52 protein-coding genes are annotated in these 53951 nt (G+C 39.3%); 2 read left to right on the forward strand and 50 right to left on the reverse strand.

The features are described 5' to 3' along the window. Nucleotides 1-463 precede the first annotated feature (463 nt). From lysS to metG, 42 genes are all read right to left on the reverse strand, one after another. The gene (gene lysS, locus FCJ93_RS21790) at nt 464-1945 is read right to left on the reverse strand and encodes a lysine--tRNA ligase (protein ID WP_235879564.1); all 1482 of its coding nucleotides are present in this window, start codon (nt 1943-1945) and stop codon (nt 464-466) included. Nucleotides 1946-2148: 203 nt separating this feature from the next. Beyond that, on the reverse strand, nt 2149-3147 hold the full coding sequence (dusB, locus tag FCJ93_RS21795) for a tRNA dihydrouridine synthase DusB (protein ID WP_095314514.1): 999 nt from the start codon (nt 3145-3147) through the stop codon (nt 2149-2151). Between the two features lie 21 nt (nt 3148-3168). Then, nucleotides 3169-3378: a helix-turn-helix domain-containing protein gene (locus tag FCJ93_RS21800; RefSeq protein WP_095314513.1), complete on the reverse strand. Its 210-nt coding sequence runs from the start codon at nt 3376-3378 to the stop codon at nt 3169-3171. After that, on the reverse strand, nt 3330-3857 hold the full coding sequence (gene folK, locus FCJ93_RS21805) for a 2-amino-4-hydroxy-6-hydroxymethyldihydropteridine diphosphokinase (RefSeq protein ID WP_095314510.1): 528 nt from the start codon (nt 3855-3857) through the stop codon (nt 3330-3332). Before folK ends, FCJ93_RS21800 begins: the two co-directional genes overlap by 49 nt. Before the next feature lies 1 nt (nt 3858). Then, nucleotides 3859-4218: a dihydroneopterin aldolase gene (gene folB, locus FCJ93_RS21810; protein WP_095314508.1), complete on the reverse strand. Its 360-nt coding sequence runs from the start codon at nt 4216-4218 to the stop codon at nt 3859-3861. After that, the gene (folP, locus tag FCJ93_RS21815; protein ID WP_095314506.1) at nt 4211-5056 is read right to left on the reverse strand and encodes a dihydropteroate synthase; all 846 of its coding nucleotides are present in this window, start codon (nt 5054-5056) and stop codon (nt 4211-4213) included. The genes folB and folP overlap by 8 nt, the downstream gene beginning before the upstream one ends. Nucleotides 5057-5278: 222 nt before the next feature. Beyond that, nucleotides 5279-6208: a cysteine synthase A gene (gene cysK, locus FCJ93_RS21820; protein WP_095314504.1), complete on the reverse strand. Its 930-nt coding sequence runs from the start codon at nt 6206-6208 to the stop codon at nt 5279-5281. A gap of 259 nt (nt 6209-6467) precedes the next feature. Further along, on the reverse strand, nt 6468-7355 hold the full coding sequence (locus tag FCJ93_RS21825) for a peptidyl-prolyl cis-trans isomerase (RefSeq protein ID WP_095314502.1): 888 nt from the start codon (nt 7353-7355) through the stop codon (nt 6468-6470). 74 nt (nt 7356-7429) lie between these two features. Beyond that, complete coding sequence (gene hslO / locus FCJ93_RS21830; protein WP_095314500.1) at nt 7430-8308, reverse strand: Hsp33 family molecular chaperone HslO; 879 nt, start codon at nt 8306-8308, stop codon at nt 7430-7432. 23 nt (nt 8309-8331) lie between these two features. After that, on the reverse strand, nt 8332-9132 hold the full coding sequence (locus FCJ93_RS21835; RefSeq protein WP_095314498.1) for a type III pantothenate kinase: 801 nt from the start codon (nt 9130-9132) through the stop codon (nt 8332-8334). Nucleotides 9133-9376: 244 nt separating this feature from the next. Further along, nucleotides 9377-11386, reverse strand: a complete 2010-nt coding sequence (gene ftsH, locus FCJ93_RS21840) for an ATP-dependent zinc metalloprotease FtsH (protein WP_095314496.1) — start codon at nt 11384-11386, stop codon at nt 9377-9379. 189 nt (nt 11387-11575) lie between these two features. After that, nucleotides 11576-12127, reverse strand: coding sequence for a hypoxanthine phosphoribosyltransferase (gene hpt, locus FCJ93_RS21845; protein WP_213085525.1), 552 nt, complete (start codon nt 12125-12127; stop codon nt 11576-11578). Next, nucleotides 12111-13550, reverse strand: a complete 1440-nt coding sequence (gene tilS / locus FCJ93_RS21850) for a tRNA lysidine(34) synthetase TilS (RefSeq protein WP_328592018.1) — start codon at nt 13548-13550, stop codon at nt 12111-12113. Before tilS ends, hpt begins: the two co-directional genes overlap by 17 nt. 187 nt (nt 13551-13737) lie before the next feature. Then, a complete protein-coding gene (locus tag FCJ93_RS21855) occupies nt 13738-14706 on the reverse strand; it encodes a protein kinase domain-containing protein (protein WP_095314492.1) in 969 nt (322 codons plus the stop codon). Continuing rightward, nucleotides 14675-15412 carry a vWA domain-containing protein gene (locus FCJ93_RS21860; protein WP_095314490.1) on the reverse strand — a complete coding sequence of 246 codons (738 nt, stop codon included), beginning with the start codon at nt 15410-15412 and terminating at the stop codon, nt 14675-14677. Before FCJ93_RS21860 ends, FCJ93_RS21855 begins: the two co-directional genes overlap by 32 nt. Before the next feature lie 127 nt (nt 15413-15539). Then, nucleotides 15540-18020, reverse strand: a complete 2481-nt coding sequence (spoIIE, locus tag FCJ93_RS21865) for a stage II sporulation protein E (protein WP_137744723.1) — start codon at nt 18018-18020, stop codon at nt 15540-15542. Between the two features lie 634 nt (nt 18021-18654). After that, entirely contained in the window at nt 18655-19113 is a 459-nt protein-coding gene (locus FCJ93_RS21870; protein ID WP_095314485.1) for a S1 domain-containing RNA-binding protein, read from the reverse strand. A 133-nt stretch (nt 19114-19246) separates the two neighbouring features. Continuing rightward, complete coding sequence (locus tag FCJ93_RS21875) at nt 19247-19639, reverse strand: FtsB family cell division protein (protein ID WP_095314483.1); 393 nt, start codon at nt 19637-19639, stop codon at nt 19247-19249. 28 nt (nt 19640-19667) lie between these two features. Then, nucleotides 19668-20300, reverse strand: a complete 633-nt coding sequence (yabQ, locus tag FCJ93_RS21880; protein WP_095314481.1) for a spore cortex biosynthesis protein YabQ — start codon at nt 20298-20300, stop codon at nt 19668-19670. Beyond that, complete coding sequence (yabP, locus tag FCJ93_RS21885; RefSeq protein WP_095314479.1) at nt 20297-20599, reverse strand: sporulation protein YabP; 303 nt, start codon at nt 20597-20599, stop codon at nt 20297-20299. The genes yabQ and yabP overlap by 4 nt, the downstream gene beginning before the upstream one ends. A 262-nt stretch (nt 20600-20861) precedes the next feature. Beyond that, nucleotides 20862-21122, reverse strand: a complete 261-nt coding sequence (locus tag FCJ93_RS21890; protein WP_095314477.1) for an RNA-binding S4 domain-containing protein — start codon at nt 21120-21122, stop codon at nt 20862-20864. Between the two features lie 47 nt (nt 21123-21169). Continuing rightward, on the reverse strand, nt 21170-22630 hold the full coding sequence (yabN, locus tag FCJ93_RS21895; RefSeq protein ID WP_235879565.1) for a bifunctional methyltransferase/pyrophosphohydrolase YabN: 1461 nt from the start codon (nt 22628-22630) through the stop codon (nt 21170-21172). A gap of 8 nt (nt 22631-22638) precedes the next feature. Continuing rightward, nucleotides 22639-24252: a putative polysaccharide biosynthesis protein gene (locus tag FCJ93_RS21900; RefSeq protein ID WP_137744725.1), complete on the reverse strand. Its 1614-nt coding sequence runs from the start codon at nt 24250-24252 to the stop codon at nt 22639-22641. A 379-nt stretch (nt 24253-24631) separates the two neighbouring features. Continuing rightward, nucleotides 24632-25168: a stage V sporulation protein T gene (gene spoVT, locus FCJ93_RS21905; protein WP_095314516.1), complete on the reverse strand. Its 537-nt coding sequence runs from the start codon at nt 25166-25168 to the stop codon at nt 24632-24634. 289 nt (nt 25169-25457) lie between these two features. Next, nucleotides 25458-29000 (reverse strand): transcription-repair coupling factor, encoded by a 3543-nt coding sequence (gene mfd / locus FCJ93_RS21910; protein ID WP_137744726.1) that lies wholly within the window; start codon nt 28998-29000, stop codon nt 25458-25460. Nucleotides 29001-29194: 194 nt separating this feature from the next. Next, entirely contained in the window at nt 29195-29425 is a 231-nt protein-coding gene (locus FCJ93_RS21915) for an anti-sigma-F factor Fin family protein (RefSeq protein WP_137744727.1), read from the reverse strand. 101 nt (nt 29426-29526) lie between these two features. Next, nucleotides 29527-30087: an aminoacyl-tRNA hydrolase gene (pth, locus tag FCJ93_RS21920; RefSeq protein ID WP_095314467.1), complete on the reverse strand. Its 561-nt coding sequence runs from the start codon at nt 30085-30087 to the stop codon at nt 29527-29529. Between the two features lie 87 nt (nt 30088-30174). Beyond that, nucleotides 30175-30813 (reverse strand): 50S ribosomal protein L25/general stress protein Ctc, encoded by a 639-nt coding sequence (locus FCJ93_RS21925; RefSeq protein WP_095314515.1) that lies wholly within the window; start codon nt 30811-30813, stop codon nt 30175-30177. Between the two features lie 317 nt (nt 30814-31130). Further along, nucleotides 31131-32087 carry a ribose-phosphate diphosphokinase gene (locus FCJ93_RS21930; protein ID WP_095314465.1) on the reverse strand — a complete coding sequence of 319 codons (957 nt, stop codon included), beginning with the start codon at nt 32085-32087 and terminating at the stop codon, nt 31131-31133. 65 nt (nt 32088-32152) lie between these two features. Then, nucleotides 32153-33526 (reverse strand): bifunctional UDP-N-acetylglucosamine diphosphorylase/glucosamine-1-phosphate N-acetyltransferase GlmU, encoded by a 1374-nt coding sequence (gene glmU / locus FCJ93_RS21935; RefSeq protein ID WP_095314463.1) that lies wholly within the window; start codon nt 33524-33526, stop codon nt 32153-32155. 785 nt (nt 33527-34311) lie between these two features. Next, complete coding sequence (gene spoVG, locus FCJ93_RS21940) at nt 34312-34602, reverse strand: septation regulator SpoVG (RefSeq protein WP_003347151.1); 291 nt, start codon at nt 34600-34602, stop codon at nt 34312-34314. 236 nt (nt 34603-34838) lie between these two features. Next, complete coding sequence (ridA, locus tag FCJ93_RS21945) at nt 34839-35213, reverse strand: 2-iminobutanoate/2-iminopropanoate deaminase (protein WP_095314461.1); 375 nt, start codon at nt 35211-35213, stop codon at nt 34839-34841. Nucleotides 35214-35231: 18 nt separating this feature from the next. After that, nucleotides 35232-36059: a pur operon repressor gene (gene purR / locus FCJ93_RS21950; RefSeq protein ID WP_095314459.1), complete on the reverse strand. Its 828-nt coding sequence runs from the start codon at nt 36057-36059 to the stop codon at nt 35232-35234. Between the two features lie 59 nt (nt 36060-36118). Continuing rightward, complete coding sequence (gene ispE, locus FCJ93_RS21955) at nt 36119-36988, reverse strand: 4-(cytidine 5'-diphospho)-2-C-methyl-D-erythritol kinase (protein WP_137744728.1); 870 nt, start codon at nt 36986-36988, stop codon at nt 36119-36121. A gap of 221 nt (nt 36989-37209) precedes the next feature. Next, complete coding sequence (locus FCJ93_RS21960) at nt 37210-37386, reverse strand: small, acid-soluble spore protein, alpha/beta type (protein WP_095314452.1); 177 nt, start codon at nt 37384-37386, stop codon at nt 37210-37212. A gap of 226 nt (nt 37387-37612) precedes the next feature. Then, complete coding sequence (gene veg, locus FCJ93_RS21965; protein ID WP_095314450.1) at nt 37613-37876, reverse strand: biofilm formation stimulator Veg; 264 nt, start codon at nt 37874-37876, stop codon at nt 37613-37615. A gap of 487 nt (nt 37877-38363) precedes the next feature. Beyond that, nucleotides 38364-39227 carry a sporulation peptidase YabG gene (yabG, locus tag FCJ93_RS21970; RefSeq protein ID WP_373315167.1) on the reverse strand — a complete coding sequence of 288 codons (864 nt, stop codon included), beginning with the start codon at nt 39225-39227 and terminating at the stop codon, nt 38364-38366. Nucleotides 39228-39555: 328 nt separating this feature from the next. Then, nucleotides 39556-40434: a 16S rRNA (adenine(1518)-N(6)/adenine(1519)-N(6))-dimethyltransferase RsmA gene (rsmA, locus tag FCJ93_RS21975; protein ID WP_137744729.1), complete on the reverse strand. Its 879-nt coding sequence runs from the start codon at nt 40432-40434 to the stop codon at nt 39556-39558. Continuing rightward, nucleotides 40427-40987: a ribonuclease M5 gene (gene rnmV / locus FCJ93_RS21980; protein WP_137744730.1), complete on the reverse strand. Its 561-nt coding sequence runs from the start codon at nt 40985-40987 to the stop codon at nt 40427-40429. The genes rsmA and rnmV overlap by 8 nt, the downstream gene beginning before the upstream one ends. 207 nt (nt 40988-41194) lie before the next feature. Beyond that, nucleotides 41195-42379, reverse strand: a complete 1185-nt coding sequence (locus FCJ93_RS21985; protein ID WP_095314441.1) for a G5 and 3D domain-containing protein — start codon at nt 42377-42379, stop codon at nt 41195-41197. A gap of 235 nt (nt 42380-42614) precedes the next feature. Beyond that, nucleotides 42615-43382: a TatD family hydrolase gene (locus FCJ93_RS21990; RefSeq protein WP_095314437.1), complete on the reverse strand. Its 768-nt coding sequence runs from the start codon at nt 43380-43382 to the stop codon at nt 42615-42617. Between the two features lie 251 nt (nt 43383-43633). Next, the gene (gene metG / locus FCJ93_RS21995; protein WP_137744731.1) at nt 43634-45583 is read right to left on the reverse strand and encodes a methionine--tRNA ligase; all 1950 of its coding nucleotides are present in this window, start codon (nt 45581-45583) and stop codon (nt 43634-43636) included. 533 nt (nt 45584-46116) lie between these two features. On the opposite strand from metG, the gene FCJ93_RS22000 reads away from it, so the two are divergent. Beyond that, entirely contained in the window at nt 46117-46404 is a 288-nt protein-coding gene (locus FCJ93_RS22000) for an AbrB/MazE/SpoVT family DNA-binding domain-containing protein (RefSeq protein WP_095314431.1), read from the forward strand. Nucleotides 46405-46468: 64 nt separating this feature from the next. On the opposite strand, the gene rsmI is transcribed toward FCJ93_RS22000, so the two are convergent. The 8 genes from rsmI to FCJ93_RS22040 all read right to left on the reverse strand — a co-directional run bounded on the left by rsmI (nt 46469) and on the right by FCJ93_RS22040 (nt 53142). After that, on the reverse strand, nt 46469-47344 hold the full coding sequence (gene rsmI, locus FCJ93_RS22005; protein WP_137744732.1) for a 16S rRNA (cytidine(1402)-2'-O)-methyltransferase: 876 nt from the start codon (nt 47342-47344) through the stop codon (nt 46469-46471). Between the two features lie 20 nt (nt 47345-47364). Next, the gene (locus FCJ93_RS22010; RefSeq protein ID WP_137744733.1) at nt 47365-48111 is read right to left on the reverse strand and encodes a tRNA1(Val) (adenine(37)-N6)-methyltransferase; all 747 of its coding nucleotides are present in this window, start codon (nt 48109-48111) and stop codon (nt 47365-47367) included. Nucleotides 48112-48303: 192 nt separating this feature from the next. Beyond that, nucleotides 48304-48672 carry a DNA replication initiation control protein YabA gene (gene yabA, locus FCJ93_RS22015; RefSeq protein WP_095314424.1) on the reverse strand — a complete coding sequence of 123 codons (369 nt, stop codon included), beginning with the start codon at nt 48670-48672 and terminating at the stop codon, nt 48304-48306. A 29-nt stretch (nt 48673-48701) separates the two neighbouring features. Continuing rightward, entirely contained in the window at nt 48702-49511 is an 810-nt protein-coding gene (locus FCJ93_RS22020; protein ID WP_095314422.1) for a PSP1 domain-containing protein, read from the reverse strand. Continuing rightward, on the reverse strand, nt 49504-50511 hold the full coding sequence (gene holB / locus FCJ93_RS22025) for a DNA polymerase III subunit delta' (protein WP_170211383.1): 1008 nt from the start codon (nt 50509-50511) through the stop codon (nt 49504-49506). The genes FCJ93_RS22020 and holB overlap by 8 nt, the downstream gene beginning before the upstream one ends. A 134-nt stretch (nt 50512-50645) precedes the next feature. Further along, nucleotides 50646-50975, reverse strand: coding sequence for a cyclic-di-AMP receptor (locus FCJ93_RS22030; protein WP_095314415.1), 330 nt, complete (start codon nt 50973-50975; stop codon nt 50646-50648). Nucleotides 50976-51080: 105 nt separating this feature from the next. Next, the gene (gene tmk / locus FCJ93_RS22035; protein WP_095314413.1) at nt 51081-51719 is read right to left on the reverse strand and encodes a dTMP kinase; all 639 of its coding nucleotides are present in this window, start codon (nt 51717-51719) and stop codon (nt 51081-51083) included. Then, complete coding sequence (locus FCJ93_RS22040) at nt 51712-53142, reverse strand: aminotransferase class I/II-fold pyridoxal phosphate-dependent enzyme (RefSeq protein ID WP_137744734.1); 1431 nt, start codon at nt 53140-53142, stop codon at nt 51712-51714. Before FCJ93_RS22040 ends, tmk begins: the two co-directional genes overlap by 8 nt. Before the next feature lie 253 nt (nt 53143-53395). On the opposite strand from FCJ93_RS22040, the gene FCJ93_RS22045 reads away from it, so the two are divergent. Beyond that, on the forward strand, nt 53396-53599 hold the full coding sequence (locus FCJ93_RS22045; RefSeq protein ID WP_095314407.1) for a sigma factor G inhibitor Gin: 204 nt from the start codon (nt 53396-53398) through the stop codon (nt 53597-53599). Nucleotides 53600-53951: the final 352 nt, after the last annotated feature.

Consider the following 53951-nt stretch of genomic DNA (forward strand, 5'->3'; position numbering starts at 1 on the left):
AGAGTAAGATTAGCTCTTATGTTTAAAAAACGTTGGCTAGTTTCAGCTTCTCAAAGAAAGATAGCCTCCACTATAATTATTTGTTGACGTATGATTTGTTTAGTTTTCAAAGTGCAATTTCGAAATGATCTTAAGGAAGAAAATTTCTATTCGTCGCTCGAAGGCGACTTTTTAATATTAGCAGAATCTAAAGAAAGTGTCAATAACTTCTTAATAAATTCTTTTTTGTGTGCCTGTATCTTTCGCGGCAACAGATAATAATATACCACTATAATTTATCTCGCGCAATACTTTTTTATAATTTTTTTCATTTGGATCAGCTCCGTTAAATATAGCCTTAGATTTTTCACCACTCCAACGATTAATCAAACAAAATGAATTATGGAAGTTTCCATTCACTTGATTAGAACGGGTACATAAAAAGGGCAAAGGTCCTATCGCCTTTGCCCTTTTTATACAATTGTTATCGATGACGCATGAGCGGGAATAACAGAACATCTCTAATTGATGGAGAATTTGTTAATAGCATGACTAGGCGGTCAATTCCAATTCCTAAACCACCGGTTGGAGGCATCCCAAATTCCAACGCTTCAATAAAGTCATTATCCATCATGTGAGCTTCGTCGTTTCCTTGCTCCCTTTCCTTAAGCTGATCCTCAAAGCGCTCTCTTTGGTCAATTGGATCATTTAACTCAGTGAACGCATTCGCATGCTCGCGCGCAACAATAAATAACTCAAAGCGATCCGTAAATCTTGGGTCTTCCTCATTTTTCTTAGCAAGCGGTGAAATTTCTACTGGATGTCCGTAAATGAACGTAGGTTGAATAAGCTGTTCTTCCACTTTTTGCTCGAAGAATTCATTAACAATATGACCGTAGAGCATCGTATCTTTTATTTCTACATTATGTTCTTTTGCCAACTGCCTTGCTTCCTCAACAGTCATTTCCTTCCAGAAATCAACACCGGTATACTCTTTAATTGCATCTACCATATGCAGCCTCTTCCACTCAGGCTTTAATTCTACTAGATGCTCTCCGTACTGCACCGTTGTTGTTCCTAACACTTCCTGTGCAATATGAGCGATTAGATTCTCTGTTAGACTCATTATGTCTCGATAATCAGCATAAGCCTCATACAGCTCTATCATCGTAAATTCAGGATTATGGCGTGTTGATACGCCTTCATTTCGAAATACACGACCAATTTCGTATACTTTCTCTAAACCACCGACAATGAGACGTTTTAAATGTAACTCAATCGCAATACGCATATATAACTGCATGTCCAATGCATTGTGATGAGTAATAAACGGACGTGCTGAAGCTCCGCCTGCAATCGCGTGCATCATAGGAGTCTCTACTTCCAAATACCCATGATCATCTAAATAACGCCGCATCGCTTGAATAATTCTACTTCTTGTAACAAACGTTTTTCGGCTTTCCTGACTAGTAATCAGATCTAAATAACGTTGACGGTAGCGCTGTTCCACATCTTTTAAACCATGGAATTTTTCTGGCAGCGGGCGCAAGGCTTTTGTTAACAGCTGAAAGTCTTGAACTTTAATAGAAAGTTCTCCAACCTTTGTTTTAAATAACACTCCTGTTACACCGACAATATCCCCTAAATCCACGCTTCCGAATATATCATACTGCTCCTCACCTACAGCATCCTGCCTCACATATATTTGAATTTGGTTAGTCAGATCTTGAATATGAGCAAAACCCGCCTTACCTTTACCACGCTTTGTCATCATACGACCAGCAATCGTCACTGTCATGGCTAATTGTTCAAGAGCCTCTTTCTCCACCTCACCGTACTGGTTAATCAATTCTTCCGCAAGATGAGTGCGTTCATAACGCTTTCCAAATGGGTCTAGCCCCTTTTCTCTCATATCATGCATTTTTTCCAGCCTAACTCTCATCTGGTCGTTTAATTCTTCACTCACTTAAATCATCTCCAATATTAAAATGTTTCTATGTAATTCAACCTTCAGACTTAAATTAAGTAATGTATCTTTGAAAAGAAAAAATTGTACCTTACTATTTTACACAAAATTGCGCAAAGAGACACCTAATATAATAAAAACTGCCAGCAACAACCGGCAGTTTTCTTTTCCATCATAATGAAAGAAGCAAGAGAAGTCAATCCTTAACCTACTTGTACGAACTGTTCCTTTGCTTCTGATTCTAATACAAGCTCGTTTAATAAGTTGACAAGCTCTTCCCTTGTGTTGCATTCGTTAATTCCATTACGGGCTTTCGCAGTCCCTTTTATCCCTTTTAAATACCATGCTGCATGCTTTCGCATTTCACGAACTGCAACATACTCACTCTTAAGAGCAATTAAGCGATCTAAATGAAGAATGCAAACATTTATTTTCTCTCTCACAGAAGGCTCCTCAATTAACTCTCCTGTTTCTAAAAACTGAACCGTTCTATAGATCATCCACGGATTCCCTAATGCCGCCCTTCCGATCATTACGGCATCACAACCAGTTTCATCTAGCATCCTTTTCGCATCCTGCGGTGTTTTGACATCTCCGTTGCCGATAAGCGGGATATTTATAGCCTCTTTCACTTCACGAATAATATCCCAGTTCGCATTACCCTCATACATTTGTACTCGAGTACGGCCATGTAATGAGATTGCACTGCCACCTGCACGTTCGACTGCTTGGGCGTTTTTCACTGCAAAGATATGCTTCTCATCCCAACCCATGCGCATTTTTACTGTTACAGGCTTATCAACCTTATCGACAACCGCGGAGACCATTTCATAAATTTTATCAGGATCAAGCAACCACTTTGCACCTGCATCACATTTGGTAATCTTAGGTACTGGACACCCCATATTAATATCAATAATATCGGCATTTGTATTTTTATCTACAAATTTAGCAGCCTCAACAAGCGTTTCCTTTTCTCCCCCAAAAATTTGTAGGCTTAATGGATTTTCCCGCTCATCGATATATAACATATTCATCGTTTTGGCATTTTTCAAAACAATTCCTTTATCACTAATCATTTCAGCACAGACTAGGCCAGCACCAAACTCCTTCACCGTTAAACGAAAAGCCGAATTACAAACACCAGCCATCGGCGCCAAAACGACCTGATTTTTCATTTCTACATTTCCTATTTTAAACATCCATTTACCCCTTTACCCATCCTATTCTTCAGGTGGTGTTAAATCATCTATACTCACTTTCAATATATCGGCAACTTCCAGCAAAAACTCTTCCGTTGGCATGCGATTGCCACGTTCTACTTCTCCCAAAATAGAAACTGATACACCAAGCTTGCCTGCCAAACCCTCTTGTGTATAGCCCTTTAATTTGCGAAAAGCGCGAATACGTCTTCCCCATTTTTCAGCTTCCATATTCGTACTCCTTCTCTATCAGATATTTCATCTAAAGTTTCTCGTAACAAATAATCCGCCCTTGGGAGCCTTTCGTTCGGACTAATCTCGAGGAGTGGAATTAAAACAAAAGCTCTTTCGTGCATCCGCGGATGAGGAACAACAAGCTTCTCTGATTCAATATTTTCTTGGTTGTAGAGAAGAATGTCAAGGTCTATAATTCTCGGTCCCCATCGAATGATCCTTTTTCTCCCAAGATTCTTTTCAATTTGCAAACAGCAGTCCAATAGCTCAAAAGGCTTTAACGCTGTTTTAATCTCAATCACCATGTTTAAAAATGGATCCTGGTTAGTATAACCCACCGGATCAGTCTCATAAATAGAAGAACTATGCTCTAACTCAACCTGAGAATGTTTATGTAGTAAAGTTATCGCATCCATCAAGTTTTCATAGCGGTTCCCCATGTTCGTTCCAAGTGCAAGCAAAGCTCTATTTTTCAATTTATCTACTCCTTGTAATTTCTACCGCAACCGAGTCATAGTGACCTGGAATCGGAGGATCTGGCTTAATCACTTTTACCGTGCAGGATACAGCCTTCGCGAATTGCGCAAGGCAGGTGGCGGCAATTTTTTCTGCTACAGCTTCTAAAAGCTTATAGGGCTCGCCTTCAACAATTTCTTTACACATCATATATAGCTCTCCGTAGTGAATCGAGTCAGATAGCTCGTCCTTCTCACCAGCACTTTTTAAATCAGCTTCTACCACTAAATCAACGATGAACCTTTGTCCTAGGCGTGTTTCTTCCGGAAAGACACCATGATAGCCATAGAATTCCATTCGATTTACATAAATTTTATCCATTGACTTCTCCCTTTCCGAGCAATACATCCATCATTCTAGCCATGCGACTCATCTCTTTCACATCATGGACACGAACCATTTGGCATCCTTTTTGAATCCCAAAGCAAACCGTAGCCCCTGTCCCTTCAGTCCTTTCATCAACCGGTAAATTTAACGCTTGACCAATCAATGACTTTTTAGAAGTTCCAAGTAATACTGGGTACCCAACGGAAACCAATTTATCCAGCTCTCTCATCATTTGAAGATTTTCTTGCAAATCTTTAGCAAAACCGATACCAGGATCGAGAATAATTTTCTCATCGGCAATACCGGCGCTTTTCACAATTTGAATACTTTCAAATAGATCATTTACAACATCCCGGTAAAAATGCTGATAGTCTCGATTCTCTCGGTTGTGCATCAAAATAATCGGGACGTTGTAGCGGGCAGCTAATGACGCCATATTGTTATCCGCCTTCGCTCCCCAAATATCATTGATAATATGAGCTCCAGCTTCCAAGGCACCTTCTGCGACTTCTGATTTATATGTATCAATCGATATCGGAACATTCACCGCTTCCGAAACAGCTTTAATAATAGGGACTACACGACTCAATTCTTCCACAACGGAAATTTGCTCATAACCAGGACGAGTGGATTCTCCCCCAATATCAATGATATCTGCACCATCAGCAACCATCTGTTTTGCATGCTGAACAGCCCTTTCAATATGAGTAAATTTGCCTCCATCTGAAAAGGAATCAGGGGTAACATTCAAAATTCCCATTATTAGCGTTTTATTGCTATAGTCCAGTGTATAAGGACCACATTCGATCATTTTTTTTTGATTGGTAGACATGATTAACCTCCAAACCGTTTTACACCTTTATTGTAGCATTTAAAAGACGCTATTTCTAAATTTCTTACATCCGACCCCTTCAGTTTATTGGAACATCACCTTTTCCACTTCCCTGCAAAAAAACAAAATCGCAAAGAAACTGAGTTTACCGTCTTTAAAAAATGATGATCAAAAAGGAGCAACAGCCATTTCGACTACTGCTCCTTATATATATTTAGATTTTTACTCAGTATCAAATTGGTACAGTGGAGTGCTTAAATAACGTTCACCGTTACTTGGGATTACTGCCAGCACCTTTTTCCCTTTGCCTAGTTCTTTTGCCACTTTTAACGCAGCTGAAATTGCAGCGCCTGATGAAATACCACCTAAGATCCCTTCTTCTTTAGCAGCACGGCGAGCATATTCAAACGATTCCTCGTTTGTAATTTTTAAAACTTCATCATAGACGTCAGTATTTAATACTTTTGGAATAAAACCGGCACCAATTCCTTGAATTTTATGCGGTCCTGGTTTTCCACCTGAAAGAACAGGAGAATCCGCTGGCTCCACTGCGTAAATCTTAATATTTGGATAGTGTTCTTTAAGAACTGAGCCAGCACCTGTAATTGTACCACCTGTTCCGATTCCTGAAATAAAAGCATCTAACCGTTCGCCAACTTGCTCAACAATTTCTTTACCCGTCGTTCTTTTATGAACTTCTGGATTCGCAAAGTTTTCAAATTGCTGTGGCATAAAATAGCCATGTTCCTTCGCTAGCTCTTCCGCTTTGCGAATTGCTCCTCCCATGCCTTCTGGCCCTGGAGTTAATACTAGCTCCGCTCCATAAGCGCGCAGTAAATTTCTACGCTCTAAACTCATTGTTTCTGGCATAACCAGAATAGCTTTATATCCCTTAGCTGCAGCAACCATCGCAAGGCCAATTCCAGTATTTCCACTTGTTGGCTCAATAATGGTATCTCCCTCTTTTAGCTTACCCGCTTCTTCTGCTGCTTCGATCATCGCAAGGGCAATACGATCCTTTACACTGCTTCCCGGGTTCATATACTCTAGCTTTAAATAAACATCTGCACTATTTTCGTCTACAAGGCGATTCAATTTTACAATAGGGGTTTGACCTATTAATTCTGTTATTGAGTTGGCAACACGCACCATTCTACACACCTCTTATTCCGAGTATTTTTATTGGATTAATTCAAATTTACCAAGCGTATACCTAAATGTCAATCCTTTTACTCTTAAAATACAGAATATTTTTTCCACTTGCAAGAAACAGCTAAGGCTAGCGAATGTAAGCTTACAAAAATACACGAGCAATTGCTCGTGTATTTTTCAGCTTAAAAAGGTTTTTCGGCAAGCGAAAACAACTTGCCTCAACGACAAATTATTTTCAATCGCAAAGCTCAGGTATTCATTACTTTTCCCCGTAGAACCACTCAACATCCACTTCATTCCAAAAAGCTTCAACAGAGGACTCCCCCTCCATTTGCTCTAAAGCGATGACTCTGCGGATTTCGTCCTTTACTTCTTTAAAACTGTATTCTTTTCCAGTAATTTTCTCATGAAGCAAAGCAATCGCAAATCCTTCGTCAACAGGAATTGCCTCACTCCACTCACCTGGTTTTAGTTTATCGACAGCTTTTATGTAATGCTCGGAGATATTTTCATCACCTGACCGTACAAATCCAATATCTCCTCCTTCAGCAGTGCTAAATTCATCTATAGATCTTTCCATTGCTAAAACAGCAAAATCGGATCCATTTTTCAATTCTTCTATTGCCTGCTCTGCTTCTTTCTCTGTTTTCACTATGATTTGTGAAACATGATAGGACGTGGGAATATGATAAAAGTTTATATTTTCATCATAATAAGATTTCAAATCCTCTTCTGGAACATTAACATCCTTTGTTAAAATTTCCTCCAGCATTAAGCTCGATCTTATTTGCTTTCTCCATTCTTCTTCGTTCGCAGCTTCATTTGACGTGGAGCCATACATCGTTTTGATCAAAAATAGTTCGCGCTCAACAGCCTCTTCTGATATGGAAATATCATATTTTTCAGCCATTGCTTCAATTACTTTTTCATCAACTAATTCCTTCAATGTATCCTTTCCATATCTCTCTTCCATTACCTTTAGCCAATCCTGCCTTGTTACTTCCTCTTTTCCAACAGTCGCTACAACTTCGTTACCGCCGAAGCCTGTCCCCAATTTCGTTAGAAAAAAAGCAACAGTCAAACAATTGATTGTAATAAGGCCAGCTATAATGATCCACAGCTGCTTTTTCTCCCACTTTCTCTCCAACCTTTTCTCCTCCAATTTGTTCTTTGCCCCGAATCAATAGGATCGAATCACAGCAAAACAAATTCGCTCACTGCTCATTTTGCTTCAGCTAATAACTGTTCCAGCTCTTCACGTGTATATTGATACTTTTCATTACAAAAATGACATTGGGCTTCCGCTTTTCCATCAGTCTCAATCATATCCGTAATTTCATCTTGTCCTAAACTTACGATAGCATCTGCAAAACGTTCCTTTGAACAATTACATTCAAAAGAAACAGGTTGAGTTTCAAGAAAACGAACATTTTCTTTTCCTAAAACTTCTTCTAGAATTTCTTCTGGACTTAATCCTTGCTCAATGAGTTTTGATATTGGCGAAATCATTTTTAAACGCTCTTCTATTTTCGTAATCGTCTCCTCATCAGTACCAGGCATAAGCTGAATGACAAAACCGCCGGCAGCCAAGATGGTATTATCCGGATTCACCAACACTCCCACACCAACTGAAGAAGGGACCTGTTCCGACTTAACAAAGTAATACGTAAAATCCTCTCCTAATTCCCCTGATACGAGCGGCACTTGACCAGTAAAATAATCTCTTAAGCCGACATCCTTAACAACCGATAAGAATCCATTTGTTCCTACTGCTCTTCTCACATCAAGCTTTCCATGCTCATTTAAATCAAAGTGAATTTGCGGGTGCGTAACATAGCCTCTTACCTGACCTTTGGCATTCGCATCTACCAAAATCGGCCCAAGCGGACCGTCCCCTTCCACTTTTACCGTAAGCTTTTCTTCTCCCTTTAACATAGAGCCCATCATCACACCTGCTGTTAACGTTCTGCCAAGAGCAGCTGACGCAGTTGGCCATGTGTTATGTCTTCTCTGTGCTTCCCCTACTGTTTCAGTGCTCAGCACCGCATAAGCCCGAACTTGATCATCATACGCTAACGCCTTTACTAAATAATCCTTCACCTTAATACCCCTTTCAGCCAGCCTTAGTTGCTTTTAAACATGTTATTTCTTAGCATTTCCATATTTCGTTTATAAATTAACTGGAGCCCTTTTAAAGTTAAAAAAGGATCAACAACATCTATCACTTTTGCTTCCTCTGCAATTAGTCCTGATAAGCCGCCTGTGGCAATGACCATCGGCTTTTCCTTACTTTGCTTCTTCATTCGCTTCACAATTTCTTCTACTTGTCCTACGTAGCCATACAGGATCCCAGCTTGCATCGCAGCTACTGTATTTTTGCCCACCACTCCTTCAGACGGTGGAACAATTTCAATTCGCGGCAACTTTGCTGCTTTCGAATAAAGAGCTTCCGTAGAGATATGAATGCCAGGTGCTATGGCACCACCCATATATTGCTTATACTCATTAATATAACAATATGTAGTGGCCGTTCCAAAATCTACGACAATTAAAGGGCTTCCATACTCATGAATGGCAGCAACCGCATTGACAATCCGGTCAGCCCCAACCTCACGGGGATTTTCATATTTAATATCCAATCCCGTCTTAATGCCAGGTCCGACAATTAGCGGCTTTAAATGAAAATAGCGCTCACACATTCTTTCTAGCGCAAGCATAATGGGAGGTACAACAGACGAGATAATAATCCCTTCTATCACGGATAAATTTAAACCAACATGATCAAATAAGTTTTTAATCATAATTCCATACTCATCTTCCGTTCTGGAACGATTTGTTTCCATTCTCCAATGATGCTTCAATTCATCTTTATCGTACACACCTAAGACCATATTCGTATTTCCAACATCAAAAACAAATATCACGTAAATCACCACTTTAGTGTATTTTAAGAAGTTTTCTTGGTCATCTATAACGTTGTCGATTCAACCCTTTTCTCCCATTCTGCCAACATTTTATCATAAATGAAGAGCCTGTTCGCTGTTTTAGTGTTTTCATCTTTCGATTCAGGAGCAATCTCGTAGCCGATCAGAAAAGGTGCCCCTCGTAAAGGACACCTTAACGTGTAGCCAATGTTAAAAACACTTCATTTGATATAAGCTCTTTGAATTAGTTCTTTTTATCTTCATCTTCCGTAGCAGATGGAGATTCTTGCGTGCCTGCTTTCTTCTCATTTTCGTCAGAATCAGACTTTTCTGCTAGATCCTCATCCTTCTTAGTGCTGATATTTACCTTTACATCATCTTTGCCAGCAGAATCTGTCTTTTCTAAATCAACAGACGCGGTTGTTCTTTCAGGTAATGTACCATGGTCAAATAAATGCTTGATTTGTTCCGCATCTAGTGTTTCTATTTCCAGCAAAGTATTGGCAATTAAGTCAAGCTTATCACGGTTCTCAGTGAGAACTTGCTTCGCTTTCGCATAACACTCTTTAATGATGCGTTGAATTTCTAAGTCAATCTCATAAGCGATCGCATCAGAATAATTCTGTTCATTATGAATATCTCGACCTAGAAACACTTGGCCTCCTTGCGCTTGACCAAATTGCAACGGGCCGAGCTTATCACTCATACCAAACTCAGTAACCATTCGACGTGCTAAAGCTGTTGCCCGTTGGAAGTCATTGTGAGCACCTGTACTTACCTCACCGAAGACAATCTCTTCTGCAACACGACCACCAAGCAAACCAACAATTTTATCAAGAAGCTCTGGCTTTGTCATAAAGTAACGGTCCTCTTTTGGAAGCATGACGGCATAACCACCAGCTTGACCTCGAGGGACAATCGTTACTTTGTGAACCATATCCGCCTCCTCAAGAACAACACCTATAACCGTATGTCCAGCTTCATGGAAAGCAACAATATTCTTCTCTTTTTTGGAGATTACTCTGCTCTTCTTCGCTGGGCCAGCAATGACTCGGTCAGTTGCTTCATCAATATCATCCATATCGACTTTCTTCTTGTTTCTACGGGCAGCAACTAGAGCTGCTTCATTTAGTAGATTTTCAAGATCCGCACCAGAGAAACCTGGAGTACGTGCAGCAATCGCTTTTAAGTTAACTGATTCATCTAACGGTTTGTTACGTGCGTGAACCTTTAAAACTGCTTCACGGCCATTTACATCAGGACGATCTACCGTTATTTGACGGTCAAAACGACCTGGACGCAGCAATGCTGGATCTAAAATATCCGGACGGTTTGTCGCAGCAATAATAATGATTCCTTCATTTACGCCGAAACCATCCATTTCAACTAGCAATTGGTTCAATGTTTGCTCGCGCTCATCATGCCCTCCACCGAGGCCAGCTCCACGCTGACGACCAACTGCATCAATTTCATCAATAAAAATAATACAAGGCGCGTTTTTCTTCGCGTTTTCAAATAAATCACGAACACGGGATGCCCCGACCCCGACAAACATTTCAACAAAGTCAGAACCACTAATAGAGAAGAACGGAACCCCCGCTTCTCCTGCTACAGCTCTTGCAAGCAATGTTTTCCCCGTTCCTGGTGGTCCAACAAGTAAAACACCTTTTGGTATTCTTGCTCCGACTTCAGAGAACTTACGCGGGTCTTTCAAAAATTCTACAACCTCTACAAGCTCTTGCTTTTCTTCATCTGCACCAGCTACATCTTTAAAACGGACTTTTTTCTTCTCATCATTATAAAGCTTGGCCTTGCTTTTACCGAAGTTCATAACACGGCTTCCGCCACCTTGAGCTTGGTTTAAAAGGAAGAAGAACAAGATAAAAATAATGATAAACGGAATAATAGAAGTGAAAAACGTTATCCAACCACTCTGTTCCTTCGCTGGTAAAACCTTTACTTTAGAAGCTGCGGCTGCCTGATCTACTTTCTCTAATAGCTGTTCGCTATTCCAAACATATGTGATAAAAAACTCGCCTTCTTGATAATTGGCAAGGCGTCCTCTTACTTCATATACCCCTCTTTCAGGCTGGAGCGAGATCTCTTGAACCTCACCAGCTTCCAAATGGGCAATAAATTCGTCATAGCTTATATCTTTTGTCGGCTCATTGTTTCCATTAAAGAAACTAACAACGCCAATTATTACGAGAAAAATCAATAAATAAAATATGGTATTACGGAAAATTCGATTCATCCCTTACCTCCTCCCACACATCAACAAACTATAGTAAATAGTATCATAGAGATTTACGCCAACACAAGAAATTGCCCTCTCAGCTAAATCTTGCGTTCCATCAAGCCTTCGCATATTTTAACGCTATACATTAATTCGTATTGCGACTTATCTAAAGACTTTTTTGCACTTCATTCAATCCTTCTTATTTTACGCTTCTTCACTATTCGTATATACCTCCGGCTTTAAAACACCAATATATGGTAAATTTCGATATTTTTCCGCATAATCCAAACCATATCCGACAACGAATTCGTCAGGGACGATAAAACCAACATAGTCAGCACTAATATTTGCTTTTCTACCTGTCGGTTTGTCAAGTAAAGTAACAATTTTAATTGATTTTGCTTTGCGGTAACGGAACAACTCCACTAAATAACTTAACGTTAATCCGCTATCAATAATATCCTCAATAATGAGAATATCCCTGCCCTCAACCGAAGTATCTAAATCCTTTAATATTTTTACCTCTCCTGAAGAAACCGTAGAATTCCCATAGCTGGAAACATCCATGAAATCCATTTCCAAATACGTCTCCACTCGTTTTAACAGGTCCCCCATAAAAGGCATAGCACCCTTTAGAACCCCAATTGCTAGTGGAAAAGAATCCTGATAGTCCTCTGTTAATTGAGCAGCAAGCTCTTTAATTTTTGATTGAATTTCTTCTTCAGTAAAAAGTACCTTTTCAATATCCTTTTTCATCATTCGTTGTGCCCCCTAGAAGATCATTGCTTATATAAGTTAATAGAATGTTTCGGTGTTGACTATTTTGACTAGCTCCTGTCAAAGATTGCTTTGATTTTCTTAATCCAGGTACCCAAAGGATTTCATCGAAACGATTCGTCACAACCGGCCAAGCATTGCGCTTAACCTGCGGAATCTTTTCATCAATAAAAAGAGCCTTCAGTTTCTTTGTTCCATCCATCCCCATCACGGTCATTCTGTCACCGTTTTTCCTCGAGCGAATAACAATTGGTAATTGTTCTTCCGCAAAATCAATTAGAAATTGATCTCGGCCCAATCCTTCTTGTCGTTCACCATTGATAAATTCCATTCGTATGATATCCCCATTAGGAAGTACTACTTCACCTGGCTCGCTCAATTCGAATGAATAAGGGGTGGGGTCTGTTTGTACTTGAAATTGAAAGGTACATACCTGATACGAACGAACTACCTTTAACCCATTTGGGAAATCAAGTGAGCTAGAGGGGTGTGGACTTTCGAAAATGGATAATATTTTTTCAATATGTAAAGCGGATAAAGAAGCTGGTCTAACTTTATAAAGATAGTTTAATATTAGTTGAATAGCTCTCCTTTGTAAAGGCAAAGGCATTGATTCAAATCCTTTTATATCAACAGTTATTTCATTATCAGTATGTTCTAAAATAACGTCTTTTAGCTTCTTCTGTGCTAATGAAATAAGAAGGGTTTCATCCTGATCCAACTCTTCACTCAAGCGTTGAAAATGTTCATGCACATGCGGATTTTCCTGTCGTAAAAAGGGTAGAACCACCTTGCGGAATCGATTTCGGCTGTAAATGTCTTTGTCATTACTCGGATCCCTTCTGGGGTTTAATTCATAGTGCAAACAATATCTTTCGATTTCTTCCCTGTTCAAACATAAAAATGGACGAATAATAATGCCATTGTGAAAATCCCGTAAAAAAGGAATTCCAGACCTAGCTTTCCCCGTACTTCCCCTTGTTAACCTCATTAATATTGTTTCAACTTGATCGTCTCCATGATGGCCTAGAGCAAGTACCGAAAGCTGATGCTTTTCAAGCACTTCCGCAAAAAATTCATATCTTTTCTCTCGAGCAGCCGCCTGCGGGTTGCGCCCTGTTTCTTCTATATACGATTGGACGTTAATCTGTTTCATTTCAAAAGGAATGTTTCTTTCTTCACAAAAACCCTTTACAAATAATGCTTCTTGTTTCGATTCATCTCCTCGAAACATATGGTCAACATGGGCCGCCACAATATAGATATTCCATTGTTCCTGTTGACGCCACAAAAAATGAAGCAAAGCAAGCGAATCCGGTCCACCAGATACCCCTATTAATATCCTTTTATTTTGTAAATTAAATTGTCGCTTTTTCAGAAAAGCTTTTACTTTTCTTTCCAAAATAATCTCTTCCTTTTTACAACACATCAATGAAATTTTATCTATACAAGCTTACCATTAAAGAACTTGCACATACAACTCTTCTGAAGCGATTTAAACAGGGCACATTTTAATAATTTTTATGGGGGTTAGCACTTTCTTATGATACTTTTTCATTTGTTCTCCTATTTTGAATTTTCTAACCTTTTTAACCTATTTGCCCATATATATAGATCATATAGAGAATAGAGATGACCATCACAATCAACGTCGTCTCTAACCACCCTCCCTTTCTTTTATGTTGAGACTGTCTCGATTTTTGTATGGGCTGTTTAGCACTTCCCTTCCTATAAGAAGACTGGGCATGTTTAATTGGCTCGTTCAAATTTCTAATCATATCGAAACGCATTTCCTTGGCTGATTGATATTTACCATGTAAGGCATTTACAATCACTGCTTCATACTTTTGAAGAGGCTTCGCTCGGCGAATCATCTCCTGCAACTGGGTAACCCCACCTGTCGATTTATTGAATCTCTTCGGATACGCTGTATTAATCAAAATCATGGCAACAGCAAATAAATCGTAAGTCGGTTCTGCTTTACGCGTTCCAAGTCCCCAGTAACCCCGGTCATAAAACTCTGTAAATTCCTTTATTGCTCTGCCCTGTATAGTAGTTCCGCCGACATCAATACAACGGATTCTTGGAGGCGGGCCCATCACTATCAAGTTTTCGGGTTTTAAATCGCCAAACACCCACCCTTTTTCATGAAGCGTGTGCAAATCACTCAGCAGCTGCAACATCAATACATCGATCCAACCCGTTCCCTTTTGTTTGATAAATGTTAACAAATCAGGACCAGCAATATATTCCATTGCATAAAATGAAATGGTTTGACGCCGGACTGTCCAATCGTCTACATCAATCAAAGAAGGCCCGAGGGATGACCCTTGGACCTTCGCAAAAGACTTGAGGACATTGACCTCAGATGTAATGGACATTCCGTTATCACTCATTTTAAGAGCAACCCTCTGATTATGAAATTGTGCTAGATAAACAATTCCATTTGCACCAAACCCTAATTCCTTTATAATCGTATAGCGGTTTTTATGCCATTTTCCTTCAATAATCGTACCCGATTGAACTTTACATAGATTCTTCAAAGAACTGTTCATCATCACGAGATAACAAACTCCTTAAGGATCGTTTTTTCCTAAAGTAGGAAAGTGCTTCACGAATAGCAGGACCTGTCGGCGTAATTCCTCCCGTTGAGAGCTTTGGGAAAATACTCGTTAACGATTCTAATTGAGGAGTCCAATCGAGCAATTTTTCGACATCTTTCTTTTTCCCGGGAAATACAAAGACGCCAAATTGATTATTCCCTGCACGCGCATTTAGGCTTAAAGATAAGTCGAGCAATGCTTCTTTAACAGTTGGCAGCTTATGTTTCATGCTTGCACTCGTATCGACCAGAACCAATACTTCCAATTTTACATTTTCGCCAAGCTCATCAACAACTTCCATTACTTCTCCTCTTTGCTCAGGTGGTAAATCCTCCATCGTCTTTGTGCTTCCCAAAATCTGTTGCAGCTCCTTATTCACCACGCCCTGCAGCGTTTGAGTCATCGCTTTTCTCGTCACCATTTGGACCGTTTGCGATAAGCTTTGAGCATAAACTACTTGGCTGACTCCACCTCCAGACATGGCAATTCCCTCTATTTCCTTCATTCCTTGCTCATCAATTGTATCTTGTTCCATCACACCAATTACATTTACGGTTACACCTTGTTCCTTAGCTAAGGCTGCCATCGCAACCGGATCTTCCCCTTGGTTGGAGCATCCATCTGTAATCAACAAGATTTGTTTTAACGTACCTGGATTCATACTTTCTCCTCCTCATTTCAGGTTGTTACCATTTTCGTCATGAAAAGGAGCAATTATACCTGTTCTTATAAGTTGATTTCATAATGTTCTAAGTTTTTTAAAGACACTCTCATCTCTGTCTCGTACTTTATGCTTGTTTCTGGTATTTATGGATTGGTATGGTCGCCCATTTTGGCGTATTATGCTTAATTTTCGTTACGACAACTGTCATATCATCCTCGATCGTATTTGATCTCGAGCGGATCACCTCTTCCATAATCAAATCTGCTACTTCCTGCGGATCGTCTGTAGCTAACTCACCAATTTTCCGCTTCATCCACAAATCATAATTCTCTACGTGCTTCGGTCCTTCAAATACTCCATCGCTCATCATAATAAGCAAATCACCGGCCTTCAGTTGTTCTGTCACAACCTCCACATCAAATTCATGAATGATGCCGATTGGCAAATTACTCGCTTGGATTTTTTTTACAGTATTCCCCCTCTTAATAAAACTTGGAATGGAGCCTACTTTTAAAAATTTTGCGGAGGCATCTTGTAAATCGATCATTGCTAAATCTAATGTTGAAAAAATCTCATCTGTTGTCCTTAACGATAAAATTGAATTCACCGATTTTATCGCAAGCTTTTCCTCAATCCCCGATTGCAATATTTTTTGTAAAAGCTTGAGCGTCTCTTTGCTTTCGATATGGGCTCTTTCCCCATTTCCCATGCCATCACTGATCGCTACAGCATGCTTGCCACCACTTAGACTTATCATTGAGTAACTGTCCCCGGAAATAAATCCCCCATCCTTCGCAGCATGTGCTACCCCTGTTTCAATCGTAAATGCCTTAGCCGAACGAAATGTGACATGGCAAAAACCATTCGGATAAGCGGAACATTCCTCGGAATTAACAATGATCGTTTCCCCTAAAATGTCTGATAAAACGGGGGCAATTAGCTTCTCACATTCGCCGTGACCGTTGCAATAGGGAATGGTCATATCAATATCTACATTGCTATGTTCAAGACTATATATCTCAACATGTTCAATATGGATCCCAAATTCCTGAAGGGCCTCATAAATTTGTTCTTCTTGTTTATGATGATTATCTCTCTCCCTTTGAATCTCCTTTGCGAAATCTCCCATCACCGTGGACACGCCTAATAATTGATCTGCTACAAGCCTCCTACTTTCTTGAACTTGCTTTTTTAGCTTTTGATTCGCTTGAAAAAGCGTAAGCTCCTGCTGAATCGTATTCATTACTTTTTGAGATTTCGTACAATGCTTACCCCAATCCCGTGCTAGTTTTGGTGAAATAGTTCCATCATTTTGATCCATTTCATGCATAATTTCCTTCATATAATCATAGGTTGTATTAAAGTTACGCGCCCAACAATGCTCCTTTTTAAAACACATTTGACACGTCTTTTCTGTCACATTGCTCAAAAAGTAGTCAAGCTCTCGACTTTCCGGATCATCCCGTTCAGATAAATCGTCATAAGAGGCAAAGCTATTGGATAAAGCTTGAAAAACCGATGAAAACTGCTCGACTCTTTGGGCAGTCACATCCCGCATTTTTCTCATATAATGCTGCTGTTCTGCTGCATATTCAGGCGTCCCAGGAATATATTTCGCCAGTTTTGATGTTAAGCCCTGAGGGGTTAGAAGAAATAAAAGCATCGCTGCCGCCGATTCCAAAAGGGTTTTATCAAGATTACCACTACCTTCGCCATACATCCCAATTAATAAAGTAGAAATAAACAAACCAATGACGACGCCGACCTTTTTGCCTTCCTTGAGCAAACCACCTAATAAACCTGCAAAGGCTAGTAGACTCATATGATAAAAGCTTGACACATTTGCAAGACTAAAAATGAGACCTGTTACGACTCCCACTGTCGATCCAACAGTCGCTCCTGCAACAAATGCAAACACAAGCACTAAATAGCGCGATGTAATATGTTCTAACGACAAATCGTAGACGGACCAGCCAATGGTTCCTGTCATAATGGAGGCAAGCATAATGATGAGACAAACAACTTCCTCTGTTTTTAAGGTTTGCCTTCTCTTATTTGCCAAAATAAGGGGGATACTTTGTAAAAAAATAAGGGTTAAGATAAAGCCTAAACTCGCCTCTACCCCAGCCATCATTCCATCAAACAAAGAAATTTGTCCCGTGACAATAAAACTTTTCGCCAATTTACTCACTATAATCGTGGCTAACACAAAAAACGGAAGCGCTTTAACCTCCTGTTTCAACCAATTAAGGGCAACACGAAAGAGAAACAAAAAAAATACAGTACTGCCAAAAGCGTATGCAGCATCTACTACTGATAATGTAGCGGCTCCTACGACCAATCCTACAAGAGCGATCGGAGCCCTTTCCTTTCTGATGACATACACCGCTGCAAAAAACGGGAGAATAAACGGGGTAAGTGTTGATAAAATAAGAGCTCGTCCAAGTAGGAAGCCTATTACGAACAAAATATATCCCTTCTTTAAAAAGAAGGCTTCTAATTTTTGCAGAAGCCCTCTTATTCCTGAGGATACGTCAAGCTTCGCTTTGTTGTTTAAATTCAAACCGCTTACTGGTTCGATCAATGTCTTTACTGTCTTGTCCATAACAACTACACTCCTTACTATTTTTAATAATTTATCCCATCTTTGCTAATTGATTGAACCAGGAAATGACGACAACTGTTCAGGCCTTTAATGGATGATGAAATTTATGTGTTGCTGATTATTATAAAAGAGGGCATTATTAGAAGTTTGTCAAAATTGCGGACATGCCTATATTTTTCTTTCGACTCCATTCACGTTAATGTACGAAAAGGAAACAAATTGCTTGCCTATCTACTCTGCTAATGTGGCTAATGATGGTGAGTGAGCAAACAATTTGATGATTTATACGTAATGAATAGTATTTTGTACTCAAGTTCAATTGGAAACCAAAAAATAAGCGTCAAAGAAGTTCAATAATCCGGACGCCATGAGAACATATCATGTTATCGTTAGATACTCGATTTTTATAAAACTGGTTGAAAAAAACGACAAAGTGTTCCTCACACGCAATTGAGAGAGAGCTCAGCGTTGCGAATTAGATTAGTGCGGGGATTGAGAATCGTTGTGGAATTTTACATTTAAGACTATTTTCATTTAAACTAATCTACGATCAAAAAAAGAGCAGCCTAGTGGATGCTCTTTTACTTGTTCTAATAATGTTAAAAACCGATCTATATTTTAATTCAGCAGCAAGTTAGCCTCTTCTAGCGCCTCTTCCGCCACGTTTCGATTCTGTGTTACGTTTTAAAGAAGATAGGCGGTCTTCACTATCCTTTAAGAAACGAGCCATTTTTGATTCAAATGATTCTTTTGTAGCGCGATTATCATTTGTTCTTCCTTGTCGGGAACGTCCTACTGAACCTCTTGCATCACCGCCACCTTTAAAGCTTTTTTCAGGTCGCGTGCTTCTTTCAGGCTTATCTACAGCTTTTTTAATTGAGAGACCGATCTTGCCATCCTTTTCCACATTGATGACCTTAACTTCTACTTGGTCACCTACTTTAAGATGGTCATTGATGTCTTTTACATAATTGTCTGCGACCTCACTAATATGAACAAGCCCCGTTGAACCCTCTGATAATTCTACAAACGCCCCAAAATTAGTAATGCCTGTTACTTTTCCCTGTAACTTGCTGCCTACTTCGATTGACATAAAAAAAATTTTCCTCCTTAAGAATTTAAAAAGTCATACTACGGCCAACTTCCACTTGCCAAAGACAGAGTAATGGAATTGTACACTACTATATATTATACAGAAAAGGAAAAAAGAGTGTCAATAAGACGGGTTATTCTGAAGCTTTTTCCTCTTTCTCCTCTGAGATATTAAAAATAACTTCTCCCTCTTCTGATAAGAAATAATCTTTTCTTGCCAGTTTCGCAATATATTCATCATCATTAAGCTTAACAATCTCTTCCTTGAGGATCATTTCCTTTTTCTTTAATCCAGCAAGCTCTTCGTTTAACTGTTGTTGTTCTACTTTTATTTCTTCTAAAGAAGAGGCCTGTGAAATGAGTGTAGAGATCATAAAATAAGAAATAACAGATGCTAGTACAAAGAACATAGCTAATCGCCGAATCAATAATTTTCTTCTTCTCGATGCACTGACTTCATTTCTTTCATGCTGTTTAACATACTCTGACTGCAGCTTAGTTACTCTCTGTTTCTTGATCACACTCATTTTCACACCTCCTGATTTATCATGACCGTTATTTTTTTATTTTTTTCAATTTAAAAATTAGCTTGTTAATGGTATTCTTGCTTTTATGAAAAATTCCTGCAAAATAATTATATAACTTCTCGACCAATTTTTTAATCTTTTTCGGCAATAAATTCCAAAATAGCTTTAAAATCCACTCAAATGGCTTCAATAATACTTGTACAATGAATAATAGTACCTTTCCACACCCTTGCGCAAGTGCTAAAAGTCCTTTTCCTCCCATCAGCATTAAAGAAAATAAAAGCATTACTAAAGAATAAATGGGACGAAAAATTAAAATGCGAATCATTTTTACAAAAAACCGATAAATAGAGATTACCATGGAAATGACAATCTCTAGCAATCGTAAATATCCTTCTTTTAATAAACTTTGGTAAGCAGCAAAGCCGCATAAAAGGGCTAGAAAGATATAAAACCTCAGCTCTCCTTTATTTACTAGAAAAAGCACATAAAAAATCGACAATCCTTGAAGAAACCAGAAAAGGATATCATGACAAAAAACAATCCATCTTTTTCTCTTCGAACGTTGAAGAAAACGGTTGTACGTATCCAACGAAGCTCCAAAATAACTCCCCATTCCAATCATGGCAAGCATCGTTAAAAATTGTGTTGACAGTGTCATCGGAACAACTTGCTAAAGAAGCCCTTAGCCTTCTCCCCATGCTGTTCATCAAGATAGACAAGATCATATACCTTCCCTTTTAATGAAACAATCCCTTTGTCGACATCAAGGTTTTTCATTTGTAAATTTTGTCCTCTTATTGCTAAAAAGCCCATAACAGTCTCTAGCAAAAATTCCTCGTTATCAAAACTCTCCACTTGCTTTACACCCGTAATATCGACGAGCTTTCTTCCTCTCATGATGACATCATGCTCTTTTGCGGGTCCCTTTGTCGTGTTCATATCGTGATATTGACTCATTTCTCATCCCTCGCTTTTTACAAATACACATTTGTACAAGTGTATGAAGGAACAGCAAGTAATAGAACAAGCTTTAGCGTTCCCTATGAACGAGACATTGTACTTTTTTAAACAGAATTATTGCTAAAGCTATCTTTGAATAATTTCTGCGAAACCAAGGGGTCTAACGAAATGAGTCAAAAATCAACCCGACATATAACTTAACCTTTTGCTTAAAGACTAAGCGAATGGGAGCAGACTCCCAATTCGCATAAAGAGCATCTTAGCTTTCTACTTTTTCCTCTTTTACGACAGAGTACATTGCAGCCGCATCTTCTTTCCTTACGGTTTCTTGAAGCCGCTCAATCTTAACGGTTACAAGCTTTTGTCCAAAACGAACGGCAAGCTCATCGCCGACTTTCACTGTTGAACTAGCCTTTGCTACCTGTCCATTAATGGTAATTCGTCCCTGATCACTTACTTCCTTCGCCAACGTTCTTCGCTTTATTAGTCGGGAAACCTTTAAAAATTTATCTAAGCGCATACCCTTCACTCTCCTATTTGTATTTATTCATGTCATTATCGTCCATCTTACAACTCTTTGCTTTTGGCCTCATTCCAAAACGCATCCAATTCCATTAAGGTATAATCGGCAAAATCTTTGCCATTTTCTTTCGCCCTTTCTTCAACATATGTGAATCGACGAATAAATTTTTGATTGGTATGAAACAAAGCTTCCTCAGGGTTTATTTTATAGAAACGTGCCACATTAATGAAAGCAAAAAGGAGGTCACCAAACTCTTGCATCAAGCGCTCCGAAGAATTTCCCTTCATTTCTTCCTCGAATTCCTCAAGTTCTTCTCTTACTTTCAAAAACGCATCTTCGACATTCTCCCAGTCAAAACCAACTTTAGCTGCCCTTTTTTGAAGTTCATAAGCCCTTAACGTATTTGGCAAATGCTTTCCCATCTCTTCTAAATGCAATGTGACCGATTCTTTCCCTTTTTCCGCTTTTTTAATCTCTTGCCAATTCTTCACCACATCCTCAGCAGTGTCTGCTTGACTATCAGCAAACACATGAGGATGGCGTCTCACCATTTTCTCACTTATCGCTGCAATCACATCATCGATCGAGAAAAAACCGTCATCTTCACCAATTTGTGCATGGAGCATCACTTGAAGAAGCACATCCCCTAATTCTTCAATCATATGATCGATGTCCTCTTCATCTATCGCTTCAATTAATTCATAACTTTCTTCAATCAAATACTTTTTCAAAGAATGATGCGTCTGTTCTTTATCCCAAGGACAACCGTTTGGACCGCGCAATTCAGCAATAATTTGACGCAGCTTTGAAAATTGCTTATATAGAACTTCCTCACTCTTAACAGGCGGGACATAAACTGATGTTAAATTATTGAGGGACACTTCTCGATCTAATTCATATAGGGGGATCTTCGTTATCTGCTCCTCTTTGCCCCCTGCCGCAGTCACAATATAAACTTCATAGTCATCCGGAAGCTTCTCCATGAGTGTCAGCTTAACTTCCGATGCCATAAAGCTATCATATATTTGCCCGATAATCATATGCTGCCGTAGTTCCAGTTCATCCTTATGCAAGCTTGTTGCATCAAGGAGTTGAAACCCTTCAATCGGATCTACTTTTACCGCCTGAAATAGCGGATCGAGAAAGCTTTGCCCACCGCCTATTTCAACTTCGATCCCGCGTCCTTCGCAGCCTTCTAATAGCAATTGCACCGTGCGCTCAGCAACAAGAGGATGACCTGGAACAGCATAAACAATAGACTGCTGTTCTGCAAGCTGAAACAACCGATCACAAATCTCTTCATACACCGCTTCAAAGGAATTATGCTTTTCGTATGTATCGTCAAAGGATGGAAAGATATAACCTTCCGTCTCCAGTTCTTTGACAACTGGATGCTCTCTTGTCCGTAAAAACACGTTTTCAGCTTTAGTTAGGAACCGATAAATCCCTAATGGTAATTGCTCTAGGGTACCGGCGCCCAGCCCAATAATCACGATTTTATTCAAAGCGCTCTTCATCTCCTATTTCTTTTTGGTGGGAATAAATGCATGATTTTACTTCCAAAAGGAAGTAATACTAATTCTTCTATTGAAAACACCTTTGTCCTGATAATCACCAATAAATAAGTAAAGGCCCCTAAAACCACTGCAGCTAACGATTGCATTGTGGCAATTAAGCGTGGATGACCAAAGGCATACATAAAATCTGTAATCGACAAAAAGCCATGTAAGACGATATACATCACTGCTGCTGCGGTCAGTGCTCTCGCTGTTAATGGTAAGAAATTCATCCTTCCTTTTCTTTTCCTTCTCATCCGAAAAAAGAGAATGAGCAACACTGCGGCAAGGCTCAGATTAGAAGCCCACGCTGCGCCCGTTGTACCATAGGTTGGAATTAGCATAAGATTAAAGGAATATTTACAAACAAAGCCAACGAGAACAGCAATCGCTGGAAAAACCGTTTCTCCCAAGCCTTGAAAAATAGCAATGAGCGTCATAATAATGGAGCTAAGCAATATCGTGATTGTAATGATTGATAGAACTCCAGAGCCCTCACTGTTTTCAAACAGCATAGTATTGGTTGGCTCCATAATCGCCATTAAACCAACAGTGGCACCCAGCCCAACAACAAAGCTGACGCGAATCGCTAATTGGATATGCTGCTTAAGCGTCTCCACACTATTTCTCATGCGCTCGCTTGCTATTAAGGGGACTAGCGAAAGGGACATCGACGTTGCCACTACCGTCCCAAGCTGAATGAGCGGCTGTCCCCTGTCATAAATGCCCTTTATTCCTTTAGCATCTTCTCCATTTATGCCAGTCGATATGAGTAGCGAATACAAGTTCAAAGAATCAGCTAATTGCATTAACAGTAAAAGCATACTGCTGATACAGATGGCAAAGCCTTGTATCACTAAAACTTTTAAGAGTGCCAAAACTTCCTTATATTTGAATAAACGACCCGACTCCTTCAATCGAAACACGTCAAAATCTTTTTTTATCCATATGAAAGCAAGTAAAATAACAACTCCAACGATTCCCCCCGTAACCGAGCCAAATACCGCCCCAGCCCCAACTTCATAAAGACTAGATCCAGCTCTCATGAACATCACGGCGGTAATTAAAATAGTTGCGACGCGAACAAACTGCTCCCCGACCTGCGAGTAAGCAGTCGGAACCATATTTCCCTCTCCCTGATAATAACCTCTTAGCATCGCTGCGATTGGCATAATTAAAAAGACAACAGATATGACCCGAATCAAAAGAGCAAGCTGTGGATCATCCATAAAACGAGCAATTGTTTCTGCCCCATAATAAAGGAAAAGAAACATAGCAGCACCGATAACAAAAAAGAAAATAGTTGATACGACCATTAAACGTTGCTTTTCCAACTGACTTTTTTGCTCCGTGTACAGCTTAGATAAAATAACTGGAAAACCTGTTGTTGCTAGCACAAGGGCTACCCCATAAATTGGGTAAACCTGCTGATATATGTAAAAACCTGTATCCCCGACGATATTTTGAAAAGGGACTCGATATACTGCACTCAATATTTTCGTTAATAAAGCAGCAATCGCTAAGACGAATGCTCCTCTCACTAAAAGCCTTGATTGTTGTGCGGGCTGCACAAGCACAACTCCTTCCGACACACTTATAAAAGAGAATGAATTGACTGTATTATAGCATAGACTCGAAACATGATGAGCAAAAGTAGAGAGGGTGCATATGGAATTCCTGTTTTAGGATAACATCAAAGGATTCTAGAACTAAATATTAAATTCGACAATAATGAAAAGAGTTCCCATAAACAAACGACTTTGCTTTCCTTAACCACAAAAAAAGGTAGCATTATAACACGCTACCTTTTTCAAAATTGGCTATGTTGCATGATTTGACTTATTTCGTGCCTGTCACGCACCCTTTGCTGAGTGTAGATTTTGCGAAAACCATTCGTGCAACTAATCCGAATAAATCATGATAAATCTTTGAACTACAGCTACCTCAAAATTACGACTCCATTTGGCGTGCAAGGAATCCTGCCGCCGTTTCTACTGCTTTTTGTTCAACCTCACCTAATGTTTTTTCTTTTGAGAAGATGACAACTGCCCCTATTGGATCTCCATTCGCGATGATCGGACCAACTGTATAAGATGTCACCGTTTCTTCATTTCCATCAACAAGCGAAACTTCCCCTTGACTTGTTTTTAAAACAGAGCTTCGTTCTTCCATTGTTTTTCCCATAAGGTCACTGATATTCTTATTTAAATAATCCTTCTTTGAACTCCCTGCTACCGCAATATAAGCATCTCTGTCACAGATTAAAACGGGATTTCCTAAACTATCAAACAGTGCTTCTGCATATTCTTTAGCAAAGTCGCTTAGTTCACTAATAGGAGAATATTTTTTTAAAATGACTTCTCCATCGCGGTCAACGAATATTTCTAGTGGGTCCCCTTCACGAATGCGAAGTGTTCTGCGAATTTCTTTCGGGATCACGACACGACCCAAATCATCGATTCGACGAACAATACCAGTTGCTTTCATCCAATGTTGCCTCACTTTCATCTGATGATTTTGTAGTACAAGCATGACTTCAACGGATGTGAAATCTTTGCCATGTTTGAACTTAGTATCTTTCATCTGGAAAGTTCTATACACAAACAAATATTTTTTCTCCTGTTTAGTATTTCTTCCATCAGAGTGAAAATATTCCACTATGGTTCTCTTTACCCTTGGTTTCTTGAAATAAAACGAAAGGACAGGCCCATTTTTCCAGTTTAATACCCGCAACTATATAAATTCGCCCTCATACATATTAAAAATCGCCGCTATATTATGAGACCGTTTTTTCCTCATCTCGCTTTGCCTCCTGGAGACCTTGGACCATTGTAAAAGCAGCCTGAAGCCAATGAGCAACTTCGACTCCTTTTATATGAAGAACCATTTTCAATCGATTGCCTTCCATGCCCAAACCAACCATTCGTCGGAATTGATTACTAATTTCAAAGATTTTTTGCCCATTAATTCGAGCGCTTTCCTGTTCAGATAACAGAATCGTGACTTCATCCTTTACTTGTTTAATCGATTCCACACCCACCATAATCGCATGCGCTTTAATCTCTGCAATTTGGAATAAATAAGAGACTTCCTCTGGGTACTCTCCAAACCGATCGATCATTTCTTCCTGCAGTTCTTGAACTTCTTCCAACGTTGTTGCGCCACGGAATCGTTTATACATCTCTATTTTTTGGTGCCCATCAGCAATATACGTATCTGGGATATAGGCATCAATTTCTAAATCCACTTCCACGCTTTGCTCTCTCTCCACCTTTTCAAATTCACCTTTACGTTCCTCGATAGCCTCTTTCAGCATTTGAGAATAAAGATCGAAACCTACTGAGTCAATAAATCCATGCTGTTGGGCACCTAAGATGTTTCCAGCTCCTCTGATCGATAAATCGCGCATCGCAATTTTAAAGCCGGATCCTAACTCCGTAAATTCTTTAATTGCTTGAAGCCTTTTCTCAGCAACCTCCGTTAGCACCTTATCCTTACGATACGTAAAGTAAGCATAGGCGACACGGTTGGAACGCCCGACACGCCCACGGAGCTGATAAAGCTGAGATAACCCCATTCGATCTGCATCAAAAACAATGAGCGTATTCACATTCGGAATGTCGACCCCTGTCTCAATAATCGTCGTGCTGACAAGAACATCAAATTCCCCTGCCAAAAACCCAAGCATGACGGATTCCAGCTCGTTTTCTGTCATTTGACCGTGAGCATACGTTACCCGAGCATCTGGCACAAGCATTGATATTTCCTCCGCCTTGCGCTCAATATCCTCAACACGGTTGTAAAGGAAGTATACTTGACCATTCCGAGCTAACTCTCGTTCAATTGCTTCTCTGACTAGCCCCCCGTTATACTCCATCACATACGTCTGCACGGGGAAACGATTTTCTGGAGGAGTCTCAATAACGGATAGATCACGCACCCCAAGCATCGACATATGCAAGGTTCTTGGTATTGGTGTTGCCGTTAAGGTGAGAACATCGACATTTGTTTTTAACTGCTTGATTTTCTCTTTATGCGACACGCCAAAACGCTGCTCCTCGTCAATAATAAGCAGGCCCAAATCCCGATACGTAATCCCTTTTGAAAGGAGACGATGGGTTCCAACAACAACGTCAATTGTTCCATTTTTTAATCCATTAATGGTTTCTGTTTGTTGCTTCTTTGTTCTAAAGCGACTTAATAAACCTATCTCAATCGGATAATCCTGAAATCTCTCACGCATCGTTTCGTAATGCTGTTGTGCCAGAATTGTAGTAGGGACAAGAATGGCTACTTGCTTTCCATCTGCAATCGCTTTAAATGCCGCACGGATCGCCACCTCTGTTTTTCCATAACCGACATCGCCGCATAGCAATCGATCCATTGGACGTTCCTTTTCCATGTCCTTTTTAATTTCCTGAATGGAGCGAAGCTGATCCTCTGTTTCTTGATAAGGGAAAGATGCTTCAAACTCCCTTTGCATATCACCGTCTGGTGAAAAGGCATACCCTTTGGAAGCCTCTCTCTCGGCATAAAGCTTTATTAAGTCATCCGCTATGTCTTGAACAGACGATTGAACCTTGCTCTTAACCTTTTTCCAATCATTCCCGCCTAACTTATAAACTTTCGGTTCCTTGCCTTCCGAAGCAACATATTTTTGAACCAAGTCAATTTGTTCAACTGGAACATAAAGCTTATCACTACCTTGATAACGGATATGAAGATAGTCTTTATGAATTCCATTTATTTCTAACGTTTCAATTCCTAAATATTTACCAATCCCATGGTTCACATGAACAACATAATCTCCAATTTTAAGCTCCGAATAGCTCTTAATCCGCTCAGCGTTAGATAGCTTCTGTTGGCGTCGGCGCGTTTTTTTCGGCTTACGATTAAAAAGCTCCTCTTCTGTTATGACCGCTATCTTTTGAATAGGGAGTTCAAATCCTGTTTGCAGATCGCCCTCCATTATTTGTACTTTTTCAGCTGCCAATAATTGGCTTTCACGAACTACAACTGCGTCAATTTCATAGTCCTCCAGTACGCGCTCCAGCTTATCTACCCGCTTTTCATCCGCACCGAGAAATACTACCGCATAATTTCCTTTTTTCAGCCTTTCAATTTCACTTTTCAGAACATGCATTTGTCCATGGAAATTTTGCATTTGCTTACAGGATATATTGATAATATTTTGTGGATTTGTATTTGGAACATGCCTTAAAAACAAAGACATATAAATGAGCGGATGCTTTACCTTTTGCATCCTTGATTGAATTTGATGACTGATCATCAAATCATGAATAATCTTTCCTTCACTAAGAAGACTGAAATACCATTCTGCCTCTTCTTTATCCAGGGAATCATTCATTTCCTGAACTCTACTAATTTCATCGACAAAGATTAGAGCATTTTGCGGTAAATAGTCCAATAGACTATTAGACTGGTCATAGGCCAACGAAAGATACTTAAAGAGCTGCTCCGGTTTTTGCCGGTTTCTCAATTGCTCAATTTCATGATTTACATTTTGTGTAAGAGCAATTTTCGCTTTTTCATCCTTTATCTTTTTTAAGCTTTTACCTAAACCTGCTTCAAGCTTATTCGCAACCTGCTCATAATGCTCTTTTTGAAACGGGGTTTCCGTCGCCGGTCCAATGAGTATCTCCCCTAATTTATCGCGAGACCTCTGGTCCTCAAGGGAAAAATATCGAATTGATTCAATCTCAGTGTCAAACAATTCAAGGCGAATCGGATCTGCCTCGGTTAATGGATAGATGTCAATAATTCCACCCCGGATGCTAAATTCCCCTGGGGATGATACCATCTCTGAACGAACATATCCCATTTCAACAAATTGTAATAACTGAGCCTCAATATCAATATCTTCTCCGACCTTCAAAGTAATTTGTTGTTCCTTCCACAATGACTTAGAAGGAACAATCTTTCGTAGACCTGAAATCGGGACAATAATGATTCCCTCATCATACTGACTCCAATAATTTAATACATCTATGCGCTGGGCTCTTAATTCCGGACTGGCGACACTCATTTCCGCCGCAATTAATTCATTGGCCGGATATAAAAACACCTCATCTTCATCAACGAGCTGAGTAAGATCATCATATAGCTTTTGAGCCTGTAATAGATTGTAAGTCACAATCAATAAAGGCTTCTTCGTTTCATTATAAACGGATGCTAAAAATACCGTTCTTGCAGAGCCTGATAGACCCGCAACCAATTGTTCCTTAAGCCCTTCTTGAACGCCTGCAATAACCGAGCGAATATCATCCTGTCCTGTAAAAAGCTGTTTAAGACCTAACACAAGGCTCCTCCTCCCATGTCTACTGGAAAATATCTTTATAGTAAAATTCCTATTCCTTGTAAAAAATAGGAGCTGTGAAACTATTTTGCTCAAACAAGTTTTATCAACCGTTCTGTTTAACAAAGCCAAAAATAAAAAATAATTGCAAAAATCAAAACAGAAAAATGCTTTGGATAAAAAGTCCAAAGCTTGTATTAATGAATGAGATAATCATTTTGATAAAAAGCCGGGTTTCGTTCCAACGATTCATGGCAATCTTCACATATTGATTTAATATGCACATCTCCCGTTAAATCATAAGAGACCATTTCCATTCTTTCCTCATTGGTTAGCTTATGGAGTCCTAGTCTCTCCATATCAACTGACATATCATCAATCTTGCCCATCTGGACTCCACAATGACGACAATAATATTTAAGAGCCACGTATAGCCCTCCCTTTTAAACCATTCTATATTTTATTATGAACGATTTAAAAGGTACTTATTCAGGACTTATATCAGATTATTTTACCAAACTCTAATTAATTATTGATTAAAGTCATTCATCACTTGAAGAAAGGGTTTTTCCAAGGTAGCTTCGCAGGCCTCTGAACATTTTTGAATAACGACTTCAAGCTGCTCTTGCTCCTCTTTTGTAAAACGCCCTAACACATAATCTGTAATAGGCTGCCCGTTTGTTGGCCGATTAATCCCTACTCGTATTCTATTAAATTCCTGTGTGCCTAAATGAGCAATAATAGATTTTATGCCATTATGTCCTCCAGCACTGCCCTTCTGTCTCAAGCGTATTCTGCCCACCGGAAGATCGAGATCATCATAAATGACGATTAAATCTTCAACCTCAATTTGATAATAATCCATCAAGGGTCTGACTGATTCGCCAGATAAGTTCATATATGTTAATGGTTTTAATAAAACCACTTTTTCTCCGCGCACATTTCCAATCCCGTAAAGTCCTTTGTGCTTTGATTGAGCAAGGGGAATTTGCAACCTCTTCGCCAGCTCGTCAATGACTTCAAAACCGATATTATGCCTTGTCTTTTCATATTGCTTTCCTGGATTCCCCAATCCCACAATTAGCTTCATCATTCTTCACCCTCACAAGCTTATTCTAAGCAATCAATGCACGTTAAGGGGCTGGCCTTTTTTGGCCAGTCCCTTCATTCTTCTTCCTTACTCTCCCGCTGATTCAGCTTCTGTTTCTCTTCCCTCTTCCTGAGCAGGAACGCCATCCTCTTGTTCTTCTCCAGAGTTTATCTCTTCTTCCACTTTTGGCGGAAGAATGGAGGCAACGGTTTGCTCCGAATCGTGATCAATTTCAAAATTTTCAGCATTCAAATCAGCTACTGTAATGGTTTCGCCAACTTCAAGACTTGAAATATCTACCTCAATGACTTGTGGAATATTTGACGGTGTCGCCGTTACAGAAACCTCATGCAACGATTGCTGCAAAACGCCCCCATCCTTGACTCCTGCCGCTTCACCTACTAGAGCAATTCTCACATCCGCTTGAATTTCTTTATTCATATCTACAGCCCGCAAATCAGCATGAACAATTTCATTCTTAATCGCATCCGCCTGATAGTCACTTAAAATAACATTTATTTTTTGTCCATTTAAGTCTAATGGAAAAACTCCATTTCTTCCAACCTCACGCATCGTCTTTATAAAATCCGCCCCATTTATGTATATGGGTTTCGACTCTAATTTGTTTCCATAAACAACGGCTGGAATGTTTCCTTCATTTCTTAATTTCGTTAAAGCAGAATTCCTAAACTCCGTTCTTTCAACGGCCCGCAGCACTGTATTCATTTCAATAATCCCCTTCCTTATTGTTAGATCCATTTCTAGAGAATCTTCTAAAAACCTCGGTTTACGAAGTTTACTCTCTTCTATAAAAAATGCCCATAATAAGTCAGGAATAAACATCATTATGGAATGAATGATGCTGCGTAGAAATTTTTTCATAAAGTAAAAGGGGGATGACTCAAAAGCAGTTTTTTCTTTATATGCTACTCTCATATCGAAGCTTAATTTCTTTGTGAAAGAAAAAAGAAGCCATTTGTCGACAGCCTGATTATTTACATGTAGACGGAAAGGCTTGCTTTTTCGCAAGCCTCAAACATTTATTAATCAAATAAAGTACTAACTGATTGATCTTCGTGAACGCGAATAATCGCTTCCCCGATTAAAGCAGCCACTGATAATTGTTTAATTTTACCTGTCAATTTTTCTTCTGGCAAGGCAATGGAGTTCGTCACCACTAATTCTTTGATTTTCGAATTTTCGATTCGGTCAATCGCTGGTCCAGATAAGACTGGGTGGGTACAGCATGCGTATACAGCGAGCGCCCCGTTCTCTACTAATGCATTTGCAGCCAAAGTAATTGTTCCAGCCGTATCAATAATATCATCAATTAAGATTGCGACCTTGCCTTCGATATTTCCGACAATATTCATTACCTCTGCCACATTTGGCTTAGGTCGACGTTTATCAATAATCGCAATTGGAGCTTTTAAGCGGTCTGACATTTTACGAGCACGAGTAACACCGCCGTGATCAGGCGATACAATAACAATGTCCCCTCCAAGGTCCTTGCTATCGAAATAATCAGCTAAAATTGGTACTCCCATTAAATGATCCGTCGGAATATCAAAGAAACCTTGAATTTGTGGAGCATGTAAATCTAGCGTAATTACGCGAGTTGCTCCAGCTGTTTCAAGTAGATTAGCTGTTAATTTCGCTGTAATTGGTTCACGGGCACGAGCTTTACGATCTTGCCTAGCGTAACCATAATAAGGCATAACAATGTTAATGGTTTTTGCTGACGCTCTTTTTAAAGCATCGATCATAATAAGCAACTCCATTAAATGCTCGTTTACTGGAGAGCTTGTTGATTGGATCACAAACACATCACAACCACGAATGCTTTCTTCAATGTTAATTTGAATTTCGCCATCGCTAAAACGTTGAACAGAACACTTTCCTAATTCTACACCGATGACTTTCGCAATATCCCTTGCAAGCTCTGGGTTTGAATTTAACGTAAATACCTTTAAATTCGGGTCTAAATATTGATTTGGCATGATGAACCTCCAATTGCTTTTCTTTTTTGGCTTACTGTATTACTTCAATCAGCTTCTTTTGGTACCTATTTAAATTTATTTAATTTGTCCACATAGCCTTCCTTGTTCACTTGTCGTGTTCTGGCAATCGCCAATGCCTTTGCAGGTACATCCTGCGTCACCGTTGAACCAGCTGCAACATACGCCCCCGCTCCGACTGTAACAGGAGCAACCAAGTTGGAATTACAGCCAATAAAGGCTCCGTCTTCAATTTTTGTTAAAAACTTATTTCTGCCATCATAATTAACCGTAATTGATCCGCAACCAATATTCACATCCTGACCAACTTCAGCATCCCCAATATAACTCAAATGGGACGCCTTGCTTCCTTTTCCGAAAACGGTCTTTTTAATTTCTACAAAATTGCCGATTTTTACTTCATCATGAATAGTAGATTGCGGGCGAATATGGGCAAATGGACCTATATTGACATGGTTGCCAATTAAACTGTCATGGGCGACAGATTGACGAATCACCGTACCTTCTCCAACCTGACAATCTGAAATCTCGCTATTTGGTCCAATCATGCAGTCAGACGCAATGCTCGTCTTCCCTGAAAGAACAGTTCCCGGTCGAATAATAGTATCAGCTCCGATTTCAACATCCGCACCGATGTATGTATTATTCGGGTCGATAATGCTCACGCCATTTCGCATATGCGCTTCATTAATTCTCTTTTTCATAATCGTCTCTGCTTGTGATAAAGCAACTCGGTCATTAACCCCCAACGTCTCTTCAAAATCCTCCGTTTGGTATGCAGTCACGACCTCTCCAGCATTTTTCAAAATTTCAATCACATCTGGCAAATAGTATTCACCCTGCACATTTTCATTCGAAACATTTTTCAAAGCTGCAAACAATGCTTGGTTATCAAAGCAATATGTACCAGTATTAATTTCCTTTACTTCTCGCTCCGATTCTGAAGCATCCTTATGCTCGACAATTTTTTCCACTAGCCCTTGTTCATTGCGGATAAGTCGTCCATATCCAGTTGGGTCCGTAGCATTGGCCGTTAATACGGTAGCTTTTGCTTTTTGTTCTTCATGCTGTTTAAACAGAGCCTCCATTGTTTCTGCTTTAATTAAAGGGGTATCACCGCATACAACGAGCGTAACGCCTTCCTTATTTGCCAATAATTCTTGCGCCTGCATTACCGCATGGGCGGTACCAAGCTGTTCCTCCTGCAATGCATAGCTGCACTGTTCGCCAAGTTGGGATTTCACTAAATCTGCACCATGCCCTATGATTGTAACGATATGGTCAATATCTAGCTTCGCTACTTGATCGACGACATGTTGCACCATCGGTTTTCCACAAACAGGGTGTAAAACCTTGTATAACTTTGACCTCATCCTTGTCCCTTGACCCGCGGCTAGGATGACCGCATAACGTTTAGACATCGACAGTCCTCCATTTTTTCATATTTCTAGGACACTCCACTTCAACACGGAAGAAGATGATTGCAAGCACAAACACCTGTGTTCTATATAAATACCTTGTTCACTAAACCCGAGTGTTAATTTTTCCTGATCCTTACATTTATAAGGATTTCACTACGAAAAATTAAAAATAATCCATTAAGAATATATCCTAAATACATAACTATTTCAAGGACGCACCATAAAGTACAAATTTTTGACATATAGGATTATCAAGGACGCTTTAAGGCTTTACTAAAAAAGAAGTGCGGGAATTTATGCAATTTTTTTAACAGCCTATGTTGTTTTTTTGCTCATCTCGTGAGAAACAACAGCTTCTTACGGCTTTCAGCATAGCTGAAAGATCCTTTGACTCGATAAACAAGGGGGAAATAAATTTTCCCCTGCCGTTTCATCGAGTCAGAGCTAAAATAAGCCAAAAATGGTAGGATTAAAAAAATTGTTTAACAAAAAGAGGTTTAATCTTCTAAAAAAAGGGGAAATAGTTAGAGGGAGTATCAGTGGCAAATTAGTCTTACAAGTCAGGACAAGCCTTCGCAACCATATAAGAATTTCCTTTGTCTTCATCGCCGTCCAGACGATAAATAACCTGTTTTTCGTTAAAAGAAACGGTAGCAACACCGAAAGCGGGGGAAGCTAGTTAGACCGCTTATGCTAAACAAAGCACATTCATTTAAAGAACGGCGCTCAGTTCCTAAACGATAAAAAAAGGCGCTACTTATGAAGTAGGCCCTTGTTGCTATATCCTACGAAGCTCCGGCTTCTTCAAATTCAACTTCTAATTCACCTAAACGGTGGTATTCAGCCAAAACAGCCTCTTGGATTTTACCGCGTGTTCCTGAATTGATTGGATGTGCAATATCTCGAAATTCTCCATCTGGAGTGCGTTTGCTTGGCATCGCTACAAACAAACCATTATTTCCATCAATCACACGAATATCATGAACGACAAACTCATTATCTAATGTAATCGAAGCAATTGCTCTCATACGTCCATCAGTATTTACACGGCGTAGTCTAACGTCTGTCACTTCCATTTTGTTCACCACCTTTGCAAATAGATAAAAATCTAGTTAACTAATTCAACATAACTTCCAATTATCCTTCTTTTTAACGGAAAATTTTTTCAAAATTGAGTCGATCCATTGAATCCGCTTCCAATTGAATCAGACAATATTGAACTTGTTAACCCGCCCCTATTTGCTCGGTTGAACATTTACAAAAACGATGGAAATAAGAACCCTTATGAACACCATAAAGGCCCTCTCAATCATTATTTTACCAAGGCAATAACCTCAATCTCTACTAAAGCATCCTTCGGCAGTCTCGCTACTTCTACACAGGAACGCGCTGGCTTATGATTTGAAAAATACTGTCCATACACCTCATTAATACTTGCGAAATCATCCATATTTTTAATAAAAACCGTCGCTTTCACAACTGTTTCTAACGATGCTCCCGCCTCTTTTAAAACAGCCTGAAGGTTTTTAAATACTTGATGGGTTTGATCCTTCACATCACCTTGAACCATGTCCCCAGACGCTGTCAACGGAATTTGTCCAGAGCTATAAAAAAGGTTATTAACAACAATCCCTTGCGAATATGGTCCAATCGCTGCTGGCGCCTCATTAGTTTGTACGATTTTCATAAACTCACCCTCCAAATATCAAACTTCTACTTTTTGAAAATAATTACCTTCACTTACTGTAATCTTTTTTTCCTTCACATCTACATCTGAAAGCTTCACTAAAGAAAGATAGTCATCGATTAATCGTTCTTCTGTTTTCTCTGCTTCTACTAAAACAGCAATACCAGCTACAGCTGCATTAAATTCTTCCAATAAGCTAATCATGCCGTTAACGGTTCCGCCCGCTTTCATGAAGTCATCGACAATTAAGACGTTAGAGCCTTCTTCTAAACTGCGCTTCGACAGCAGCATCGTTTGAATCCGTTTGGAAGAACCTGAAACATAATTAATACTTACGGTCGAACCTTCCGTCACTTTACTGTCTCTTCTTACAATAACAACAGGGACATTTAACTGGCTTGCCACCGCATAAGCTAACGGAATTCCCTTTGTTGCAACTGTCATCACAACATCAATTTTCGTATCTATGTATGCAGATGCTAATAACCGTCCGGCTCGCTGAACGATGGATGGATCTCCTAGCAAATCCATCATATATAAATAGCCCCCTGGCAATAGACGATCTGGATTTGCAATTAAATGACATAATTCATCAATAAATGGCTTCGCTTCCAATTCTGATACTTTCACAAAATATTTCACCCCGCCCGCTGCTCCCGGCACCGTTTGAAGTGTTCCAATTCCTCTATGTTCAAAGGCTTCTTTAATGATCGCTAAATCTTCACTAATGGAAGATTTAGCGGAACCATACCTTTCTGAGAAGAAAGACAGGGAGACAAGCTCTCTTGGATGGTCCAGCAAATAATGGGTCATATCAATTAAACGTTCACTTCTTCGGAATTTCACCAGATAGAACCTCCTTTTATCCGAATATTTTAACGTAAATATACCATTAATATACGGATTTAATCAAGGGGATTCCTTTCACCTAGTAATCTCACTGCAAAAACCTGATCACAAAACCCTCGCAATCCGTTATATAATCGATGCATTCTTGAATCATGCTGCACAAGCGCAAAAACTGTTGGACCACTTCCACTCATCAATACTGCATCGGCACCAAATCGGTGCATTTGCTCCTTAATCTGTGCAACCTCAGGATATAAATTCAATGTGACACCTTCCAGTACATTTCCGACATTTCTACAGACACCGGCAAAATCCTGATTTTTAATGGCTTCAATCATACCATCGGTATTTGGATGGACAACGTCTTTTAATTGAAGGCGGCCATAGACATCAGCAGTGGAAACCCCTATTAGCGGTTTTGCCAAAACAACCCAGCAGCTTGGAGGTGATGGCAGTTCCTTAATCTTTTCTCCTCTTCCCGTCGCTAAAGCTGTACCGCCATACACACAAAACGATACATCCGAACCAATTTGCGCACCGAGCTCTGCAAGCTCGTCCAAAGACAAGTCCAACTGCCATAGCTTATTCAAGCCTCTTAAGGTGGCCGCTGCATCACTGCTTCCTCCAGCAAGGCCAGCCGCAACAGGAATCGTCTTTTCTATATTAATTTTTACGCCTTTCTTAACATGAAACTTTTCTTTTAAAAGCTTTGCCGCTTGGTAAGCCAAATTACGCTGATCATCTGGTACAAAACGATTTTGTGAGACAATTTTGATTTCATCCTCTGACAGCAGCGTCAACTCAAGTCGATCTGCTAAATCGATTGTTGTCATAATCATTTCAACCTCATGATAGCCATCTGGCCGTTTATGTAAAACATCTAATGATAAATTTATTTTCGCTGGTGCCTTTATTAAGACCTTCAACACTTCCACCTACTTGAGTAAATTCAATCTGATACTAATGCATCCGCATAAGCAGTAAGATTCTCCATTTTTTGTCCTATTTTACCACAAAACGATACATATAAGACCCGCTCATCTTGACATTTTAAAAAACGTACTTGAAATTAGAGCCATAAATCAAGCCGAGGCAAAAAAGCCCCGACTTTACGTAGTGAATCCATTTGGTTGTAAACTCGTTTTTGCTACTGCTTTTTCGCTAATTGCTGTTCAGCAATTTCTATCGCTCTTTTTACCATATTTCCAGCATCTTTTGCACGAATTCCGCCCCAGCCTTCCTTTTGGACAACATCATAAAAGCCAAGCTCTTTTGCCAGTTCTTCTTTAAACTGCTCCGACATCATTCCACGTCTTCTGCCCAAAATGAACAACTCCTTTCTCCACTACGTATTCTTATTATGAATAAGGAGTTTCATTTTCATGAGAGCCTAATTTATCCTAAATGAACGTTGTCTTCAGATCAAGTAAACATCGATTTGGTACGAAACACATTCAAAAACATATAATATTGAGATAGCTCTAAGAAAAACCAAATAAAAAGCAGTAAACATCAATTGTTCACTGCTCGCATAAATAATATAGGCTTTTTTAGCTTAACGCTACCTGTCCTGTTGTATCTTCATAGAAAGTAATCTGAACCGTTTCTGTAAGTACATCTGCATAGCTGTACGATACACGCTCAAATGCATTTTCATCCTGATCTAATTCAATCACAAATACGGATGGATAAGTCTCAGCCAAAATACCAGAACGTTCAATCGTTTTCCTACGTCCACCGTTGGCCTTTAATAACAATCTCTTCCCTAAGTTTGAGTCAAGGGCTTTCTTAATATCAATCAACGTTTTTGCCATTCGGTCCACCTCACTGTGTAAAGTATAACACACTGACATAAAATAGTCAAATAAAAATATAAATTATAACAGTGTTTAAAAATAGTTGTCAATAGATTTTATTCCACATTTTTTTCTAATTTTCTACAATAAAGTTTTTTTGCGTAGCAAAAAGAACTTTCCTTAATATTGCGTTAGCGAAAATAACCTTCCTCCATATTGCATTAGCGAAAATAGCTTTCTTAAGCTTCACGTCAGAGAAAGAACTCCCTTGTTGTTGTTTCACACTAGCAAAGATCGTTCACGCAAACAGCAATAATTCTTCTTTGCGGTAAAAAACTTTCTCTTAATAGACTTTCCTTATTTGACAGAAATATGTATGTCAGCAAAAAATACGGTAAAAATGTTGAAAAATATGTATTTGTTTTCTCATTGAGAGGGAGCGAGAATACTTGGCTCGACCTCTCTCAATGAAATTGTTGAAATCCATCTCTTTTTGTCGGAAATTTTACTTCTGATTTTCAGAATGAAATGGCATCCCCGTTCTTAATATCCCTTTGGTTTCAATACCACCAAGTCCTTTTTCACCTGTTAAAGTATTCCGCAGCACATCCCAAACATTAATCCTTTCCATAAAAGGGGTAAAACTAATCTTTGCGACAATATAAACCGGGTCTAAAGCATGAATATTAACGCGAGATGGAGAACTGGCAAAATTAGCTCCGGCATGTATGAGCGACTCAAAATGGGATTGGCAAGCACCAGCAAAAATCACCAACTGATCTAAGTTCGGAATCCTTTTCCTTGCCTCTCTCACCGTTTGAACGAAGAACTTCGAATGCCGATAAGCGTTGATATCTCCAATCGCTCCCTTTGATTTAGAGTAAGCATCATGTCCGGTAATGACCAATATATCTGGGCGATAATATTCGATAAGATGACTTATTCTTTGCGGCATTTCTTTTTCATTACAATGAATCCCAGTCACAGGTATTCCGATCTTCTCATAAAGACTTAAACATTTTTTCAGATAAGATGGATCTCCATCGATATGAAGAACACGGCCGGGGAGTTGAAAATAGTTGACCTTCATTTTATAGCCTTCCGTCGTATCGTATTCCTGTCTTTGCTTTAATAAATCAATATCCTGCTTAAACAGTCGAAAGGATTGCTCTTCTAAAGAACGGAACTCCTGCGTTAGTTCCATCCTCTTCATTTGGTCAATCAGCAACAGATCTTCATAGGGAGCATCCGCGATTAAACGAAAATCCTCACCATACAGCACCACTTTTTTTCGACCATTTTCTTCTTTAATATCGATGACACGGAATAAAATGTCACATTTATAAGAAATTCTCCCAACAACATCCATGAGGTTAATCGTCACTGAACGTCACTCCAATTAGCACAAATAGAGCCCCCTTTTTATAGAGGGATGAACAAACAAAAAATCTAGTTGTTTTTTTTAAAATATGCATTGGACAAAAAACATGTGCTTTTAACGGAGCATTTAGGAAAAGGTAAGAGAAAAAACACTGTCAAATCACATAGCTTAAAAAAATGTTCTTGAACGGCAATCTTAACGACTTTCTCTTTTGTTATTAGCATTTAACGGCTCCAGCGCTTGCGAAATAGCTTTCATGTTTAAAGGGTGTCTAAGCAGCTAATATTACTGCTTAGACACCCTTTACTTAACAGTTTTATTGAAAATGCGGCAGCAGAGCATCGCTTAATACGGCAAATTCCTCGATCGACAAAGTTTCTCCCCTTCTTGTCGGTTCAATATGAACCTTGCTTAATGCAGCAAGAATTTCCTCCTTTTTCTCTTTTCCTTCAGGGAGCTGGCTAATTAAATTGTTTAAAATCGTCTTTCTTCTTTGGGCAAAGCTTGCTTTTGTGATTTGGAAAAAGAATGCTTCGCTCTTTACGGCCACCTTTGGAGTAGTTCTAACTGTTAGGCGGATCACGGCCGAGTCCACATTCGGCTGAGGAACAAAAACTGTTTTCGGTACAATCATCACGGTTTCAGCCTCCGTATAATACTGAACTGCAATGGAAAGAGAGCCGTAATCCTTCGTTCCTGGTTTCGCTGCTATTCTTTCTGCTACTTCTTTTTGCAGCATCACAACAATTCCTCGAATTGGTAACTTCTCCTCCAACAGCTTCATAATAATTGGTGTCGTCACATAATAAGGGAGATTCGCTACAACCATGACATCCGTAAACCCGGCAAATTCCGTTGCCATCATAGAGGCAACATCTGCTTTCAAAACATCTGAATGGATGATAGTTGTATTCCCATAAGGGGCTAATGTTTCTTCTAATATCGGCAGTAGCCGCTGGTCAATTTCAAAGGCAACGACCTTTTTACTTCTGCGAGCAATCTGCTCCGTAAGGGCACCGATTCCTGGACCTACCTCGATTACTCCTGACTCATCAGTAAGATTTGCGTGATCAACAATTCGATTAAGAATATTGGTATCAATTAAGAAATTTTGTCCCAAGCTTTTCTTAAAAGAAAAACCGTATTTTTCTAGAATCTCACGTGTCCTAACGGGGGTCGCAATATCTTTATTCATCTTTTTCCTCCTGTTGAATAACTTGAATCGCTGCTGAGAATGCTGCCTCCGTTATTTGAAACATCTGCAGCCGCTTATGCAACTGTTTACCATTGGTATACCCGATCTTCAACAGCTTGCCTAGTTTTTCTCGCCTTTCTTTTGCACGAGGTCCACCGACTAACCCAGCATTCATAAGATCGTCTTTCGTAATGATCTCTTTTGCATCATCCATCATATGATGAGCATCCTTTAATGCCCGGCGAATTTCCTCCGGAGAAGCATGCTCTACGCCAACTCCCCTCCCATGCTTATGGAGCGCTGCTTCCTTTGTTATAAAAGCATGCTTACAATCTGGAACATGGTGAGCAATGGTTTGTCGTATTTTTTGACCCGGATAATCAGGATCAGTAAAAATGATCACCCCTCTTGTCTTTTGGGCCAACTCAATCTGCGCGATCGTTTCCATAGTTACGGCCGAACCATTCGTTTCAATCGTATCTGCATCTATCGCTCTTTTTATCGCAGTTGTATCATCTTTCCCTTCAACCACAATAATCTCTTTTATTTTCATAAATCCTCCTCATCCATTTACCAGTGATTCGTACGCAATGAAACCCTACCTGAAAAATCTTATATTTTTTTTGAAAAAAAACAAATATATTTGAAACATTTTTGTAATCTTAATCGTCTATATTAGTGTAAAGAAAAATAGGCCAAAAAACAAAAAAAGCAGAGGATGCCCCCTGCTCAGCATGACTTTTTATAAGTGCGTACAATCTTAATTCAAGATCTTGATTTTAACATTTTTCCTGCCCCAGCGATAAGCAGCAGACTGGGAAGAAAAGAATACATCAATCTTATTTCCCTTGATGGCTGATCCAGTATCAGCAGCTATTGCATAGCCATATCCTTCAACATATACCTTTGTTCCCAAAGGAATAACTCTAGGATCGACTGCAATGATTTTTGCGCCTGGGTTTGCCTTCAAATTATATCCAGTTGCGGTAATACCTGAGCAGCCATTACAGTTAGCTGTGTAGGCAGTAGAACTTACTGTAAATTCTCTACTCACATTATTATTCGTCCCACGTGATACGGTTTGTGCAACGGCCTTCGTTCCAACCGCTACAACTTGATCACGCTTTTCTTTCAAAGTTGACTCTTTTAGTAATTTTCGGGATACTTCTTTCCCGTTTTCCAAGACAACTTCGTATTCCTTCTTAAGCAGTCCCTCTTGCCCACTCGTTACGGTTTTTTCCGTTCCCTTGGCAAGTTTACTATCTTGTTTCGTGACAACAGCAAATCTAACTGGTTCTTCCACTACATCGGTGACCTTTTCAACTCGAATGACGTTAATAATAGCGTCTTCTTTGACTGTTTCATCCATATTCGGCTCAACTCGGTCTAATTCATTCAGCTTGATTTCTTGTTGTGATAAAAAGTCAGCGACCGTAGTCGAAGTGGACCATACTTGCTTTTCTTTTCCACCGTCATTCAGTGTGACAGAAAATGCCCTATCTATTTTGATTTGTAAGTCGTTTTTTATCTCTGTATCGATTTTTGGTTGAATCTTATCATGTTCGTTTAAAGAAACATTTTGCTCTTTTAAAAATTCTTCAACCGTATTAGCTGTTGTCCAGACTTGTTTCTTTTCGTTTTCCTTAACCATCTGAACCTGCTTTGCTGGTTTCCATTCAACCTTTAAATTGTCCTTGACCTTCGTATCGGCTGATGGAGACACATAGTCTTCTGAGTGAAGAGAAATATCTAATTCCTCCAGTACTTCTTTAATTGTTCCTGCGTGTGTTTTAACAATCTTTTCTTGACCGTCTAGCGTTAGTGCTACAGTTTTTTTCGTAGTTTCATAGAAAACAAACCCAAAAGCTGCAACAAAAACTACGAAACTAGCTCCTACAACGGCTAATTTCTTTTTACTCAAAGACTTGGAAAACAGGTTTTTCATGTTCTTGATTACGATGAAAAACGCCTCCTTCTCTCTCGAGTGATTATATAGAACTTAACCTGCACATGTCAACCCTCCACCCTCCAAACATATTCCCTATTATGCGAAATATATCCAAAAAAGGAAAGAGGGACTTATCGACATGGTTATCCTATGAAGAAAAGGAGACATGTAGAACTTTTTAGAATAGGAATTCATTTGGACAAGCATCCTTGTATTTCGACAGCATTCTATATCATTTTATGGCGAATAATTTTTTTGCATTTGCCGTTGTAATTCGGGCAACTTCCTCATAAGAAATCCCTTTTAACTCTGCAATTTGTTCAGCCACAAGTTTGACATAACCTGGTTCATTTCGTTTTCCTCTGTAAGGATGAGGAGCTAAATAAGGACAATCCGTTTCAATTAGCAGTTTTTCCAGCGGAACGGCTTCAGCCACTTCCTTTGGTTTTCTTGCATTTTTAAACGTAACCGGTCCTCCGAGCGAAATATAGAAATTCATGTTTAGGCATTCTTGAGCTACCTCAACACTCCCACTAAAACAGTGCATGATCCCTCCAACTTCAGAGGCACCCTCCTCTTTTAAAATCTCCACAATATCTGCTGTCGCCTCCCGATTATGTATAACAATTGGCAAATTCACCTTTTTCGCAAGCTGAATTTGCTTTCGAAACACTTCTTTTTGAATCTCCCTTGGCGACTTATCCCAATAATAATCAAGCCCCATCTCTCCAATTGCCACCACCTTTGGATGGCTTGAAAGCTCTTCGATCCACGCTAAATCCTCGTCATTCATATCAATGGCATCAACTGGGTGCCAGCCTACACTGGCATACATAAAATCATATTTTTCTACCAGTTCCATGGCTCTTGTAATCGTCGGGCGATCAAATCCGACAATGACCATATTCTCTACTCCATTTTCTTGTGCCCTTGTAATAACTTCCTCTAAATCCTCGTCAAATTGTTCAGCATTTAAATGGGCGTGTGTGTCGAATAACATCAAAATTCCCCCTTCATTTCATATATTATTTTTGTGTTACAAAATTTTCTTTTTCTTTTCTTTTTCATGTATCAACCTAGTAATATTTTAGAAAAACAGTAAATAAACATAGAAATTATCGCAAGAAAGTGATTTTTTTAGAATAATCTTATTGTATCAATTCAATTTATTATTTAAACAAAATAAAGCATAGAAATGTTTCGTGCAAGTTTGTTACACGTGAAACATTTCTATGCTCCTTGCAGACATTTTTACTTTACTCGCGCACCTAGTGGTAGAGATTCAGCAATGGTAGCAAGCGATAGTTCGCCATCCTTCGAGCCTGCCAAAATCATTCCTTGTGAAAGCTCCCCTCTAAGCTTAACTGGTTTTAGATTTGTAACACAAACGACTTTTCTTCCGACAAGTTCCTCCGGCTTATAAAATTGCGCAATTCCCGATACAACCTGACGCTTTTCATAGCCTAAATCGAGCTGCAATTTAAGTAATTTATCAGCTTTTTTCACGGGCTCTGCTTCCAATACCTGAGCGACACGTAAATCAACCTTCATGAAATCATCAATCGTAATTTCTTCACTGTCGGGCACTTCTTCTTTTTTCTCCACGACCGGAGCAGGAACGTTTCCTTTCATTTTTTCCTTAATAAATGCAACCTCTTCCTCAATATCCAGACGAGGAAACAACGGATTTCCTTTTGCGACTTTGACACCCTCTCCAATTGCCCCGAATGTCTCTAAGCTTTCCCATGTTGTCAAAGCTTTCTCCACATTGAGTTGCTCAAAGATGCCATTTGGTGTTCTTGTTAAAAACGGTTGTAGCATAATTGCTACCCTTCTTAATGACTCAGCCAAATGAGCCATTACCGATCCTAACGCTTCTGTTTTTTCTTCTTTTGCCAATACCCACGGCTGTGTTTCATCTATATATTTGTTTGTTCGGCTCACAAGCTGCCAAAGAGAAGTTAATGCCACTGAAAATTCCATATTTTCCATTGCTTCTTCATATTTTTGAACTGTGTCAAGATTGACCTGCAGAAGCTGCTTATCATATTCTCCGTCTGATCCCTTATACGCAGGAATCCTTCCATCAAAATAGCGATCGATCATTGCAACAGTTCGATTCAAGAGGTTTCCTAAATCATTTGCTAAATCAAAATTGATTCTTTCAACAAACCCTTCAGGTGTAAAGACTCCATCTGCGCCAAACGGAACTTCACGAAGCAAATAATATCTTAGAGCATCTAAACCATAGCGATCAATAAGGGTAACCGGATCAACGACATTTCCTTTTGACTTAGACATTTTCCCATCTTTCATCAATAGCCAGCCATGAGCAAATACTTTTTTCGGAAGCGGTAAGTCTAATGCCATTAACATAATAGGCCAGTAAATCGTATGGAAACGAACGATTTCCTTCCCGACCAAATGGAAATCAGCAGGCCAATACTTGTTAAATTTCGCTTCATCTCCCGTACCGTATCCTAATGCAGTAATATAGTTAGAAAGAGCATCAATCCATACATAAATAACATGCTTCGGATTACCAGGAACTTTAATGCCCCAGTCAAAAGTCGTTCTAGAAACAGCTAAATCTTCGAGCCCTGGTTTAATAAAATTATTAATCATCTCATTTTTGCGAGATTCCGGTTGAATGAACTGTGAATTTTCTTCATAATATTGAAGCAAACGATCAGCATATTTACTTACCTTGAAGAAATACGACTCTTCCTTTACCTTTTCTACTGGTCTTCCACAATCAGGACATTTTCCTTCATTAAGTTGTCTTTCGGTAAAAAAGGATTCACACGGTGTACAATACATTCCTTCATACTGATCTAAATATATATCCCCTTGCTCAAGCAGTTGAGCAAAGATTTTTTCTACCACCGCTTTATGGCGCTCCTGTGTTGTACGAATAAAATCGTCATAGGAAATATCAAGCTTTTTCCAAAGATCCTGTATTCCTGCCACAATTTCATCAACATATTCTTGAGGAGTAACTCCTTTTTCTTGAGCCTTCTGTTGAATTTTTTGTCCATGCTCATCCGTTCCCGTTAAATACATCACATCATAACCGCGCAAACGCTTATAACGCGCCATCGCATCGCCTGCTACTGTTGTATAAGCATGACCAATATGTAGGTTTCCGCTCGGGTAATAAATCGGAGTTGTTAAATAAAATGTCTTCTTTTGTTCCACTATAATGGCCCCTCCTCATAGGGATTTAGATTAATCAGGTTCCTCCTTTAAGAAGATCCCTCATAAGTCGTATTTATATATTTTTAGAAAAAAATGGACGAATTGTGTTTAACTGGATTATAAATTGGGTACATTTACAATACTCAAACGAATACTCTTACAAAATAGATAAAACTAAAGCCAGTACACTCGTCATCTTTACCTATTCTATCATCAAAATATACATAAAAATAAGAAAATGTGCAACCTGCTCTTCCCTTTATCATCGTACTGTGTTTTTACGGCTTCACCACTGCGAAAAAATTTTCAAAAAAAAGAAAATGACCACCATAAACTAGTAAACGTATTCGTATAATCTCTTATACCGTTTAAAACAATAGATTTTGACATTCCAGTAATTACTAAAAAAATGAATATAAAATTATTGACGTTTATGGGAATAACTGTTATTATTGTATCTAGAAAGAAATTTGTCGAATAATGACGAAAAGAAATAGATAGAGAAAAATTTTTGGAGATTGAGAGGAGATATTTAAATGAAATCTACAGGTATTGTTCGTAAGGTTGATGAGCTTGGTCGTGTGGTTATTCCAATCGAGTTAAGACGTACATTAGGTATTGCAGAAAAGGACGCATTAGAAATCTATGTAGATGATGAGCGCATTGTTTTGAAGAAATACAAGCCTAACATGACTTGTCAAGTTACTGGAGAAGTTTCTGATGATAATGTAACATTCGCTGATGGCAAGCTTATTTTAAGCCGTGACGGCGCTGAAAAGCTTTTAAAAGAAATTCAAGAAGCTTTCCAAACAACAAAAGCTTAAGGCATTTTTTGAAAAACCAATATGTAAAGGCTTCTTTTCTTAAGAAGCCTTTTTGTTTTGCCAACTAGCCCTTGATATGGTAGGCATGATAGACATCTCTCTTATTCATATTTCGATCCTTTGCCGTTTGTTTAATTGCCTCTTTCGATGAAAAGCCTTGTTCTGTCATATAGTGCTTAATATGCTCCTGAAGTGAAAGCTCTTCCCACCATGTATTTTTTTCTTCTGCCCGCTTATTGCTTCCTTCAATAATGAGGCAAAATTCCCCTCGAACTTCATCACTAGACGCCCACTGTATCACTTCACTAATGGTACCTCGAATAAATTCTTCATATCGCTTTGTTAGCTCTCGACAAAGAGAAATTTGCCTTTCGCCAAATACGGCATAGAGTTGCTCAAGCGTTTCCTTTAATCGATGCGGAGATTCATATAAAATGAGCGTAGACATCATCTTTGACAATTCTTCCAGCTCTTTCATTTTCTCTTTCTTTTGCCTAGGCAAAAACCCATAAAAATAAAATGGTTGTGTCGCTAATCCCGAAGCTATTAGAGCTGTTAAGGCAGCATTTGCTCCTGGAAGGGGAACGACCGTTAATTGTTCGTTCACTGCTGCTACAACTAATTCATAACCCGGATCCGAAATCGTTGGCATCCCAGCATCACTTACTAACGCTATTTTCCCACCCTCTTTAAGCCTTTCAATCAGCTTCGCTCCACTGGCTTCTTTATTATGTTCATGATAGCTCACCACAGGGGTGGAAATCTCAAAATGATTGCAAAGCTTTTTCGTGTTTCTTGTATCCTCTGCAGCAATATAGTCACTTTCCTTTAAAAGACGCACTGCCCGAAAACTCATATCCTCTAAATTCCCAATTGGTGTGGGAACTAAATATAGAATTCCCTTTTGTTGTTCATTTTCAAAGCTCTTTTGCTGCCACATATTTTTACACCCCATCTCATTTACTGCTTATCTCCAAACAGGATATCCTTTATTTCAGCCGAATACTCATTATCATCATGGTAAACAACAAGAGGCGGGAGAATCTTCAAGTCTGCCTTCCCATCTTTTATTGCTTCTACTAACAGCGTATTGGCTTCCTTCCCTTGCTTCGGATAGACAAATTGAACTTTTTTAGGCTCTAACCGATATTGTCTCATCAGTGTAATCATATCCAATAATCTCCCGGGTCGATGGACAAACGCCACCTTTCCGCCTTGCTTCACAAGTTGGCTGGATACGCGAATGGCATCCTCCAATGTACAGAAAATTTCATGACGGGCAATAGCTAAATGCTCATTTTCATTCATTTCTTCTTTCGATGGAGTTGGAAAATAAGGAGGGTTGCAAGTAACGACATCGTACTTACCCATCCCCAATTTTTGCGGCATATCGTTAATATTTCCATGAATCATCTGCAGGCGACTATCCAGCTCATTATACTGGAAGCTTCTCTTCGCCATATCATACAAGCGTTCCTGAATCTCAACACCTGTTATCTCTCCTTTTGTTCTCGTACTGAGAAATAGAGGTATCACACCATTTCCGCTACATAAATCAATAATTTTCCCTTTCTGAATCGGGACATAAACAAACTTGGCTAGTAAGACAGCGTCCAATGAAAAAGCAAAGACAGACGGACTTTGAATAATCCGCAAATCTTCTGCCAATAAATAATCCAAACGCTCATCTTCTTTTAATTGGACCATTCTTTTTCCTCCAGGTTTTTAAGTTCATCAAACGCTAGAAGCGCCTTTGAAGTATTTCCTTAATAAATGCGCCTGCTTCTATCATTTTTTATCCTCAACAAGGGCTAGTGCACGATGAGTGACAGGCATTAATGATCGTTGAAGTTAACTTGTACGCAGAAAAATGGTCTCCCTCATAAAGGAAGACCCGAATTACTTTTTATTAAGAAAAGATAAGCAAAAAAGACAATCGCCTTCTTTACGAGGGCTTCCAAAATGCAAGTTACAAATGTGGAAACCTTCCTGATAAAGTCTTGCTAAATTATCATACCCTTCCCCAATATCTACCGCTTTCTCATCAAGCTGCCCTGCAATTTTCGCTTGTTGCTTAGCCTGACTCTTTTTCCCTGCATTAGAGGTATGCTCCAGCCGACGTCTTAGATGATCATTCTCTAGCTTTAATGAGTTGTTCTCTTCAAGAATTTCTGCTAAATGCTCTTTTAACTCACCAAGCTGTTGATACAGCTGCCCAATCTGTACTTCCATATTACTCACTGAATCAAAGATTTCCTTTTTATTCACGCCTTCCACCTCTATCGTCCGTGGATCTCCTACATAGCGCCTTCCTTTAATATTTCATCCAGTGTATATTCGAGGACACGCTCTTGTTCTATCATTTCTACTTGTAAAATACGTTCTAATATATTTAATCCAACCACTTTCCCTAATCCTGCCGGTGTACCAATGATTTCGCCCACATCTGGTAGCTGTTCCTTAGCCGTTTCATATTCGTCGTTCTCATACTTTAAACAACACATAAGTCGGCCACATAAACCGGAAATTTTCGTTGGATTAAGGGATAGGTTTTGATCCTTAGCCATTTTAATGGATACAGGTTCAAAATCCCCTAAAAAGCTGGAGCAACAGAGCATTCTGCCACATGGTCCAATGCCACCCAGCATTTTCGCTTCATCTCTTACCCCAATTTGTCTCAGCTCAATTCGAGTTCTAAAAATCGCGGCCAGATCCTTAACGAGCTCTCTAAAATCAACCCGTCCATCGGCAGTAAAATAGAAAATAACCTTATTGCGGTCAAAGGTATATTCTACATCTACCAGCTTCATATCAAGCTCATGTAAGTTGACCTTCTCACAACAAACCTCATACGCTTCCTTGGCAGACTGTTTGTTCTCTTCGACGATAAGCCGATCCTTTTGATCTGCAATTCTCAGAACTTTTTTAAGTGGGAGAACTACATCGTGTTCTTCAACCTGCTTAGGGCCGATGACCACTCGACCGTACTCAACTCCCCTAACCGTCTCCACAATGACGAAATCGTCCTTTTGAATTAAGAGATCTCCGGGATCAAAATAATAGATTTTCCCCGCTTTTTTAAAGCGGACTCCCACTACATTATACAAATGATGATCCCTCCTGCAATTGTAACACAAGCTGCTCTAACAGCAGCTGTGGATTCATATTTGCGTGCAGCCTTCTTTTCGCATCTAAAACGGCGGCCATTTGACTTGCCAATCTTTTTGCAGATGTTTGCAGCGCAAATTGTTCGAGACGATCTCTTTCGTCCAAATAAACAACCCGGGTTTGCTTCCCGTGTTGTATATATAATAAATCCTTCAGAACTAGAAGTAGCAAGTCTAATCCTTGATCGTATTGCTCTTTGTCTTTAAAGTGTAAGAACCAATCCTCTTGCAGGGAAACTAATGCCTCCAATGGATTCTTTCTTAATACTTCATATAATTTTAACACTATTTTTTGAGCTTGTGCAAACCATTCATCATTACTTAGTGCAAGTCCTTCATCCAAATTATTGGTAAGCTGGGCAATAATAGGGGCCTTTTTTTCAGAAACTCCCCTTTCCACTAGTTTCTGGATAAGATGTTCAGGGGATAACTGCTTAAATGTAACAATTTGACATCGTGAAAGAATAGTCGGAAGTATTTTCTGCGTTTGCTCAGTTAGTAAAATAGCTGTTGTTTCAGAAGTCGGTTCCTCCAGAAACTTTAAGAGACTGTTAGCAGCGTTAACGGTCATGCGGTCAGCATGAACAATCGTGTACACTTTTTTCTTCGATTCAACGCCAGTCTTAGCAAATTCCTCCTGCAACATTTGTATTTGTTGCTTTTTTATCGATGCCCCATCCGGCTCCACTATATGAATATCCGGATGATTCCCGCTATTAATCCGTTTACAATTATGGCAAACTTCACATGGTATATATCCATCAATAGGATGCGTACAAAACAAACTTTTCGATAAGAGGAGACTAACATCTTTTTTTCCTGTCCCCCGCATTCCCTCAAATAAATACGCGTGGGCTAACCGACCTTTTTTTATACTATTCTTCAACATTTTCATAACGGTTGGCTGGATCGTTTCATAGCTTTCCCACGTGTTCACTATATCATCTCACTTATTTTTATTAACTATCTTATATACATTTAATCCTGACTCCATAAAACATTGGGGATATACATTTTATGGAGTCTGAACAATGCATTGATAACCTTTGACATATTCTTACTAAATTATTGCATTTAGAAATTGTGGAATTGCTCAATTGGGAGCACAAACACAGTCGCTCCTCCCACTTCCACTTCAACTGGATACGGTACGTAGGAGTCCGCACTTCCTCCCATCGGAGAAACAGGCGCCACTAGCTGATCTCTCGATTGGCAGTTGTCCTTAATGATTTGTAAGGCTTTATCAACACGTATATCTTCTGTTCCGATCAAAAATGTCGTATTTCCGGACTTCAAAAACCCACCAGTACTGGCTAATTTTGTTGCTCTAAAATTATGATCGACAAGCGCACTTGATAAACGATTGCTATCTTGATCCTGTACAACTGCAATAATTAATTTCATCCTATCAACTCCTTAGTATCCATTTATATTATGTATATTATAACAGGAATTTATATGAATGATTTTCTTAATGAATAAAGCCTCTCCAATTTTTTTATTAATTCATCATGCTTGACTGCGAATAAGGGCCTCAACCTCCTTATAGGCTTGTTCGTATACATGCTCCAGCTCCTGTTCAGCATTTATTTGTTTGATTCTATGTGGGAATTTCTGCAAAAGGATGTGATAGCCTTCCCGCACATCCTCATGGAATTGAAGTTCCTCCAAATCTAATCGATTCACTTCCCTCTCATTGCTTCTATTAATTCTCTCTAATCCTACCTTTGGGTCGATGTCAAAATATAAAGTTAAATTCGGCATCATATCAGCAATAGCAAATTGATTAATGCTGTACACCTCATCAATGCCCAATTTTCTTGCATATCCTTGATAAGCCAATGAGCTGTCTACAAAGCGATCACATAAAACGACATAGCCTTCTTCTAAAGCCGGCTGAACCTTTTCCACTAAATGCTGTCTCCGTGCCGCAGCGTATAGTAGAGCCTCCGTTCTAGAATCCATTGCTGTATTGTCTTTATCTAAAATCACTTTTCTAATTTGCTCGGCAATTTCAATACCACCAGGCTCTCTAGTATGTAATACCTTCATACCTTCGTTTTGAAACCTTTCGGCGAGTCGGTTTAATATCGTTGTTTTTCCAGCTCCATCTGGCCCTTCTAATGTAATAAATAAACCTCTAGTCATCATTATCCTCCAATTTATCAAAAACCGTAATCTTTCCTTCTTCTAAATTTTCTCCGCCTTGAAATCTGGCACCTGACTGTAACAAAAACTGCAACCCCTTTACATCCTCAACTGTAATTTTTTCTCCTGAAAGCAATAGAGGAATTCCTGGGGGATACGGAATGATCGTTTCTGCACAAATAAAACCAGCCGAATCTTCAATCGGAAATAATACTTTCTTATGTGATTGTACACGATATAGAGTCGAAATTCTTTTCTTTTTAAAATAATGGGCTCTTCCTCTTTTCCTAGCTGTTTGAATTCGCAATTCTTTTAGTTTTGTGATAATGTCAGCAAATGGAAAGTCTGCATCTTTTTTTAAAAGTGGAAGGACAAAAAGAATATTATTCGGATCGGCCATTTCTGCATAAATTCCCTTTTCTTCAAAAAGCTGCTGCAACTCATACGCTGTATAGCCGCAATTCGATTGAAGCGTAAGCTTTAGTGGATCCCCATTTTGATTCGGATACTCCAGTACTTTTATAAATTCTAATGTTTGCAATTCCCTTTTAAAGCTGGCAAGCTGTTCTTTTAAATATTGGGCATCCCTATTTGTATATGTGGCAATATAGTTCCTTGCCCGATCTAAAGAAGCCATAATCGGATAAGAGGGGCTGCTTGATTGCAACATTCGTAAATAATGAGCGATTTTCTCCGTTGAGATATACTGGCTGTTAACATGTAAGAAAGAGCCCATTGTCATTGCAGGCAATGTTTTATGAGCTGACTGCACCACAACATCAGCACCCAATGCTACCGCAGATGGCGGAAACCCCTCTGTGCCAATAAAATGAGCTCCATGTGCCTCATCTACTAACACTGGAATTTCATAACGATGGGCAAAATCAATTATCTCTTTAAGCTCATACGTCATTCCATAATAATTAGGGTAAGTTAACACAATAGCTCGGCACTCTGGATAGCATTCAAACGCTTCCCTAATTGTTTCAAGTTCAACTCCTCCTGACACCATCCATTCAGGATCGTACTCAGGTCCTAAAAGAACTGGCCTTGCCTTTGTAAGCTCCAACGCATTAAGAATTGATTTATGACAATTTCTCTGAATAAAAACCGTGTCCCCTTCCTCAAGGGTCGCCATCATCATTGCCAAATTTCCAACTGTCGTACCATTAATAAGAAGGAAGCTTTTCGATGCGTGAAAGGCATCCGCCAATAACCTTTCCGCTTCCTCAATTACACCTTCGGGAGCATGCAAATCATCCAAACCTGTCAATTCCGTGGCATCAATATGTAAAATTCCTTGAAAAAACTGATCGTTTTTTAGTAATAAGCCATTTTTATGCCCTGGAACATGCAAAGAGATCGGCCTTTTTTTATAATGATTTTCCAAGGCAGTAAACAGCGGGGTATCATTCTGATTCATTTTATATCACCATTTTGCTCTGTCCTAATTTCTATTACTCGTCTATTTTATCTTAAAATCTCATGCCGATACAATTTAATCAAAATCTTATAAAAAGACATACAATGTCTGCTCCCTCTTAACATACACTAAATTAACATCTTCATTAAGTACCTCGTCTTTACTTGAGCCTCTTAGAGCACGAGAATATTCTAAAAATTGTTATATATCGGGGGATTCATGGGCAGAATAGTTCTGTGGAGGTGGAGTCATAGTGAATACATTATTAAATAACAAACCTGGGGAAACTTGCTGTGTCATCTGTGAGCAATACAAATGGAAAGGCATCTATTTATACACATCCTTTATCTGCTCTGACTGCGAAAAAAGCATCATTTCAACAGAAACGAACGACCCTCAATATAAATTCTACTTAAAAAAATTACGGAAAATAAACGCACCAGAAATTTATTCCTAAGAGCCCCCGTCAACAGGGGCTTTTTTCATTTTAATTAAGACACTTTATATCACTATCCCCGTTACCCTGAAAGGGTCGTGAGCGGTTAAGGTTACGTTGAAATTGCATGAGTCTTTTGGCAGGGTTGTCGTACAGTTAATTGCGCAGGTCGTTAGTGACTTGTGCAGAGTAGGGTTTTACGCTGAATTGCACTTTTTGGAATAGTTGCGAGTGTTTTGTGTCGAATTGCGTCGATTTGGGGACTTGATTGCGCTCGTTTTGCCTTCGATTGCGCCGATTTGTGGCTTGATTGCGCGTGTTTTACACCGAATTGCGCCAATTTAAGGCATAATTGCGCGTATTTCAATGCTTA

The organism is Robertmurraya siralis (assembly GCF_005502275.1).
Taxonomy (GTDB): Bacteria; Bacillota; Bacilli; order Bacillales; family Cytobacillaceae; genus Robertmurraya; species Robertmurraya siralis.

Excerpts from the sequence above, each read along its gene's own strand:
- dusB (WP_095314514.1), bottom strand. The coding sequence starts at position 3,147 with ATGTTTAAAATAGGAAATGTAGAAATGAAAAATCAGGTCGTTTTGGCG.
- FCJ93_RS21800 (WP_095314513.1), bottom strand. The coding sequence starts at position 3,378 with ATGGAAGCTGAAAAATGGGGAAGACGTATTCGCGCTTTTCGCAAATTA.
- folB (WP_095314508.1), bottom strand. The coding sequence starts at position 4,218 with ATGGATAAAATTTATGTAAATCGAATGGAATTCTATGGCTATCATGGT.
- folP (WP_095314506.1), bottom strand. The coding sequence starts at position 5,056 with ATGTCTACCAATCAAAAAAAAATGATCGAATGTGGTCCTTATACACTG.
- cysK (WP_095314504.1), bottom strand. The coding sequence starts at position 6,208 with ATGGTGCGTGTTGCCAACTCAATAACAGAATTAATAGGTCAAACCCCT.
- ftsH (WP_095314496.1), bottom strand. The coding sequence starts at position 11,386 with ATGAATCGAATTTTCCGTAATACCATATTTTATTTATTGATTTTTCTC.
- hpt (WP_213085525.1), bottom strand. The coding sequence starts at position 12,127 with ATGAAAAAGGATATTGAAAAGGTACTTTTTACTGAAGAAGAAATTCAA.
- FCJ93_RS21855 (WP_095314492.1), bottom strand. The coding sequence starts at position 14,706 with ATGATGAACAGTTCTTTGAAGAATCTATGTAAAGTTCAATCGGGTACG.
- FCJ93_RS21860 (WP_095314490.1), bottom strand. The coding sequence starts at position 15,412 with ATGAATCCAGGTACGTTAAAACAAATCTTGTTGATTACAGATGGATGC.
- spoIIE (WP_137744723.1), bottom strand. The coding sequence starts at position 18,020 with ATGGACAAGACAGTAAAGACATTGATCGAACCAGTAAGCGGTTTGAAT.
- FCJ93_RS21870 (WP_095314485.1), bottom strand. The coding sequence starts at position 19,113 with ATGTCAATCGAAGTAGGCAGCAAGTTACAGGGAAAAGTAACAGGCATT.
- FCJ93_RS21875 (WP_095314483.1), bottom strand. The coding sequence starts at position 19,639 with ATGAGTGTGATCAAGAAACAGAGAGTAACTAAGCTGCAGTCAGAGTAT.
- yabQ (WP_095314481.1), bottom strand. The coding sequence starts at position 20,300 with ATGACACTGTCAACACAATTTTTAACGATGCTTGCCATGATTGGAATG.
- yabP (WP_095314479.1), bottom strand. The coding sequence starts at position 20,599 with ATGAGTCAATATCACGATATGAACACGACAAAGGGACCCGCAAAAGAG.
- FCJ93_RS21890 (WP_095314477.1), bottom strand. The coding sequence starts at position 21,122 with ATGCGCTTAGATAAATTTTTAAAGGTTTCCCGACTAATAAAGCGAAGA.
- spoVT (WP_095314516.1), bottom strand. The coding sequence starts at position 25,168 with ATGAAAGCAACTGGTATTGTTCGTCGAATCGATGATTTGGGTCGTGTC.
- pth (WP_095314467.1), bottom strand. The coding sequence starts at position 30,087 with ATGAAGCTAATTGTGGGATTGGGGAATCCAGGAAAGCAATATGAAAAG.
- FCJ93_RS21925 (WP_095314515.1), bottom strand. The coding sequence starts at position 30,813 with ATGAATACAGTGCTGCGGGCCGTTGAAAGAACGGAGTTTAGGAATTCT.
- FCJ93_RS21930 (WP_095314465.1), bottom strand. The coding sequence starts at position 32,087 with ATGCCAAATCAATATTTAGACCCGAATTTAAAGGTATTTACGTTAAAT.
- glmU (WP_095314463.1), bottom strand. The coding sequence starts at position 33,526 with ATGTCTAAACGTTATGCGGTCATCCTAGCCGCGGGTCAAGGGACAAGG.
- spoVG (WP_003347151.1), bottom strand. The coding sequence starts at position 34,602 with ATGGAAGTGACAGACGTTAGACTACGCCGTGTAAATACTGATGGACGT.
- ridA (WP_095314461.1), bottom strand. The coding sequence starts at position 35,213 with ATGAAAATCGTACAAACTAATGAGGCGCCAGCAGCGATTGGACCATAT.
- veg (WP_095314450.1), bottom strand. The coding sequence starts at position 37,876 with ATGGCAAAAACGTTGATTGATATTAAGAAAGCCCTTGACTCAAACTTA.
- yabG (WP_373315167.1), bottom strand. The coding sequence starts at position 39,227 with ATGGATGTTGTTGGGAGAATTTCTTATAAATGTGACATTTTATTCCGT.
- rsmA (WP_137744729.1), bottom strand. The coding sequence starts at position 40,434 with ATGAATAAAGATATTGCGACCCCCGTTAGGACACGTGAGATTCTAGAA.
- rnmV (WP_137744730.1), bottom strand. The coding sequence starts at position 40,987 with ATGAAAATAAAAGAGATTATTGTGGTTGAAGGGAAAGATGATACAACT.
- FCJ93_RS21985 (WP_095314441.1), bottom strand. The coding sequence starts at position 42,379 with ATGAAAAACCTGTTTTCCAAGTCTTTGAGTAAAAAGAAATTAGCCGTT.
- FCJ93_RS21990 (WP_095314437.1), bottom strand. The coding sequence starts at position 43,382 with ATGTTATTCGACACACACGCCCATTTAAATGCTGAACAATTTGACGAG.
- FCJ93_RS22000 (WP_095314431.1), top strand. The coding sequence starts at position 46,117 with ATGAAATCTACAGGTATTGTTCGTAAGGTTGATGAGCTTGGTCGTGTG.
- rsmI (WP_137744732.1), bottom strand. The coding sequence starts at position 47,344 with ATGTGGCAGCAAAAGAGCTTTGAAAATGAACAACAAAAGGGAATTCTA.
- FCJ93_RS22010 (WP_137744733.1), bottom strand. The coding sequence starts at position 48,111 with ATGGTCCAATTAAAAGAAGATGAGCGTTTGGATTATTTATTGGCAGAA.
- FCJ93_RS22030 (WP_095314415.1), bottom strand. The coding sequence starts at position 50,975 with ATGAAATTAATTATTGCAGTTGTACAGGATCAAGATAGCAATCGTTTA.
- tmk (WP_095314413.1), bottom strand. The coding sequence starts at position 51,719 with ATGACTAGAGGTTTATTTATTACATTAGAAGGGCCAGATGGAGCTGGA.
- FCJ93_RS22040 (WP_137744734.1), bottom strand. The coding sequence starts at position 53,142 with ATGAATCAGAATGATACCCCGCTGTTTACTGCCTTGGAAAATCATTAT.